This is a genomic window from Halomonas sp. CSM-2 (assembly GCF_002119345.1).
GTDB lineage: Bacteria > Pseudomonadota > Gammaproteobacteria > Pseudomonadales > Halomonadaceae > Vreelandella > Vreelandella janggokensis.
Genome location: NZ_NBYR01000020.1, coordinates 1 through 57,671, shown reverse-complemented (window position 1 = coordinate 57,671; position 57,671 = coordinate 1). Strand labels below are relative to the sequence as shown.

The following is a 57,671-nucleotide window of genomic DNA, read 5'->3' as shown; positions in this document are numbered from 1 at the left end:
CTGCTCGACGTCTTCGACCAGGCCCGAGTCGACACGCTGAAGCGCGACTGGCAGCAGTTCTCAGAACTCAAGCGCTCGGTCCAGATCCGCTATCAGGAAACGGTCGATATCCGCGAGTTTGAGCCCAAGATCCAGAAGCTGCTCGACGACCATGTCGTGGCGATGCCCGCCGAGACGATCATCGATGTGGTCAACATCAACGATCCCGATGCGTTGAAGGCGGTGGTCGAGGAAACCGGCGTCTCGGAAGCCTCGAAGGCCGACCGCATCTCCAGTGCCACGCGGCGGGCGATCACCGAGAACATGGATGAGGACCCGACCTTTTACAAACGTTTCTCGGAGCTGCTCGAAGAGACGATCCGCGCCTATCGCGAGCAGCGTCTCTCAGAACGTGAGTACCTGCAGAGCGTGGTAAAGCTGGCAAGCCAAATAGCGCGCAAAGAGCGCGGCCATCATGTGCCGGAGCGCCTCAAAGGCGATGAGGATGGGCAGGCGTTCTTCGGTATCCTCGACGGCCAACTCCAGACCCGGGACGAGGCGACGGTGGCGGGCGACGAAGCGGCCATCATCTCTTTGGACATCATCGAGATCATCAAGTCACATCTGATCGTCGACCTGTGGTCGAACGAGATGGCGCAGAACGATCTACGCAACGCCATCGACGATTACTTCTTCGACGTCATCCGCGATCAGAAAGGCGTCGATCTGCCGGTCGAGGTGCTGGACGATCTGGAGCAGAAGATCATGAACCTCGCCCGAGCCAGGTTCACCGCATGATTCGGGAACGTCACTGCCTGCGTTATGGCGCCCAGGAGATTCACTACGAGGTCGTACGCCGACCCAGAAAGACGCTCGAAATCGCCGTCGAGCCGGACGCCTCGGTGATGATCGCAGCCCCCATAGAAACACCGTTGGCGGCCATCGAAGCCAGACTGCGCAAGCGCGCCGCCTGGGTGGTGCGGCAGCAGCGCTATTTTTCACAGTTCCTGCCGCGTACACCCGAGCGGCAGTATCTCGCCGGTGAAACGCACCTCTACCTCGGACGGCAGTATCGCCTGAAAGTGATCCCGCATACGCACAAGCGTGTGACGCTGATCCGGGGCTTCATCGTCGTGCAGACCCCTCGCCCCCACTGCCCCGAGACGACGCGTGAGCTGGTCGAGGCCTGGTATCGGGAACGGGCTCACGTCAAGTTCCCCGAGCGGCTCGAGCACTGCCTGGCTCGCTTCGCGGTGCCGCAGTCATTCCGTCCGATCGGGATCATCGTGCGGCGGATTCAGCAGCGTTGGGGGTCCATGTCTCCTGCCGGCCGCCTGCTGCTCAATCGCCGCCTGGTTCAGGCGCCGGTGGACGCCATTGACTATGTCATCACCCATGAACTCTGTCACCGCGCCGAACCCCATCATGGCCCGGCATTTTTCGCGCTGCTGGAACAGGTGATGCCGGACTGGGAGCGGCGCAAGCAGCGGTTGGAGCGGGCCATGGCTTGAGGATGATTAACTGATCCTGGGAAGCTTGCAGAGCTCCTGCCTTCTCGGTCAGGCTTGGGCGAGTCGATGGCCTGACAGTCTTTGCGTGTAATTATGCCTACTGCGTGTGTTATCTGGGCTGGCGCTGGGGAGCGTTAAGACTGTGCTGTCGAAGCCTACGCACCACGGTGGATTGACTGATACCCAGCCGTTTGGCGATGGCGTAGGTGCTGGTATGCGTCTGGCAAAGTCCTTCAAGAAGCTGACGCTCAAGACGCGCAAGGTAGGCAGACAGGGTTTCGTCGTCCCTAAGCGGGGCGCTTGTAAAAGCCGAAGGACGTGGCGGTTCTTGCTCGGTAGCGCGCTGGGGCCCTAGTGCGACACTATCGATCTGGTCAGTCGGACTTGAGAGCCAGGCCCTCTCCAGCCAGTTTTCCAGTTCGCGGACGTTGCCCGGCCACTCGCTGCCCATCAGCGTCGACCATACCTGATTGCCCAGGATTTTTTGCCGACCGTAGCGCTGGTTCAGCCGGTTCAGGCAGGCGTCGACAAGGTCGGGAATATCCTCGCGGCGGTCGCGAAGCGGCGGCAGGGTGACGGGAATCACGTTAAGGCGGTAGTAGAGATCCAGCCTGAAGTGCCCGGCTTCGACCTGCTTGGCCAGGTCCTGATTGGTGGCGACCACCAGGCGGAAATCGACCCGACGCGGTCGTGTATCGCCCAGGCGGGTCAGGCTGCCATCCTGAATCACCTTGAGCAGTTTGGTCTGCATCAAAAGCGGCAGCTCGCCGATCTCATCCAGAAATAGCGTGCCACCTTCGGCCTGCTCCAATAGTCCCGCTTTGCCCTGCCTGGCCGCCCCACTAAAGGCACCGGGCTGGTAGCCGAACATTTCTGACTCGAAAAGGTTCTCGGGGATGGCGGAACAGTTGACGTCGATAAAAGGGCCGTTACAGCGTTGGCTCCAGCGGTGTAATTGCTTGGCGAAGGCGGTTTTCCCCACGCCGGACTCGCCCAGCATGAGCACGTTGGCATCGGAGGGGGCCACGCGCTTGAGCAGCAGGGCAATTTCGCGCATGACATTGCTTCTGACCTGGAGGTCATCCAGGGCGTCATCCAGCGCCTGCTCTTCGGCATCGGGGGCGGCATGGCTGCGCTTCAGGTGTTCGCTGAAGCGTTTTTGCAGCAGAGCGTATTCATCTTGCAGCAACTGCAGGTCGGTCAAGTCCCGCGAGCGGCTGATGACGCGCTCAAGTTTGCCCTCCACAAAGACGGGGTAGGCTTCGGCAATGACTCGTCGGCCTGTCCCGGTGACCTGCATAAGCTGCGCAGGCCGACGCGTACGCATTACTTCAAGCGTAATCGACGGCTTAAGCACCCCCGCGGCCTGTAGCTGTTGAACGCTGCTGGCAAGCAGTTCCTCCCGTGATAACCCGTAAACCGCTTCAGCGCCCGGGCTGATATCCAGCACGCGGCCGTCGCCACCAACGATGAAGAAATGGTCGTTGGCTGTTTCCACGATGGTTTGCAGGACGCAGCTATCGATGTCGCTCACCGGGCGCTCCTTTGATGCGTTTCTGAATCGATAATGCATTCTTGAATCAATTGGCCCTATTTTCAATGCATTTTTGCATCAAAAGAGCTTTTTAACGACGCCCAATGGCGGTCTGTGCGCGAAATGGAAGTTGGCACGGTACCTGCAGTATTCAACAGTAGTCAGGCCGGATATGGCTCAATCAATAACAAGCTGGAGATGAGTATGTCGGACTTTAATCAGCCGATGGGCGGCAACAGCATGCCACGCTTTGCCGGCCCCGCGACCATGATGCGCCTGCCCACGCAGGAGACGGCTCAGGGGTTGGACGCCGCCTTTATCGGCATTCCCATGGATATTGGCACGTCAAACCGCCCGGGCACACGCCTTGGGCCGCGCCAGATCCGCGATGAGTCGCGCATGCTGCGCCCCTACAACATGGCGACCCGCGCGGCCCCCTTTGAAAGCCTGCAGGTGGCAGACATCGGCGACGTACCCATCAATACCTTTCACCTGCCGAAAAGCGTCGACATCATTACCGCGTTTTACGACGAGGTGCTCAAGCATGACTGCATTCCGCTGACCCTTGGCGGCGAACATACGCTGACACTGCCGATACTGCGCTCCATTGCCAAGAAACATGGCCCGGTGGGGCTGATCCACGTCGATGCCCACGCCGATGTGAATGAGCACATGTTTGGCGAGCCGATTGCCCATGGCACGCCGTTTCGCCGTGCCCAGGAAGAGGGGCTGCTGGCCGCCAACAAGGTCGTGCAGATAGGCCTGCGGGGGACGGGATACGCCGCGGAAGATTTCGACTGGTGTCGTGAGCAGGGCTTCCGCGTTGTGCCCGCCGAAGAGTGCTGGTACCGCTCGCTGGCGCCGTTGATGAAGGAAGTGCGCGAACAGATGGGCGATATCCCGGTATACATCAGCTTTGATATCGACTCCCTGGATCCGTCGGTTGCCCCTGGCACCGGCACGGTGGAAATGGGCGGCCTGACGTCTTCCCAGGGGCTCGAGATCGTCCGGGGCGCGTCAGGCTTGAACATTGTCGGCGGTGATCTGGTGGAAGTCTCTCCCCCCTATGACACAAGCGGCAACACGGCATTAATGGGGGCCACGCTGCTGTATGAAATGCTCTGCGTACTGCCGGGCGTGAAGACCGGCAGTTAATTCGATAATTGCGATAAAAAGCGCCGACTTAACAAGGCGTAGACGATAACGATGCAAGTTAAGAAGCGGTGTTGTCCGCCGCTTCAGAAATCGCCAGCTCACCTCCAATAAACCTTCAATACAGGTGAACCCATGTCCTCGCATGTGCAGTTAGACGAGCCAAGCGCCGATGAACCGATCCAGCGGCGCCATCTCATTAAATTCTTAATTCCCTCCCTGATTGGGGTGCTGTTGTTCTTGGTGCCCTTTCAGGTAGGCGACACCATTAACATCGGCATGGGCCTGATGGCCGATGGGTTGCAAACCCTGCTGGGAGCGGCGCTGCCTGCTATCGCCACGGTGGTATTGTGCTTCTCGGTCGTCGCCACGCTGTACGCCAAACTGGTGAACCCTTCCTGGGCGAAATCGGGCGTGCTGAACGAAATGTTTCACGTCGGGCCTGTATGGCTGGGTATGCGCATCCTGGGCGCGCTGTTTGCCTTGATGACGTTTTTTCAGTTAGGCCCCGAATTCGTCACCGCATCGTTTACCGGTGGCGTGATGCTTAACGATCTGGCGCCGGTGCTACTGACCTTCTTCTTCTTTGCTGCGCTGCTGCTGCCGTTTCTGGTCGAGTTCGGCTTCATGGAGTTTATCGGCAGCCTGGTGCGCAAGCCGTTTCGGGTGATTTTCAACCTGCCGGGCCGCAGTGCTATCGATGCCACCGCGTCGTGGATGGGGTCGGGTACCGTCGGCGTACTGATTACCACGCAACAGTATGAGCAGGGCTACTATAACGGCCGCGAAGCCTCGGTGATTGCCTCCAACTTTTCGGTGGTCTCGATTGCCTTTGCGCTGCTCGTGACCAGCTTTGTGGATATTAACCACCTGTTTGTGCAGTTTTATTTCACGGTGGTCGTGGCGGGGTTGATCGCCGCGGTGATCGTACCGCGTTTGCCGCCACTGTCGCGCAAAGCCAATGACTACTATGAGCCGGTAGGGTGCCAGATCAGCGAAAAACCCACCGCTAAAATAGGTCTGTTGCGTTACAGCTTGCTGCAAGCCACGCGTCGCGCCGCCGGTGCGCCGGGGCCAAGGGAGCTGGCAAAGCTGGCGCTGCTGAACGTCATGGATATTTTCCTCGCACTGCTGCCGCTGGTGTTTGCCATTGGCACGGTAGCGCTGATTCTCGCCGAATTTACCCCGCTGTTTACCTGGCTTTCCTATCCCATGGTCCCGGTGCTGGAGCTGCTGCGAATTCCCGAGGCAGAAGCGGCAGCGCCCGCGACGCTGGTGGGCTTTGCCGACATGTTTCTGCCGGCGGTACTGGCGACCAATATCGAAAGCGAGCTGACCCGCTTTGTGATTGCCTGCCTGTCGCTCACTCAGTTGATTTACATGTCGGAAATCGGCGCGCTGCTGCTCAAGTCGAAGATCCCGATCAAGCTCTGGGAACTGGTGGCGATCTTCCTGCTGCGGACCGCCATTACGCTGCCGATCATTGCCTTTATGGCCCATACGTTTTTCTTCTAAGGGGCCTGCAATGAACACTAGCGTAACGAGCAATCAATCCACCATGAGCTGTGCCGAGCTGCTGGTTCATTTGCTGCGCGATACCTACGGTGTCAGCACACTGTTCGGCATTCCAGGCGTGCATACCGTGGAGCTTTATCGCGGGCTGGAAGGCAGCGATGTGCAGCATGTCACTCCGCGCCATGAGCAGGGTGCGGGGTTTATGGCCGACGGCTATGCCCGAGCCAGCGGCAAGCCGGGCGTTTGCCTGATTATCACCGGGCCAGGAATGACCAATATGGCCACCGCCATGGGCCAGGCCCTGGCGGACTCCATTCCCATGCTGGTGATCTCCAGCGTCAATCGCCGCGATACGCTGGGTTTGGGCCAGGGGCGGCTCCACGAGCTGCCTAGCCAGCAGCAGATGATCAGTGGTGTGGCGCGATTCAGCCATACGCTGCTGGACGCCAACACGCTGCCCGAGGTGCTGGCCCGTGCCTTTGCGGTCTTTAATGGCGCACGCCCTGGCCCAGTGCATATCGAAATCCCCATCGACTTGTTTAATGCGCCGGTAAATGAACCGGCCAGTTGGCAGGCACCTACGCTCTATCGTGCTGCTCCCGACCCGGAAGGGCTTGCCGAAGCCGCCCGTTTGTTGCATGCAGCGAAGCAACCCTTGGTACTGTTGGGCGGTGGCTGCGTGGCAGCGCCAGAGGCGGCGCGAGCACTGGTAGAACAGCTGGATGCGCCCACGGTCACGACCATCAATGCCAAAGGCCTGCTGGGCCGTGACCATCCGCTGGATCTGGGGGCTAACGCCGCGCTACCCGCGGTGCGTGAACTGGCGGTCAATGCCGATGTGATTCTGGCGGTGGGTACCGAGCTTGGTGAGACCGATTATGACGTGGTGTTTGATGGTGGCTTTCATCTTAATGGTGCGCTGATCCGGATCGATCTCGACCCTGAGCAACTGGTGCGCAATCAGCGAACGACATTGGGGCTGGTGGGGGACGCCGGACGCAGTCTTGAACGTCTGTTGGCGCATTTCCCAGACGCAATGCAGCGTAATGGCATTGAGCGAACGGCTAACGCCTTGAGCGCGCTGAATCTAGAAAACGATCCTGCCTTCAGCGACTTTGTCCCGCTCTACGACACCCTGGCCGAGCATCTGCCTGGGGCGATATTGGTGGGTGATTCCACCGCGCCGGTGTATGCCGGCAATCACCTGGTTAGCCAGCCAGCGCCGAGGCGTTATTTCAACGCCTCAACGGGCTACGGCACCTTGGGCTATGGGCTGCCGGCGGCGCTGGGCGCTCAGTTGGGTCGCCCTGATCTACCGGTGGTGGCCTTGGTAGGCGATGGTGGGGTGATGTTTACCCTCGCTGAGATAGCAACAGCGGTAGAGGAGCGTCTGCCGGTGGTGATCGTGCTGTGGCACAACGCCGGTTACGAAGAGATTCGCCGCTATATGGATGCCAACGGCGTTGCCCGCCTGGGCGTGGACCTTCAGGCGCCGAACTTTCTCACTCTGGCCGAAGGCTTTGGTTGCCCGGGGGTGCTCGTAGAAAGCCCCGCCGAGTTGGCTAAAGCGCTCACCAACCACGAAGCGAACGGGCCGTTACTGATCGAGATAAACGCCGCCGCATGGCAAACAAACCTGATCGAAACAGGAGACAACAATGAAGAATAATCATGTATTAGGCCAGGATACGCTGTCGGCAGACGATGTGGAACACAGTCTCGGTCTGCCTGGAACCTTCGCGCTGTGGTTGGGCGCCAACGTCGTTGTTACCACCATATTGACCGGTATGTTCTTGGTACCGGATCTCACTTTTCAGCATGCCATGCTGCTGATCGCGGTAGGCTCGGCGATCGGCATTATCCCGCTGGTGTTGATCGGGGTCATGGGCCAGCGAACCGGGATGACGACCATGGTGCTGGCGCGGGGTACCTTCGGTAGAAAAGGCGCCAACTTTCCTGCCTGGGTGAACCTGCTGGCGCTGATTGCGTGGAGCTGGATCCAGGCGCTCTTGGCAGGCATGAGCCTCGACTACGCGGTGGAGAGCCTGACGGGCTATTCCAATGTGGCGCTGTTTACGGTGTTGTGCGAATCCCTGGTGGTGCTGATCGCCCTTCGCGGACACTTGGGTATCGAAAAGGTCGAGAAAATCGCAGCGCTGTTAATGGTGGGGCTATCGGCGGTGGTGCTGTTTGCGCTCAATCGCCATTACGACCTGCCAAGCATTACCCAACTGGAGCCGGAAGGCGTGCTGGGCGGCGGCGTGATCTTCGATATCGTCGTGGCCACTGCTTTTTCCTGGATACCGCTCGCGGCGGACTATAATCGCCACTGCCGTACGTTGAAGGCAGCGGTCGTCGGTACCTGGGGCGGCTATGTGACGGCCACCTTGATTGCCATGGGGCTGGGCGCCACGGTCTCGGCGCTATCCATCGCCGAAGGCATGGAGCAGACCTACGATCCCACCGCCCTGCTGAGCGGTTTCGGGTTTGGGCTGCCGGCGGCGCTGGTGATTTTCTTTTCAGTACTGACGACGAACGTCATGTGTGTCTACAGCGCGACGCTTTCATTCATGAGCGTGCGCCCCAAGGTGCCGTTCTGGAAGCCAGCGTTGATCATTGGCGTCGTGTCCGTGATCGGTGCACTGATCCCCGGTATTCTCGATCAGTTCCAGACGTTTCTACTGATTATTGGCAGCGTCTTTATTCCCGCCTTTTCGCTGATGATCGTCGATTACTTCCTGCTGGGTCGCCAGCGCTACACCTCGGCGCAACTGATTCAACAGGCCGATAGCCTGCCTGCATTTAACTGGCTGGCGTTGGGCAGCTATGCGGTAGGGGCGCTTTTGGCGTATTACTGGAACTGGGTGGCACCGCTGGACTTTGGTGCTTCGCTGCCCGTGTTTGTGATTACCGGCGGGCTCTATTACGTTGTCAGCAAAGTAGCCATCACCAGGCGAGCGACAGCATGAACTTGACGCGTATTGACGAACACCAGTGGTACCGTACCGCCGCCAAGGCGGACGGTATTACCTTGATCGACGAGCCGTGGATCAAGCCGTTTTATCGCTGCAATATCTGGCATGTCCAGGGCAGCGAGCGCGGCATGGTGGTGGATTTTGGTCTGGGTGCCATACCGCTGCGCCAACACGTTGCGCTGCTTAGCCAGCGTGACATCTTGGCAGTGGCCAGCCATACCCACTTTGACCATATTGGTGCGGCCCATGAATTTGATTGCTGCCATGTGCATCGGGCTGAGGCAGACATTCTGAATTCGCCGGATAATACACGCACCCTGGCAGCGCAGTTTCTCAGCGACGACATGTTCGAAGCGTTGCCGCCAGCGCCCTATTCCCACGAACGCTACCGCATTACCGCGCCGCAAATGGTGTGCCCATTAGAGGATGGTGAGGTGTTGGATTTAGGCAATCGACAGTGGGAAGTGATTCATACCCCGGGGCATTCTCCCGGCGGTATTGCGCTATGGGAATCCGCGACGCAAACCTTGATCTCGGGCGACCTGATTTACGATGGTCCGTTGATTGAAGACCTGTGGCACAGCGACCTCACCGACTATGCCGCCAGTATGCGACGGCTTAGAGAGCTGCCGGTGCGCACGGTGCATGGCGGACACTTCCCCAGTTTTAGCGGCCAGCATCTCAAGCAACTTATCGATGATTGGCTACGCCAACACGACCTTTAAAGGAGTCACCCGGTGTCTACGTTTTCAAGCGCGGAACACGCTTCGCTGCCAGATAGCCAGATTCTTGATCACCAGTTCATCAACAACCAATGGGTCGTCTCCCAGGGTACCCGTCTGCTCGACGTGATGAACCCTTACCGCGAAGAACGCATTGCCCAGGTGACCGCTGGGGATACGGCGGATGTCGATGCCGCCGTCAACGCCGCCCAGCAGGCGCAGCCCGGATGGCAGGCGCTCGGCGGTGCCGCACGGGCGGCGTTCCTGGAAAAGTTCGCCGACGCGCTGGAAGCCCGCCGGGGTTCGATCCTCACGCTTTCAGCGACCAACAACGGTAAACCGCTGGCGGAAGCGGGCATTGATCTTGACGATGCGATTGCCTGCTATCGCTACTACGCCGGGCAGGCCAGGGCGCTGGATGCCCGCCAGGGCGAGTTGGTCAGCGTGGAAATGGAGGGTGTTGAAGCCCGCTGCTACCACGACCCTGTCGGCGTGGTAGGGCTGATTGCCCCGTGGAACTTCCCACTGGTGACCAGCGCCTGGAAGCTGGCCCCCGCTTTGGCCGCGGGCTGTACCGCCGTGCTCAAACCCTCGGAAGTGACGCCGCTCCCCGAGCGGGTGCAGGCAGAAATTGCTCTGGAAATCGGTCTGCCCACGGGCGTGCTGAATATTCTCAACGGCGACGGCGAAGGCATTGGCGCGCCGCTGACCCACCATCCCGATGTGGACAAAATTTCCTTTACGGGCAGCAATCGTGTCGGTGAAGCCGTCATGAAAGCCGCGGCCAGTCGCTCCGCCAACGTATCGCTGGAGCTGGGGGGTAAATCCCCCGTTCTGGTGATGGAAGACGCTGACCCCGCTCAGGCCGCTGATTGGGTGATGGCAGGCATCTACTTCAACGCCGGGCAAATCTGTTCCGCGACCTCGCGTTTATTGGTGCACAAAGATATAGCGGAAGCGCTCTACGCCGCCCTTGCCGAACGGATGGATGCGCTGACATTGGGCGACCCGCTGGCGGAAGGCACCGACTTAGGCCCGATGACCAGCGCCAGGCAGCGCGACGCGGTCCAGGGCTATCTGGACCTGGCTGAACAGGAAGGCCTGAAGGCAGTGCGCGATGTGAAACACCGCACGCTGCCAGAAAAAGGCTACTTCCTGGCGCCTACGCTCTACCGCGATGTGCCGGTGGACAGCCGCCTGTGGAAAGAAGAAATTTTTGGCCCGGTGCTCTGTGCACGAAGTGTCGCCAGCGAAGCTGAAGCCATCCAACTCGCCAACGACAGCGACTACGGCCTGGCGGCCACCGTCATCAGCGGCGACCCCGAGCGCGCCAAACGCATTGGCCGACAGCTCAAAGCCGGCAGCATCTGGTACAACAGCGAGCAACTGGTACTCCCCGAGACCGGCTGGGGCGGCTTCAAGCGCAGCGGCATCGGCCGCGAACTCGGCCCCTGGGGGCTCAGTGCGTACCTGGAAGTGAAGCATGTGGTGGGGCCTGCCTAGCTCTTACCTAAAGCGCCCGCTGACAATGTCAGGCGGGCCGCTTGCTAGTCATCTGCCGGCAAAATCCTGCCTGGGTTCATCAATCCCTTGGGGTCGAACAAAGTTTTAACGCCCTGGACCAACTCCCGCTCAAGTGGCGATAAGCGCGCCAGATAGGGCGCTTGCTTGGTACGGCCAATGCCGTGTTCGGCGCTGATGCTGCCATGGAAGTCGTCGAGCACGTCAAACAGTCGTTCTTCAAGGTCGTGGAGGTGGGCTTTTTTCTCACTGTCGGCCATGGCCATGGGCGGCAGGATATTGAAGTGCAGGTTGCCGTCGCCGACATGCCCGTAGGCAATGATCTCGCACTCGGGCGAAGCGGCCATCACTGTTTCGCTCGCCTGGGTAACGAAGTCGGGAAGTGCCGAGATGGGCACGGAAATATCGGTGCGCAGGTGCTCACCGCGCCGTCGCTGGCCTTCCAGCATGCTCTCGCGGAACTGCCAGAGCTGGGCGGATTGGGTATCGCTAGATGCCAGGGCGCCATCAAGTACCCACTCCCGCTCCATGCCTTTTTCAAGCAGCTGTTCAAGCATAGCGCTCAGGTCTATCGGGCCTGTGGCGGCGACTTCCATCAACACATACCAGGGATAGGCGCTTTCCAGCGGGTCGCGCAGCTCAGGCGTTGCTTCGATGGCCAACTCGATGCAGCGGCGGGGGATCAGCTCGAAGGCGGTCAGCAGGTCGCAACAGTCGCGACGCGCTAGACCGTACAGATCGATCACCGCCTGTACCGATGGCAGACCGAGCAGCGCGGTGCGGTTCTGGGTAAGGCGTGGGGAGAGTTTAAGCACCGCGCCGGTGACGATACCCAGCGTGCCCTCGCTGCCCAGAAACAGCTGTTGAAGGTCGTAACCGCGGTTGTCCTTATGTAGGGCGTCAAGGCCTTCCCAGACGCGGCCGTCGGGGAGTGCCACTTCAAGCCCGAGCACCAGCTCGCGCATCATGCCGTAGCGCAGCACGTTAAGCCCGCCGGCATTGGTGGCGATATTGCCACCAATCTGACAGCTGCCTTGGGCGCCCAGTGAGAGCGGGAAGTCGCAGTCATGTTCTGCGGCAGCAAGTTTGACGTTCTCAAGAATGCAGCCTGCGTCTACGGTGATGGTGAAGTTGACCGGGTCAATGGCGCGCACGCTATTCAAACGCTCCAGGCTGATGACCAGTTCCTGGCCATTTGCGGCAGGTAGTGCCCCGGCTACCAGGCCGCTGTGGCCACCCTGGGGCGTCATCGCAATGTCGTGTTCATAGCAACGCCTGACCACCTCGGCGACTTGCTCGGTATTCGCCGGGCGGGCAACGGCAAGCGGCGTGCCGAGCGTATCGCCCGCCCAATCGCTGACATAGCGCGCTATGTCGTTGGGGTCACGTAATACACCGCTTTCGCCCAGAAGAGTGCTGAGTTGGTCAAGAAAGTCGTCGTTCGTCATTGCCATCTGTTAACTCTTTGATAATGGTGGCTTTTAGGCCAGATGGCGCATCAGTTCGCGAATGCCATAGGTCCAGGGCGGCAACTGATCGCTTCTGCCCACCGGGTTGACCAGGGCGCCCAGGGCCGGGGTGGCGATGGTGACACGGTCGCCAAGGTGATGGGTAAAGCCCTGACCTTCACCGTCACGGTCCTGAATCGGCGAGAACATGGTGCCCAGAAACAGCATGAAGCCATCGGGGTATTGGTGATGGTCGCCGATGGTCTGGTTGACCAGGTCCAGCGGGTCGCGGCTGATTTCGCGCATATCGCTCTCGCCCTGGAGCAGGAAGTCGTCGTCCTCACCCTCGATACGCAGCGATACCTGGCAGTTGCGCACGCTGTCGATATCAAAGTGGTCGTCAAACAGGCGAATAAACGGGCCCAATGAGCAGGAGGCGTTATTATCTTTTGCCTTGCCGAGCAGCAGGGCACTGCGCCCTTCCACGTCACGCAGATTGACGTCGTTACCCAGGGTGGCGCCGCGCACCTGGCCGCGGCTATCCACGGCCAGGACAATTTCCGGCTCGGGGTTATTCCACTGCGAGGCCGGGTGCAGGCCCACTGTCGTGCCAAAGCCAACCGAGGACAGCGGCTGCGCTTTGGTAAACACCTCAGCATCGGGTCCGATGCCGACTTCCATGTATTGCGACCAGCCGCCACGTGCCTGGAGCGCTTTTTTAAGCGACATCGCCTCCTCGGAACCTGGCTTGATCTTGGAAAGGTCCTTGCCTATGAGTGCCTGTAAGTCGCTGCGCAACTCGGCCGCCCTGGCCGAATCGCCGCCCGCCTGCTCCTCAATCACCCGCTCCAGCAGGCTGACAGCAAAGGTCACGCCGCACGCCTTGACGGCCTGTACGTCGCAGGGGGCGAGCAGATAAGGCGCTTGCGGCGAAGACAGCTGAGAGTTGGTGAGTAGCGTATCAAGGGTACCCAGACTCGGCCCTTCTGCTTTACGCACGACGTCCAGTACGTCGTCACGTTCCAACAGGTCGGCCATGGTCGGGCCCAGCGGGGTAATATCGATGACCTGGTAATCACGCACCGCGACCAGTGCGGGCCCAGGGCGTGGACCTTCCTGCCATACGCGGCCAACTAATAAGGCGTTATCCAGGTCAGCCGGCAGTAGTTCGTGGGGACTTATCATCGTTTGCATGCCTTATCCATATAGAGTCTCAGTTATCAGTTACCGCTAACGGCGGTGAGGTCAGGCAACCAGGTCACAATGCCGGGAAAAGCGATCAGGATGACCAGCACCACCAGCAGTGTGGCGTAGTAGGGCAGCATGGCCTTGACGAGCTGCTCCATGGAAACCTTGCCGACACCGCAACCGACGTAAAGGCAGGTGCCCACCGGTGGTGTCAAAAGGCCGATGCCGAGGATAAATGCCATCAGTACGCCGAAGTACACCGGGTCGATGCCAACGGACTCGACAATGGGGGTGAGCATCGGCGCCATTATGACCATCGCGGGGGTCAGGTCCATGACAAACCCCACCAGCAGCAGCAAGCCGGCAACGATCAACAACAGCAGGAAGGGGTCCTGGGTGATCGCCTGCACCTGGGTGACCAGCGTCTGTGGCACCATGTTGATGGTTAAAAACCAGGCAATGACGGTGGCGAAGGCCAGCAATAGCAAGACCATACCGGTCAAGCGGGCAGTGCGGATCAGCATGCCCCAGAGCGCCGTAATCTTGAATTCGCGGTAGACCACCAGCGATATGAACAGCGAGTAAAGCAGCGCGGCAACAGCCGCCTCAGTGGCGGTGAAAATACCGCCGATGATGCCGCCGATGACGAGCACGGGCAGTACCAGCGCCAGCCATGCGGCTTTGAAGGCTTGCCATAAAACATCCAAACGGAATTTACGGGTCTGCCCGGCACGTCCGATGGTGGCCATGATGAAGGTGGTCGCCATGAGCCCGAAACCGATCAATATCCCCGGCACAATGCCAGCGATGAACAGGCGGCTGATCGACGTCTCGGTAACAATGCCAAACAGGATCAGCGGAATAGAGGGTGGAATGATAATGCCGATGACTGACGAGACGGTGTTGATGGCGGTGGCCTGTGGCGCTGTGTACCCTTGCTTGGTCATGGAGGGGATCATCATCGCCCCGGTGGCGGCGGTATCGGCAACGGCTGAGCCACTAATCCCACCGAAGAACATCGAGCCGGTAATCGCCACCTGACCCAGGCCGCCGCGCACGAAACCCACCAGGGCACCGGCCAGTTCCATGAGACGACGGGCAATGCCGCCGTTGCTCATGACTTCACCGACCATGATAAAGAACGGAATGGCCAGCAGGGGAAAGCTGTTTACGCCACGAATCGACTGCTCGATCAGGATCGAGAGCGGTATATCAGAGAGTACCGCCATGACCACGGCGGCGATGCCCAAGCCAAATGCAATCGGCAGGCCCAAAGCTAACGAAACAAACAGGATGCCGAGAAAAATCCATAGCATGGTTTAGCAGCCTCCACCGGCGTTCGGCGTTGCGTTGGGGGAACGTATTTGTTGAATGCTCTTCCAGGCGCGCCAAATTGACACTGAACCAATAAAGCATGCGCAAAGCACGAATGAGACATTAACGAGATTCCAGGGCACATTAAGGATGGCCGTTTGCCCGGATGCGCGTGACATCACTAGATAGCCCCCCCAGATGATGACACCCATCAATACAGTGATAATGGTGTGCTGGAGTAGATACAGCATATGGGCGGCGCGGGGCTGTAGCCGACGCACCAGAATATCCACGGCGATGTGTTCAAAGCGCGCAAAGGCCGCCGCCGCGCCGATAAAAATCAGCCAGATGAACAGCATACGGGCCAGCTCATCGGCCCAGGGCACGGAATTGTTGAACACGGCGCGACCCACCACATTGACCGATACCGAGACGATTAACGCTAATAGCAATGCCGCAATCACGTGCTCCATGGCCAGCGTCAGCCAGCGAAACAAGGCGGGACCCTGGCGCTGCTCGGGGTCGATTTCCAACGGCTGGCGCTGGGGGTCGTCGAGAAAGGCCGCCGTATCTGGAATTTGCGTATCGGGGAAGTCCATAAGCTCTCCGCAGAGGCGAGTAACGGCAAGACAAGGGGCCTACGCCCCTTGTCTTGGCTGACAGAGCGACAGTAACGCGACGCTTATTCCGTAATGGACGATTCGGCGATCTGCTGGAATTCCTCAACCAGGTCTTCGCCGATGCGGGGGGCCCACTCTTCATAAACGGGCTGTACCGCTTCCTGGAAAGCGGCAATTTGCTCGTCATCCAGACGGGTGATCTTCATGCCGCGTTCTTCAAGCTGATTACGCGACCAGTCGTCGTACTCGGCGGAAAGCTGGATTTCATAATCGGCTGCTTTCAGCGCGGCTTCTTGAATAAGCGCTTGGTACTCAGGATCTAAATCGTCCCAAGTGCGTTCGGAAATCATCTTGATAAAAGGTGTGTAGACGTGGCGGGTTTCTGAACCGAATTCCTGAACCTCGTAGAAGTTGGAGGTCAGAATAGTGCTCCAGGGGTTTTCCTGGCCGTCAACAACGCCCTGTTCCATGGCCGAGAACAGCTCACCGAAGGCCATGGGCGTGGGGTTGGCGCCCAGCGCTTCCCAGATATCCAGGTGTACCGGATTTTCCATGGTGCGAATTGCCAAGCCGCGAACGTCCAGGCCTGCGACATCCTCTGGCGAGGAGACTTCCCGGGCACTATTGGATAGCTGGCGGAAACCATTTTCAGAGAAGGCGAGGGCTTTGATGCCGGTGCCGTCAAAGGCATCAAGCATCTCCTGGGCGGCTTCGCTGCGCATCGCCGCAACAGCTGCTTCCCGGGTAGGCAGCAAGAAGGGCAGGTCAAATACGGCCAGTTCCTCGACGTAGCTCGTTGCAGGTGATGAAGAGGGGTAGGTCATATCCAGCGTACCGGTCTGCAGCATTTCCATCATCTGCACGTCATCACCGAGCTGGCTGTTGGGGAAGACATTAACTGTTATTCGACCGTCGCTACGCTGTTCAAGAATATCGGCGAAGTACTCGCTGGAGATGTACTGGGGAGAGCTTTCGGCCAAGCCAAGCCCCATGCGTAAGGTAACGCTGCCGTGGTCACCCACCTTTTCGCCATCAATCTCGGGCGGGTCGGAAAGATCAGGCGTTTGTGCGTAAGCCATGCCTGAGCTGAGCAGTGTGGCACCGGTCATTAACAGGGTGCGTTTCCATAGATAATGCATTGTCACTCTCCTGGCGTGCCGCAGGCCACTTCACTGAGGATATCTTGCAAGCGAACTGCAGCGTGGCGTCTGTTGTAGTTGTGTGTCAGCGGCGCTGCCTTATATGGCAAGCACCGCAATCCCTAGGCTAATGTCTAACGTTTTTATTGTATGTTCAACATATACTTTTGTATGTGTCGACCTGAAAGCGAAGAAAGCGTACCTTGCTTACTAACTTTCAATATTCACTCTAGGCGTGGAGCGATACCATGGCCAATTTTCAACGCATAACTCCTGAGCAATTGCGGTCACGTTACTGGTTCGACAACCCTGACCACCCCGGCACAACGGCGTTGTGCATCGAGCGCTACCTTAATTACGGCATTACGCTCGATGAACTGACCAGCGGTAAGCCGATTATTGGTATTTGTCAGTCGGGGTCCGATTTGACCCCATGCAATCGCCATCATATCGAGCTGGTAAAACGGGTCAAAGACGGTATTCGCGCGGCAGGGGGAGTGCCGTTCGAGTTCCCCATGCATCCTATCCACGAAAATGTCCGCCGGCCCACCGCGGCGCTGGATCGAAATCTCGCCTACTTAGGTATCGTGGAGGTGTTGCATGGCTACCCGCTAGACGGTGTGGTACTGACGACCGGCTGCGATAAAACCACCCCGGCGGCATTGATGGCCGCTGCAACGGTGAATATTCCGGCCATTGTGCTGTCCGGCGGGCCGATGCTGAATGGCTGGCGCGGTGCCGATCGGGTCGGTTCGGGCACGATTATCTGGGAGCTACGCAAGCGTCTGGCGGCGGGGGATATCGACTACGCCGAGTTTCTTTCCCGGGCCAGCGACTCGGCGCCTTCAATTGGCCACTGCAATACCATGGGCACCGCCTCCACCATGAACTCCATGGCTGAAGTGCTGGGAATGAGCCTGCCAGGGTCGGCGGTGATACCCGCGCCCTACAAGGAGCGTGCCATGGTGTCTTATGATACCGGTACGCGGATCGTCGATATGGTATGGGAAGATGTCCGGCCACTGGATATCCTGACCCGGGAAGCGTTCGAGAATGCCATTGTGGCGTGTTCGGCATTGGGCGGTTCTTCAAATGCGCCGGTGCACATTAATGCCATTGCCCGTCATGCGGGCATTGAGTTGGATAATGATGATTGGCAGCGGCTGGGCCATGAGATTCCGCTGTTGGCCAATGTCATGCCGGCAGGTGCCTTCCTGTGTGAAGAATTCCACCGCGCGGGGGGCGTTCCGGCGATCCTCCATGAGTTACATACCGCCGGTAAGCTGCACGGCGACGCGCTGACGGTCAATGGCCGCTCTATTGGCGATAATCTGGAAGGCCGCGAAACCCGGGATGCCGATGTAATCTGTCGCTATGCCGACCCGCTGGTCGAGCACGCGGGCTTCCTCAACCTCAAGGGCAACCTGTTCGACTCGGCGCTGATGAAGACCAGCGTGATCTCCCGGGATTTTCGCGAACGCTTCCTGAATGACCCCAACGACCCCGATGCCTTTGAAGGCAAGGTGGTGGTATTCGATGGCTCCGAGGATTATCACGCTCGAATTGATGACCCGGCGCTCAACATCGACGCGCGCACCATTCTGGTGATGCGCGGCGCAGGCCCCGTCGGCCACCCCGGTGGTGCCGAAGTGGTCAATATGCAGCCGCCGGAAGCGCTGATTAAACAGGGCATCGAATCGTTGCCGTGCCTGGGCGATGGCCGCCAGTCGGGCACTTCCGGTTCGCCGTCGATTCTCAATGCCTCCCCGGAAGCCGCTACCGGCGGGGGCTTGGCGCTGCTGGAAAGTGGCGACCAGCTGCGGGTCGATCTCAAGCGCGGTGAGGTGCAGCTGTTGATTGATGCCAGTGAACTGGACGCACGCCGAGAGCGCTTGGCCCAGCAGGGGGGCTATCGCTATCCGGGCCACCAGACGCCCTGGCAAGAAATTCAGCGCAGCATGGTGGAACCGCTGGATCGCGGTATGACGCTGGAGACCGCAAGCAAGTATCGCGATGTCGCCCGCCAGCATCCGCCCAGGGATAACCATTAAAGGGGCGGTCACGGACACAAAAGGACAAGCACCAGAATGAGCCATTTTAGTACTTTGTCGCATCGCCAGCAGGGCCTGCTGTTGACCGCGGGTGGCGCAATCATCATGGCGCCGGACGCCCTGCTGATCAAAGTGGCCGACCTCCCCGATGCAGAAATTTTGATGTGGCGTGGCTTTCTTTCAGGGTTGGGGTTTCTGCTGATCGCCCTGATGCGCTACGGGCGAGGCACCCTGGCAGCGTACCGGCGCTGTGGCTGGACGGGCATCGCCGTTGCGCTGCTGTTCAGCCTGACCACCTGCGGTTTCGTGCTGGGCAACCAGTACACGAAAGCGGGCAACGTACTGATGATATTGGCCAGTTCACCGTTAATTGCGGCCGTACTCTCCTGGATTATCCTCAAGGAGCGTCTGCCCAGACGTACCTGGCTGGCAATTTTTATTTGCATGCTGGGTATTGCGATGATCGCCCTCGATGACGCGGGCGCTGGCTCCTGGTTGGGTAATGCTTTCGCCTTGATGGCGGCGACAACCCTGGCGATCAACTTCACCCTCTGCCGGACGCGCCCGGGGGTGGATATGAGCCCCATGCTGGTGTTCAACGGTATTGTTGTAGGTAGTGTCGCCGGCCTGTTTTGGCTGGCGGGGAGCGAACCGGCCCTGCCAGCCGCCAACCAGCTAGCCGTGGTGATCCTGCTCTGTCTGATAATTGTGCCTTGCGGGGTGACGCTGTTGCAGCGTGGGCCGCTGTATCTCCCGTCCGCTGAAGTCGGTTTGCTGTTACTTCTGGAAGTAGTGATAGGCACGCTGCTGGCCTGGTGGATTCTGGCCGAACAGCCAGCGCCGATGGCCATGGTTGGCGGTGTCCTGGTACTGGGCACTCTGAGCGCTAAAGGCCTTTATGAACGGCGGCTGGAACTGAGACAACGGGCGGGGCTTGATGCCCTTTCGGTGACAGTCGACCGGTCAAATACGTTATGATTGACAGGAATTGAAACAGGGGCCTACCGCATTGACTTCATCTTTAAGGAAACCCACCGCTCGCCCCAGTATCGCCGAGCATCTCGCCGAGGAGATTTTCGGAGGGCATTATCATCCGGGCGATTTTGTACCCCGTGAACTGGACCTATGCGAGCGCTTCGCGATCAATCGCTCAGCGGTGCGTAGCGACCTGCGTCAGTTGGTGGATGCTGGCATTATTGAGCGTATTTCCGGCCATGGCTCCAAGGTGCGTGAATACTCGGAGTGGCACATTCTCGACGCCCAGGTGACCGACTGGTTAACCCGCTACGCCGCCCCCAACCCGGATATTCAGCGCGAAATCCTCGCCTTTCGCCTGGACGTTGAACCCTATGTGGCAATGACCGCCGCCAAGCGTGCCAAGGCACGGGATCTGGTCGCCATCGAGGAAGCCTTTGAGGGCCTGGGGCAGAACCTGCGCAATGCGACTTGCGAAGAAGAGCGACGACTGCATAGCGAATGCGATATTGCTTTCCACGAAGCGATCTTCAAGGCGACCCACAATATCGTCTGGGCACAGCTATCCCATATTCTGCGCCCCTCCATCTATATGCTGATATCCATGTCCAACGAGAGTGCCTCCGACCCTGAAGAGAGTCTGGAACGCCATCGACATCTCATGGAGAGCATTCGGTTGCGCCGACCCCGTGAGGCTTTTTTAGCTTCCCAAGCCGTATTGGCGGGTACCGCGGAAGCGCTGGGTCTTGAACATAGCGCCAGCTCATTAGGACGCACTGTCGAGCTGCTCCATACCGCACACTGACTCCCGATCGCTTCTCTAGAGTGAACGTTTTCAATTGAGGTAAGCGTATGTCTGACTTTACCCTTGGCCTGGTTGGCGTGGGCAAGATCGTCCGCGACCAGCACCTGCCGGCGATAGCTGCCACCCCGAACTGCCATCTTGTCGCCACGGCGGATCCTTATACTTCATTGCCGGATTTACCTGGCTATCAAGGTCTGGAAGCGATGCTTGATGCTCATCCGGATATCGACGCCGTCGCGATCTGCACACCAACCCACTTGCGCTACTCCCAGGCGCGGGCGGCGCTCTTGCGCGGCAAGCACGTGCTGCTGGAAAAGCCGCCAGGGGCAACGCTAAGCGAAGTGGAGGACTTGATTGCCACCGCTTCCAGGCAGGGCGTTAGCCTGTTTGCCGCCTGGCATTCGCGGTTTGCTCCCGGTGTGGCCCAGGCCCGGAAGTGGTTGAGTGAGCGTCAGGTGCAGCGAGTGGAGATCGAATGGAAGGAAGATGTTCGGGTATGGCACCCAGGCCAGGCGTGGATCTGGGAGGTCGGTGGCATGGGCGTATTTGATCCGGGTATTAACGCGCTTTCGATTGCCACCGCTATTTTGCCGCAGCCATTTTTCCTGCAAAAAGCACGGTTGCAGGTACCCAGTAACGCGCAAACCCCCATTGCAGCGGAGCTCTCCTTCACCGATCCAGAAGGCGCGCTGATTGAGGCTGATTTTGACTTTCGTCAACCCGGCCCGCCCACCTGGGATATGCATATCGACAGTGATGGAAGCCGCCTGAGCCTTACCCAGGGCGGCTGCCGTCTAGTGATTGACGACGACGTTCTCATCGACGCTGAAGAGCGCGAATATCAAGGCCTCTACGCGCGTTTTGGCGAATTGATCACAAAAAAACGCAGCGAGGTGGATGTTGCCCCGCTGCGCCAGGTCGCCGATGCATTTTTATACGGTCATCGTGAAACCACCGACGCCTTTATTGAGTAAGGTCTCAAGTCGCGCTTGTTTATTCGCGCTTGCCATCGACCAGACGAGATACGCCATAGGGGTTGCCGTCACGGAGCGCCTCGGGCAGTAACCCTTCCGGCAACGCCTGGTAGCACACCGGGCGCAGGAAGCGGAAAATCGCCGCGCTGCCCACCGAGGTGGTGCGGGAGTCCGATGTCGCCGGATAAGGCCCGCCGTGCACCATGGCATGGCACACTTCTACACCGGTTGGCCAGCCGTTGGCCAGGATCCGGCCTGCCTTGCGCTCCAGGGTTGGCAGCAGTTGCTTGGCGGTCGCCAGGTCGCCGTCATCCATCTGTAGCGTAATGGTGAGCTGTCCTTCGACCTGGGAAGCGACCCGCTGCATTTCGTCGACGTTGGCGCATTCAATGACCAGCGAGCTGGCGCCGAATACTTCGGCTTGCAAAGTCTCATCTGCCAGGAAGTCGGTCGCACTAGCGACAAACAGTCCGCTTTGGCAAGCATTCGGGCCTTCGCCGGCCTGACCCCGGGCGACGTTGCGAACGTTGGGGTGATTAGCCAGGGCGCCGATGCCATCGTTGTAGGCACCATGAACGCCCGGTGTGAGCATGGTCTGGGCGGCACTCCCTTTGACACCTTCGCCAGCGGTATCGATGAAGGCATCCAGGTCGGCACCCTTCACCCCGATTACCAAGCCAGGGTTGGTGCAGAACTGACCGGCGCCCATGTTGAGGGAGCCGACGAAGCCTTCGGCGATGGCGTTGGCGCGTGCCTTGAGCGCTTCCGGTAGCAGGAACACCGGGTTGATGGAACTCATCTCGGCGTAGACCGGGATCGGCTGAGGACGCGCCTGGGCAGTGGCCATTAGTGCCGTACCGCCACTGCGTGAACCGGTGAAGCCCACCGCCTGAATGCGCGGGTCGGCGACCAGCGCCTGACCAATCTCTTTGCCCGAACCAAACAGCAGTGAAAAGACGCCTTCAGGCAGGTTGCACTTGGCAACGGCGCGTTGAATGGCGCGGCCGACCAACTCGGAGGTGCCGGGGTGGGCGGAGTGACCCTTGACCACCACCGGGCAGCCTGCGGCCAGCGCCGACGCGGTATCGCCACCGGCCACACTAAAGGCCAGCGGGAAGTTGCTGGCGCCAAATACCGCGACCGGGCCCAGGCCGATATGCCGCTGGCGCAGGTCGACGCGCGGCATCGGTTCGCGGTCGGGCAGTGCGGGATCAATGCGCACATCGAGCCATTCGCCGGCCCGTACCACGTTGGCGAACAAGCGTAGCTGGCCACATGTGCGGCCACGTTCGCCCTGCAGACGCGCCTCGGGGAGGCCGGTTTCGGCGACGCCACGCTCGGTCAGTGCTTCGCCGATTGCCTCGATCTCGCTGGCGATGGTTTCGAGGAACACGGCTCGGTCTTCAAGCGAGGTTTCGCGGTAAGTGGCGTAAGCCGCTTCGGCAAGTTCACACGCTTGCTCGACTTCCGCTTTGCTACCGCCGGGGTAGACGGGGTCCAGGGCCTTGCCGGTGGCGGGATTGACGGCTTGAATGTCCGCCTGTTTACCGCTGATGGCCTGCTGGCCAATAAGTAGTTTGCCTTCCAGAGTCATACAGCCTCCTGTTGGTGTAAAAAATCAGGTGTTAAAGCGGTTTCACGCTGATGGCCGGTGCGTCTGCTTCAACCCTTAGCGGGTTGCGCAGGGCGCGGCCAAATTCATGGATGTTGATCTCAAAGCAATCGCCTTCGCGCACCTTGATGCCGTCGGCGAAGCTGAGTGTTGCGGTGCCGAAAAAGTGCACATGGACATCGCCGGGTCGGCGGAATCCCGGGTATTTAAAATGGTGATATTCCAGGTTAGCCAGGCTGTGTGCCATGTTGGCCTCGCCGGTAAGAAAGGGTTTCTCCCACACCGTTTCGCCATTGCGCTGGATACGGCTGGTGCCCTCTAAGTGCGCTGGCAACTCACCGATCAATAGCTCGGGCCCAAAGCTGCAGGCGCGTAGCTTGGAATGAGCCAGCCACAGGTAGTTGAAGCGCTCGGTGACGTGGTCTGAGAACTCGTTACCCAAAGCATAGCCGACTCGCCAGGGTTGACCATCGTTGCCAATCACGTAAAGCCCTGCCAGTTCGGGCTCCTCGCCGGCATCTTCAGCAAAGGCGGGGGAGGGGATCGCTGCTTCCGGGGCCACCACGCACTGGCCGTCGCCCTTGTAGAACCACTCCGGCTGCGCGCCCGGCTTACCAGCACCGGGTTTGCCACCTTCCACGCCCAGCTTGAACATGCGCATGGAATCGGTCATATCCTCTTCAGCCGCTTGAGCTTTTGCGTGCATCGCCGAGCGGGTATCGGCACTGCCCAGATGAGTAAGGCCAGTGCCGGTCACCAGGCAGTGCGCCGGGTCGGTGTGCGTCAGCGGTGGCAGCAGGCGCTTATCGTCGACCAGCGCCTGGTAATCAAGGCGGGTATCGGTGAGCGCTCCTGTCACCATTTCGCTGAGCGGCTTGCCGGCACTAATCGCCCGGTTGGCCAGGGTGTAGGTATCGCCGTCGAGCAGTCTGACTTGCTCTTCGCTCTCGACCAGCGCGGCGCGAACCTGGCCCTGGTGGTCACACTGAATTATTCGCATGGCGTTCTCCTCATGCAGGTGGCGGTTATCATAGTGGCCAAATGGCCAGTTGCGGCCACATCAATAGCGCCGCGAGTATGCACAGCTGAATGGCCATAAAGGGTAGTACAGACAGGTAGATATCCTTCAGGCTGATATCCGGCGGTGCCACGCTTTTAAGGTAGAAGGCGGCGGGCCCGAAGGGCGGTGACAGGAACGACACCTGCATATTGACGGCGAACAGAATACCGAACCAGATCGGGTCGAACCCCAGTTGAGTGACGATGGGCAGAAAGATCGGCAGGGCCAGCATGGCGATCCCGATCCAGTCGAGAAATAGCCCGAGTACCAGCATGATGGCCATCATTACCAGAATGATCACAATCGGCGCGACGTCGAGCCCCAGGATCAGGCTCGACACAAAGCGGTTGCCGCCCATCAGATTGTAGACGCCCACCAGGGCGGCGGCGCCGATGCCGATCCAGATGATCATGCCGCAGGTGTTCATGGTTTGGCCCAGGCTATGGTGCAGCATGCTGGGGGTGAACTCGCCGCGCACGATGGTGGCGAGCAGTACGCCGAAGACACCCATGGCCGCTGCCTCGGTGACCGAGGCGATGCCGCCGTAGATAGTGCCCAGCACGAGAAAGGCAATCAGCCCTGGAAGCAGAATGGCTTTGACGGCGTCCAGTTTACTGGCGAAAGGGTTGTCCTGGGTGTCCTTATCCAATGGCGGACCCAGCGCGGGATTTCTCAGGCAGCGCACCAGCACATAGGCGATATAGGAGCCCATCAGGATGATGGCGGGGGTAACGGCAGCAGCGAACAGGTCGGCAATCGATACACTGGCGATCAGGCCATAGATAATCAGCACGATAGAGGGCGGCATCATGGTGCCCAGGGCGCCACCGGCACACACCACACCAATGGAGAGACGCTTGTCGTAGCCCAGGCGGAGCATTTGCGGCAGTGCCAGAATCCCCAGCAGGACGATCTCCCCGCCGATAATGCCCGAAAGGGCAGCCAGGAAGAATGCCACCACAATGGTCTGCACCGCGACGCCGCCTGGCAGACGGCCGGCAAAAACGCGCATGGCGTTGAACAGGTCCTTGGCGATGCCAGATCGATCCAAGAGTGACGCCATCAACACGAACATGGGCACCGCTACCAGCGAATATTCGGTGATAAACCCATAGACGCGGCTGGTGACCAGTGGCAGCGCCGCCTCGCCGAACCAGCCAAAGGTGAAGGCCATGGCCACCAAGCCGGTAATGAATGCCAACGGCAAACCGGTAACCAGCAGCGCGAAAATAGCACCCACCATGAGGATTGTTGCGGTTGAAATATCCATCAGCGCGTCTCCCCGGTACTGGTATGGGGTTTCGCTTTAAGCGATTGCCATAGGTGCAGCAAGGCCTGCAGCGTCATCAGTGTCAGAGCAAAAAAAATCATGCCCTTGACCATGGCAGGAAAAGGCGGATTCCAGGAGGTGCCTGAGCGCTCCAGCGACCATTCGCCCAGCGGGTTATGCGTCGCGCCCCAGAACATGTAAAAAGCGGCGTAGCTCATCGACATGCAAAAAATCAGCGTCAGCAGGTCGTTAAAGCGATCCATCCAGCACTTCAGCGTTGGGCCGGCGCTGTCGTAGAGCACCTTGACGCGAATATGGCTATTGCGCGCCATGGCCGCCGGGCCGCCAAGCACGAAAATAACGGCAATCAGAAATACCACGGTTTCGTGTACCCAGGAGGTGGGATTGTTAAAACCGTAGCGCATGAAAACTTCCACGACGCTAATGCCCATCGCCACAAGCACCAGCCAGGAAACCGCCCTGCCACCACGTACGATCAGGCGGTCAAGCGCGTTACGCTCGGGGGGGACCTCCTCCGTTTCGAGGATCTCGGGAAGATCATGAGTGGGAGGAGAGCGGTATTGATTGTCAGGTGTTTTTTGAGACATGGCGCGACTCTACGAACATCGCTCGGGTCGATGAATTCCCCGAGCGATGCGATGGTTAGTGAGATGAGGCTGAGTTAAAGCAGATTGCGCGAGCGCAAAAAGGCGGTGGCGGAGTCATAGATCTTTTGGGTCATTTCATTCTCGCCGGCCCACTCTTGCCACTCCTGCTCAGCCGCGTTACGGAATTTCTGACGCTCTTCTTCCGGCAGGTTGAAGGGGTGAACCTCAGGGTCTTCCTGAAGCCGTTGCAGCGTCTCGATATCTTGCTCCTTGAGGCGGGCAATCAGGTCATAGGCCATGCCATCAAAGGCCGTCTGCAAGGTCGTCTGAAGGTCCTCGGGCAGGCCATCCCAGATATCCTTATTGATCGATACGGCGATCATCGGCATGGAGTGAAAGCCTGGATACAGCGGGTAAGGGGCGAAAGCGTGCAGGCCCATGGCGTCGTTATTCGAGAGTACCGTGGAGTCTGCGGCGTCGATCACGCCTTTCTCCAGCCCGGTATACACCTCGGAGCCCGGTAAGTTGACCGGCGTGGCACCGATGCGCTCAAAGATGTTGTACACCATGCCTTGCGGTGCGCGGATCTTGAGGCCCTCAAAATCCTCAATCGATTCAATGGGGACAGTGGAGGGCACCGACTCTAACGGAAAGGTGGCGGCGGCTATCAGGTGGCTACCATAGGGCTCGACCAGTTCGTTGTAGAGTTCTTCACCGCCGCCGTACTTCATATACTCCAGGAAGTCGTAGGGGTTCTGCCAGGCGCCGACCAGGTTGCCGAGCATGCCGAAAGCGGGATCCTGGCCGGAGAAGTAGCTGGGGTCGGTCATATGGCCCTGAAGGATACCCGAACTAACCGCGGTCAGTGTCTCGGTGGGACCCACCACGGAGTTGATCGGCATTACCTCGATCTCAACCCGACCGTCGGTCATTGTCGTGATCTTGTCGGCCCATTCCTGTTTGATCTTGAAGCTGGGCTCGCCCGAGGTTTCGGATGCCTGAAACTTCCATTCGTATTCGGCTGCCTGAGCCGCCGAGAGGCCCAGCAGGAGCACTGAACCGGTCAGTAGCGAGCTGTATTTCGTTTTGAGCATGGCTAGAATTCCTCACCTTTGTTGTTGTGAAGCGACTATTTGATAATTCCTGCGAGAGTAATGTTGAACATTAAGAGTAATTGTTCAACATATACTTTTGTATGGTCGACCAGTGTGGGTGGGTAGTTTAGTGTTTTGCACATTCGGCGCAGACGTTCTCAGGTCTTCAGCCGTCACTGATTCAAAACAAGGAGTTAACCTCATGGTCAAACGTCAACGTCCGCTGCGTAGCGCAGAGTGGTTCGGCACCGCCGACAAGAACGGCTTCATGTACCGCAGCTGGATGAAAAATCAGGGCATTCCTGACCATGAGTTTCAGGGCAAGCCGATTATCGGGATCTGTAACACCTGGTCGGAGCTGACGCCGTGCAACGCTCACTTCCGCAAGCTGGCGGAGCACGTCAAGCAGGGCATTCTGGAAGCGGGCGGCTACCCGGTCGAGTTTCCGGTGTTCTCCAACGGCGAATCCAACCTGCGCCCCACGGCCATGTTCACCCGCAACCTGGCCAGCATGGACGTGGAAGAAGCCATTCGCGGCAACCCCATGGACGGCGTGGTGCTGCTGGTGGGCTGCGACAAGACCACCCCGGCGCTGCTGATGGGCGCGGCAAGCTGCGATATCCCCACCATCGTGGTCACCGGCGGGCCAATGCTCAACGGCAAGCACAAGGGCAAGGATATCGGCTCCGGCACCGTGGTCTGGCAGCTCTCCGAGCAGGTCAAGGCGGGTGAGATCTCGATGCACGACTTCATGGCCGCCGAAGCCGGCATGTCGCGCTCCGCGGGGACCTGCAACACCATGGGCACCGCCTCCACCATGGCCTGTATGTCGGAGTCGCTGGGCGTTTCGCTCCCCCACAACGCCGCCATCCCGGCGGTGGACTCCCGCCGCTACGTGCTGGCCCACCTCTCCGGTAACCGGATTGTCGAGATGGTCGATGAAGACCTCAAGCTCTCCAAGATCCTCACCAAGGAAGCCTTTGATAACGCCATTCGCACCAACGCCGCCATCGGAGGCTCCACCAACGCGGTGATTCACCTCAAGGCGATTGCCGGGCGCATCGGTGTTGACCTCACCCTGGACGACTGGAGCCGAGTCGGGCGTGGCACCCCCACCGTAGTGGATCTGCAGCCCTCGGGGCGCTTTCTGATGGAAGAGTTCTACTACGCCGGCGGCCTACCCGCGGTGCTCAGACGCCTGGGCGAAGCCGACCGGCTGCCCTTCAAGGACGCCTTGACCGTCAACGGCAAGACACTGTGGGAAAATGTTCAGGACGCCCCGCTGTACAACGACGAGGTGATCCGCCCGCTGTACAACCCGCTCACCGCGGATGGCGGCATCTGCGTGGTACGCGGCAATCTCGCGCCCAACGGCGCGGTGCTCAAGCCCTCGGCGGCGAAAGCCGAACTCATGCAGCACCGCGGCCGCGCGGTGGTCTTCGAAGACTTCGACGACTACAAGGCGCGCATCAACGACCCGGACCTGGACGTGGAAGCCAACGACATTCTGGTCATGAAACACTGCGGCCCCCGGGGTTATCACGGCATGGCCGAGGTGGGCAATATGGGCCTGCCACCCAAGATCCTCGCCCAGGGCGTGACCGACATGGTGCGGATTTCCGACGCCCGCATGAGCGGCACCGCCTACGGTACCGTGGTGCTGCACGTTGCCCCGGAAGCCGCCGCGGGCGGCCCGCTGGCCGCGGTGCGCAACGGCGACTGGATCGAGCTCGACTGTCACAGCGGCCGACTGCACCTGGACATCAGCGACGAAGAGCTGGCCTCACGCCTGGCCGAAAGCGACCCTACGGCGGCCTCGACGCTGATTGCCAGCCAGGGTGGCTACCGGCAACTGTACATCGAGCGAGTCCTCCAGGCGGACGAAGGCTGTGACTTCGACTTCCTGGTCGGTTGCCGGGGTTCTGATGTGCCGCGCCACTCGCATTGATTCACTGAAGATTAACCGTACAGGAAACGCCATGTCCGCCAGGTTGGGCGCCAAGCATATACTGGTGACCGGGGCCGCCACCGGTATCGGCCGCGCCATTGCCGAAGCCTGTGTTCGCGAGGGTGCCACGGTCGTCTTACTGGATAGAGACGGCGATAGCGTGGAACGGCTGGCTGCTCAGCTACGTAGCGCTGGTCATCAGGCCCAAGCAGTCGTTGCTGACATTGGCGACCGGTATGCGGTGGAAGCTGCCGTAGCAAAGTCCCGCAAGCTCTCTGGACCTTTAACCACCCTGGTTAATAACGCAGGAATGAATGTCTTCCATGAGCCACTGGCCATGCCTGACGAAGCTTGGCAGCGCTGCTTATCAGTGGATTTGGAAGGCGCATGGCACTGCAGCCGGGCAGTACTGCCTGACCTCATTGAGCAGGGTGGCGGTGCCATCATCAATGTCGCCTCCACCCACAGCTTCTCAATTATTCCCGGCTGCTTCCCCTACCCGGTGGCCAAGCACGGCTTGATTGGTCTAACCCGATCACTCGGCATTGAATACGCCCCACGCGGCGTGCGGGTCAATGCCATTGCGCCGGGCTATATCGCCACCCCGTCGGTAGAGGCCCATTGGCAGACCTTCGATGACCCTGCAGCGGCGAAGGCTCGCATCGAAGCGCTACTGCCGCCTAGGCGGCTCGGGAAACCAGAAGAAGTCGCCATGACGGTGGTCTTCTTGGCCTCAGATGAAGCCCCTTTTATCAACGCCAGCTGCTTGACCATCGATGGAGGGCGCAGTGTGGTTTATCACGACTGACGCCCATTAACCGCTAGCCAGCAGCGTCTGGCTATCGGTGGCGTTCAGCGTCATGGCGATGCCGCCCATGCAGGTCATGTCGCGATCCCAGGCGCAGCTTTCGATGCGGGTAGTGCCCCTTAGTTCGGCCACCAGGGCGTCATCAATGGCGCTGTGCATGGCGGTTTGCATGGCATCAAAGCCGCGCACCCCGGAACCGGTAATCAGTACCAGGTCGGGGTTGAACAGTGCCAGCACATTGGCGATGCCATAGCCCAACGCTTGGCCTGCTTCTGTATAGATGCGCTTGGCTACCGAGTTACCTTGTAATGCCAACTGGGTTAGCGCCTGCATCTGCTGTTCGGAGGGGTGTGCACTATCGCCAGAGGGGGGTTCCAGGTGCTCGGCGGCGGCGCGATAGAGCGCGTAGTCGCTGGCGTAGGCTTCGATACAGCCGCGTCGCCCGCAGGCACACAGGGCGCCGTCGGGCTGGTATTTACTATGCCCAAACTCGGCCGCTGAGCCATTGGCGCCCAGAAACGGCACGCCATTGATCAACACCGACATGCCGATGCCGTAACCCAGCATGATGACCACCAGGTTGGGGCTGTCAGCGTAGGCGGGCTGCGCTGACAGCACCCTGGCGATACAGTTGGCGTCGTTTTCCAGCAGCACGTCGCAGTGAAAACGCTCCGCTAAACGTGCCGATAGCGGTGCGTTACGAAAGCTCAGGGCGGGCGACCAGATAACCGTGCCGCTTTGCGACGACACCACGCCCTGCACCGCCAGGCAGATACCCGCCAGGCGTTGGAAGCCTTCCAGTTGTTGGGTGCAAACCGCACTGATTTTCTCTTCCAGCAGTGTTTCCAGGCTGTCGGCGGTGAGCATCAAGGTGGACACCGTGTGGTGTTCGCTGTGACGTACCTGGCCCGCAAAGTCACCCACTACCAGTTGGATCTCATTGATCGATAGCTTGATGCACACTACGCAGGCGGCATCGGAGGCGAGTTCAATCAGGGTTTTCGGCCGTCCACGGCCGTTGGGTCGCGGTGCTTCGGGCGGTCTTTCCGTAATCAAGCCCTGTTGAAGCAGCTCGGCGCTGATCGAGGTCACGGTGGCGGAGCTAATCCCGTTCAGTGTGCCCAGATCGACACGCGCGGCTGGCCCTCGGTCGCGCAAGGTTCGAATCACCGCCAGGGTATTATCGTGGCGGCTGGTATCAGTGGACGGTAGGGCCATAAATATCGCCATTGTTGAGCAGGACGGGAAGGTCGATTCACGTTCTCATCCTGGCGTGTTCGCCTGATGGCCAAAATGCGACCTAAGTTGCATATGCAGTTATTTATTTTAGTACCTAAAGTAAATAGGCCAGCATGCTGTAAAAAGCAATATTGGCAAGACCGGCACGCATAACAACAACAGCAATAAACAGGTGGCTCATGCTCTTATCGGCGCGGCAAGTCTGTCGCTCTTTCGGCGAAAATCAGGTGTTATTCGACGTTGATCTCGACCTGCAGGCGGGCGAAGTGCACGCGCTGCTGGGCGAGAACGGCGCCGGTAAATCGACGTTGGTCAAAATCCTTGCCGGTTATCTTCGTCCTACCTCGGGCGAGGTGTTTCTCGATGGCAAGCAGCGGCATTACCGCTCAAGCGGCGAGGCAGAAGCCGATGGTGTGGTCATGATCCACCAGGAACTGGCGCTGGCTGAACAACTTAGTGTGGAAGAAAACATCTTTTTGGGTCGCGAATTGCGCCGCGGGTTACTGCTGGATCGCCGCACCATGCGAGAGCGCAGCAAAGAGGCGTTGGCTGAACTTGAGACTGACGTTGATCCACGCGCGAGAGTGAAAGACTTGAGCACCTCCGATCAGCAGATGGTCGAGATCGCCAAGGCGATAACCCGCGATGTGCGCGTGCTGATCATGGATGAGCCCACCGCCACTCTGACCGAAAACGAAGTAATCGTACTGTTCGAGCTGATTGCCCGCCTGCGTGAGCGGGGTGTGGCGATTCTGTATATCTCCCATAAGCTGCGCGAAATCGAGCAGATCGCTGATCGTGTAACGGTGCTGCGCGACGGTCATCTGGTGGATAGTGGTGCAATGGCCGGACGCAGCAAGGAGGAACTGGCTCGCCTGATGGTGGGCCGGGAAATCACCGAGATGTATCCGCCGCGTACGGATATTCCGCCTGATGCGCCGGTGGTGCTTGAGGCGCGAGACGTCGTGGTGCCCGGTGCTGTGAAACAGGCCAGCTTTACCCTACGCCGTGGCGAAGTACTTGGGTTTGGCGGCATCGTGGGCGCTGGCCGCACCGCGCTGATGGAAGCGGTGCTGGGCCTGCGCGATAAAAGTGCTGGGCAGGTGCTGCGCAACGGCCAGCCGGTCGTGTTGAAAAATTTGCGTGATGTGGTGCACCAGCGGATTGCCTATTTGACGGAGGATCGCAAAGGCAAAGGCCTGGTGCTCAACATGGATCTGCGCTCCAACGTCACCCTGCTCAATTTACGTGCTCACTGCCACCCACTCATCGACCGCCGCCGCGAAGAGCAGGCCTTCCAGCAGGCCATCCAGCGCTTTGATATCCGCCTGCGTACAGCGGTACGTACCGCCGCCGAGCTTTCCGGTGGCAACCAGCAGAAGCTGTTGCTTGCCAAGGTGATGTCCATCGACCCTGACATCGTGGTTATCAATGAGCCGACGCGTGGTATCGATGTCGGCACCAAGCACCAGATCTATCATTTTATTCGCGAGCTCACCGAATCCGGCTGCTCGGTCATCCTGATCTCCTCAGAGATGGGCGAGTTGATCGGGCTTTCACACCGGGTGGCGGTGATGTGCGCAGGCGTGCTCACCGGGGTGCTTGAAGGTGAACAGATTAACGAACAAGAAATCATGCAGTATGCATCCGGCATCAAGGGGGTAGGGGTCGATGAGCAGCGTCATGCCTAATAAAACGACAGCATCGAAGGGGGTCTCTGTGGACCTGAAAACCTGGGGGCCCTTTGTAGCGCTGGTGGCCCTTGGGCTGCTCGGCGTGCTTATCAACCCGGCGTTTCTGGGGCTGGATAACCTTTCAAACATGCTCACCCGCAGCGCCTTTATCGGCATTATTGCCATCGGCGCCACCTTCGTGATTACCGCTGGCGGGCTGGATCTGTCTGTGGGGTCGATGGCGGCCTTTATTGCCGGGGTGATGATCATTCTAATGAACAGTCTGGTCGAGCAGTTTGGCGCAGGGCTCACCACCGTGCTGTTTGGCGTGGGGGCCTCGCTGTTGTTGGGACTCTGCGCTGGCTTTATCAACGGCATGGTGACCACCAAAGGCAGGATCGAAGCCTTTATCGTCACCCTCGGCACCATGGGGATTTACCGCTCGCTGGTTACTTACCTCGCCGATGGCGGCACCCTGACCCTGGATTGGGCGGTGCGCGATATCTATCGCCCGGTGTATTACGGCAGCTTTTTGGGTATCACCATCCCCGTTTGGGTATTTCTGTTTGTCGCCATTATTGGCTACATCCTGCTCAACTACACGCGCTTCGGGCGCTACTGCTTTGCTATCGGCTCCAATGAAAAAGTCGCCGAGTACAGTGCCATTCACGTCGACCGCATCAAGACCATGACCTACATGCTGCAAGGCGTGTGCGTGGCGTTGGCGACGATTATCTATGTGCCTCGACTGGGCTCTGCGTCAGGGGCTACCGGGGTGCTCTGGGAGCTGGAGGCAATTGCCGCCGTGATCATCGGCGGCACCATGCTAAAGGGCGGTCATGGGCGCATCTGGGGCACCGTGGTAGGCGCCATCATGCTGACCATGATTGGCAATATCCTCAACCTGACCGACGCCATTTCCAACTATCTCAACGGTACGGTGCAGGGGATCATCATTATCGTGGCGGTCTACCTGCAGCGAGCTTCGTGGAGGAAACCCGGACACTAAAACTCATAAGAAGTGCAACGCCAGTTCATAGCAGCGATGGCTGCATCAAAGGTTCCAACCGTATAACAAGTACAAACACGAAAGGAGTATCACCATGCCAACCATCAAGACTGCAGTGGCAACCTTCGTTACCACCGCTGCACTCACTTCAACGATAGGGCTTTCCGGCGCTGCCGTGGCCCAGGAACATACGATCGGGGTCTCGATTCCCGCCGCGACCCATGGCTGGACGGGCGGGGTCAACTATCACGCCGAGGAGGCGAAAAATCGCCTTGAGGCGCTCTACCCGGATATTGAAATCACCATCTCCACGGCGAGCACGCCGGGTGAGCAAGCCAATGATCTGGAGGACCTGGTATCGCTGCGCAATATCGATGCGCTGGTGGTGCTGCCGTTTGAGTCGGGTCCGCTGACCGACCCGGTGCGCCGCGTCAAAGAATCCGGCGTGTTCGTTACCGTGGTGGACCGAGGGCTTAATCAGGAAGGCATCGAGGATCTCTACGTAGCGGGCAATAATCACGAGTTGGGCCGCGTGTCCGGCGAGTACATCCGTGAGCGCCTGGATGGTGAAGGCGATATTGTCGTGTTGCGTGGCATTCCGACCGTGATTGACGACCAGCGTGTAGAAGGCTTTCAGGAGGCCATCGAAGGCTCCGACGTCAATATTCTCGATATGCAGCACGCCAACTGGAATCGTGACGATGGCTTTGAGGTCATGCAGGACTACCTATCGCGTTTCGATAATATCGACGCCGTTTGGGCCCAGGATGACGACATCGCTCTCGGTGTCATCGAAGCGGTGCGCCAGGCGGACCGTGAGGACGAGCTGTTTATTGTCGGCGGCGCGGGCATGAAGGACATTATCAAACGAGTCATGGAAGGCGATGAGCTGGTGCCAGTAGACGTACTCTACCCACCCGCCATGATCGCCACGGCGATGGACCTGACGGTTCAACACTTTGTCTCCAACGGTCCGGTCGTGGGCGAGTACATCCTCGGCTCGCCGCTGATCACCGAGGAGAACGCCGAACAGTACTACTTCCCCGATTCTCCGTTCTGATCGCGCTTATGCGCAAAGGCGCGGGTAAAAAGCAGCTCACCCGCGCTAATGTTCACCCCGTTGATACGTTATTGAGAGAGTCCTATGAAAACCATACAAGGACCGGCGCTCTTTCTCGCCCAGTTCGCCGGTGACGACGCCCCGTTTAACAGCCTCGACAGCATTGCCGCCTGGGCCGCGGGGTTAGGCTATAAAGGCGTGCAGATTCCCAGCTGGGATGCGCGCATGATCGATTTGAAACGTGCCGCCGAGAGCCGCACCTACTGCGATGAGATCAAGGGCACCCTGGCAGAACACGGCTTGACGCTCACCGAACTCTCTACTCACTTGCAGGGCCAACTGGTGGCCGTGCATCCGGTTTACGATGAGATGTTCGATGGCTTTGCGGCCCCCGAAGTGCGCGGTAATCCCAAGGCGCGGCAGGAATGGGCGGTGGATCAGCTCAAGCTGGCTGCCAAGGCCTCGCAAAACCTCGGCCTCACCGACCACGGCACCTTTTCCGGGTCCCTGGCGTGGCCGTTTATCTACCCCTGGCCCCAGCGCCCGGCGGGGCTGGTCGAAAGTGCGTTTGACGAGCTCGCCAACCGCTGGCGACCGATTCTGGACGCCTTCGACGAAGCGGGGGTCAACCTCTGCTACGAGATCCACCCGGGTGAAGACCTCCACGACGGCATCACCTTCGAGATGTTCCTTGAGCGGGTCGGCAATCACCCCCGCTGCCACATTCTTTACGACCCCAGCCACCTGATCCTGCAGCAGCTCGACTATCGCGGTTTTCTGGATGTGTACCGCGACCACATTCAGATGTTTCACGTTAAGGACGCCGAGTTTAACCCCAGCCCCAAGCAGGGCGTTTACTCCGGCTATCAGTCGTGGACGGAGCGCGCGGGTCGCTTCCGCTCTCTGGGTGACGGCCAGATCGACTTCAAGTCGATCTTCTCGTGGATGGCGGCCAACGACTATCACGGCTGGGCGGTCCTGGAGTGGGAGTGCTGCTTGAAGCACCCGGAAGTCGGCGCACGTGAAGGCGCGACCTTTATCCGCGACCACATCATCGAGGTCACCGAGCGGGCGTTTGATGACTTCGCCGACGGCGGCTCCGACGAGGCCGCCAATCGGCGAATCCTGGGTCTTTAATGACGTGCCTCAATTAATGGAACGAAAGTGGAGGGCAATACGCCATGAGTAATCAACACGACACGCCGCGTCGGCTACGCCTGGGCATGGTCGGCGGTGGCCAGGGCGCGTTTATTGGCGGCGTACACCGCATTGCCGCCCGGCTGGATGACCACTACGAGCTGGTGGCCGGGGCCTTTGCCTCTGACCCTGAGCGTAGCCGCGCCGCTGCGGCGGAACTGCACGTGGCCGATGACCGCGCCTACCCCGACTACCAATCCATGGTTGAAGCAGAGCGAAAGCGGTCGGATGCCATTGACGTGGTCGCCATCGTGACGCCCAACCACATGCACTTTGATGTGGCGCGCACCTTTCTTGAAGCGGGCTTTCACGTGATCTGCGATAAGCCGATGACGATCACGTTGGAAGAGGCCCAAACTCTCGCCGAGCTAGTGGAGCGCACCGGGCTGTTTTTCGGCTTGACCCATAACTACTCCGGCTACTCGCTGGTTCGCCAGGCGCGAGAAATGGTGGCAAACGGAGAACTCGGGGACCTGCGCGTGGTGCAGGTGGAATACCCGCAGGACTGGCTTTCCACACGCCTGGAAGATAGCGGTTTGAAGCAGGCCGAGTGGCGCACCGACCCCAAGCGCAGCGGCCCGGCGGGCTGTTTGGGCGATATTGGCACTCACGCCTACCACCTGGCGCGCTACGTGACCGGATTGCAACTGGAATCACTTGCCGCCGATATGCACACCTTCGTTGAGGGGCGGGCGCTGGATGACAACGTGCATATGCTGCTGCGTTTCAAGGGCGGTGCCCGGGGCATGCTGTGGTCGAGCCAGGTAGCGGCGGGTAATGAAAATGGCCTGCAACTGCGCGTTTACGGCAGTCAGGGCGGCCTTGAGTGGCGTCAGGAAAATCCCAATCAGCTCGTGCATTCGCCGTTGGGCGAGCCCCCACGTATCTTGACCCGCAATGGCCCAGGCTTGTGTGAAGCTGCCCAGGCGGCGGCACGCATCCCACCGGGGCATCCAGAAGGCTATCTCGAAGCCTTTGCGCAGCTATACAGCGATTTCGCGGTGCAGATCCACGCGCGTCAAAAGGGCTCAAGTGCCAATGCACTTGCTGTGCCAACGCCGGGTGTGGCTGATGGTGTTGATGGCCTGACGTTTATCACCCGTGCATTGGCCTCGTCCGCCGCTGGTGGTCAATGGGTAGACGTATAGTCGAGGCAGATGGGGTTGAATAACAATAAAGCGGCGTAGGAATCGATATGAACCAACAATCAGCGCGTTATGCGAGCCTAGAACAGCGGGTGGTCTTTATTACCGGGGGCGGCAGCGGCATCGGGGCTTCGCTTACCCGCGCGTTTCATCATCAGGGCGCGCGGGTGGTGTTGGTCGATATCAATGACACCGCCAGCGAAGCGCTGGTCGATGAACTCCGCGCAGAGACTGGTGCCGCGCCGCGCTACCACCACTGCGACATCCGCGATGTGGCAAGCCTCAAGCAGGTGATACACGCGACCGGCCAAAACGTCGGGCCGATCCATACGCTTGTGAACAATGCTGCCAACGACGATCGACATTCCTGGCGGGAAGTCGATGTTGCCTACTGGGATGAGCGTATGTCGCTTAACCTGCGGCCGATGTTCTTCGCCGCCCAGGCGGCCGCCGAGCAGATGATACAAGCAGGCGGCGGCTCGATCATCAACTTTGGCTCGGTCAGTGTGCGAATGGCGTTGGGCGGTCTGCCCCTTTACGTCACCGCCAAAGCGGCGATTCACGGTTTGACACGCAGTCTGGCTCGGGACCTGGGGCAGTATAATATCCGCGTCAATACGCTGGTGCCCGGCGCGGTCATGACTGAACGACAGCTCGAGAAATGGATTGGCCCCGATGACGAAGCCGCCATTCAAGCCCGTCAGTGTCTCAAACTGCGACTTGAACCTCAGCATATAGCGCCCACCGCACTGTTTTTAGCCAGTGCCGAAAGTCAGGCCATGACCGGCCAGGAACTGTCGGTGGATGCCGGTTGGGGCTAGGTAAGGAGGCGGCGTAGGCAATGTGTATAACCTCCTGATCCAGTTCTCATGGCAGAGCCTGTTGGGCGCATGTGCCAGCGTTAAACAGCCATCAAGCGGTTAAAGACGTCAAATTAACCGCTGTTGGAATGATGATTGGTTTTATATCTATTTGATTTTTATTGGTTGTTTTATTTATATAAAGCCCTGGCATGCTGGCTGCAAATATCTAGGTAAGAACGGACAGGCAGGAAGGCCTAACGTTCTTATCAGAAAGTGAAGCCAAACAGGAGGCAGTATCATGATGAAAACGGAATCTCTCAAGAAGCTAGGCATCCTCGGTGTATCTTTCGGTCTGATGGCCAGCCCGCTAGCCTTTGCTGACATGCATGAAGAAGACGAGCAAGACCCTGCCCCGCAGGAAGAAACGATGGAGGATGAAGGCCAAGGTTCAATGAACTCCTTCGATTCTGAAGAGGAAGGTCAAGACACCACCACTTATGAGGAAGAGGAAGAAGAGCAGGAAGATTGGGAAACAACAGAAGAGGAGGACGCTGGTTCCGATTCTGAAGAAGATTCTGACTGGTAATCCCTTTATGCCAGTTGCTTAACGCCTCAAATTCAATGTTGAGTTTCAAGTGCCCCGCTTCTGGCGGGGCACTTCGCGTGTGCGATGAGTCGGTGCTCCGCTTACGCTGCCATCGAAAGCGTTGAACCTGCAAGCAAACATCGGGTTCATAATCGATCCCAAATGCGGTATTAACTTATTGACTGAAAAGGATCAGCACAGGAAATAAGGACATGCCGATGGCGATTGCCTGGAACGAAACGCCCCATCTACCCAAAGCGGACGGCCGCATTGAAGCGATTGATCTAGCCCGTGGTATCGCGATTGGACTGATGATCGTCAGTCACACCGTCAGCGGATTAGTGGGCATCCGCAATGTGCCTGACTGGGGCATGGTGCCGATTCACTTCCTCACCAAGTTTTCCTCGTCGCTGTTTATTCTGGTGTTTGGCGTCGCCCTGGCGGTGGCGTTTCTTACCCATGTTGATCGCCACGACTGGCCTAAACGCCGCCTGAAACTCTGGCTGCGCGCGGTGGAAGTCTGGTTCTGGTACAAGGCGCTGTTGATCATCGAAATGCTGCCGTTCAATACGCCTAGCGAGATCGTCGACGCGCTGCTCTATGGTCGTTTTGGCATCTGGGTGGAAATCCTCGGCTTCTATGCCATCGCCTTGCTCTGGATGCCGTTGATCCTGCCGTTGTGGGCGCGCGCCCCGCTATGGGGGCGGCTGATCGTCATAGCACTGCTCACCGCCCTGGCCGCCTGGCTGCAAGGGTTTTCGTTTGGCGGGAACGACATCCTCAAGGCGCTGCTGGTGGACCATGAAGATCACTACGCCTGGGGCCAGATTAGCCGGGCGCCGCTTATTTTGCTTGGGCTGTTATTGGGCGAAGCGCTGCTGCGCTGTTCGGGCGACCAATTGCTGAAACGTCGCCTCACGCTCACCTTGCTCGGTCTGGGCGCCCTAATGATCGCCGGGTTTTATGGCCTGGCGCTTGTCGGCGGTGACGTTTACGCCGCCATGTTGGGGGTCGCCAATAACGAGGGTAAACATCCGCCCGGGATGGCCTTTATGCTATTTAGCCTGGGCGGCGCGCTGGTGTTGTTCGCCCTGGCCCTGGCGGGTGGCACCAAGGCGGCCAGGGTGCTTAAGCCCCTTACCCTGGTCGGCTCAGATGCGCTCAAGTCGTTTATTTTCCATATCGTGATGATTTTCCTGGTGCTGCGTTTCCTGTTGGAGGGCGAGGGCGACTACAGCTATCCACAGGCGCTTGGGATTGGCGGGCTATTAATTCTTGGCACGGCGGCGTGGATTTGGCTGACCCGCTGGATGGCTCAGCATCGTTAAACGCCAAGAAAACGGGGAGAAATGGTTTGCGACACTGGATGCAGCACGGACTTGTGGCGGTAGCGCTGCTGTTTGTACAACCCGCTCAAGCGGAAGCATACGACGCGCATTGGTACCATGAGGTGGATAAACGTAGCGGCTGGCAAAGCGACCTTGATGCGCGCATGAGCGTATTGGAAGAACGTTTCGCCGGTGATATTGGTGTCTACGTGCAAGATCTTTCCAGCGGTGAGGCCTACCGCTGGCAGGCTGATCAGCCCTGGTACCTCGCGTCACTGATCAAGATTCCGGTCGCGGCGGAAGTCTTGGGTGAGCGTATACCGACCCGCGAGCGTCTCACACTGAACCAAAGCGATTACGTGGATGGCGCTGGGCCCACCAACTGGCACGACCCCGGCACGCCCATCTCGGTGGGGTACTTGCTGGAGCACATGATTACCGTGAGCGATAATACCGCCACGGACATGCTGATTGACCGCGTTGGCCTGGATAACGTCAATCATCGCGCCCAGTCCATGGTGGCGGCCAACGGTGGTGACCCCGACGCGCTGGGGCCAATCTCCAAGCTGGTGAGCGTACGTCAGGGTGTCTACGGTGAGCTCCATCCCGGGGCGCGTGAGCTTGGCGGCATGGACTTTATAAGTCTCCGTCAGTCGCCGGTAAATCAGCGCTCCCGCGCACTGGCGCAGCGGCTTGGCGTTTCACCCCAAGCGCTTAATCAACCCGATTACCATCAAGCCTTTGACGCCTACCACGCCAGCGGCGAAAACGTCGGTACCTTGCGCGCCGTTGGCGACGTACTGGCAACGCTGTACCTTGGCACCATGCCTGACCTCCAGGGTACGCCTCGTGATGAGTTGCTTGCCCTGATGGCCAACACCACCTCCGGGGAAGCGCGGTTAAAGCAAGGGTTGGGTGACTGGGTGAGCTTTGCCCATAAAACCGGCACCCAGGACCGGCGCAGCTGCGATGCCGGGCTGGTGGAGAGAAATGACATGCCCAATGCTGCCTGGGCATTGGTTGCCTGCACCCAGGGGCCCGACGCGGTCAGTGAACACGAGCGCGCGCTAGCAGGCGTCGGATTAGCCCTGCGACGCAGCGGTGCATTGGGCACACCCTGGTAGCCAGCCGTTTGTTTACTGCCCGTGCTAAACTATCGCCCGCGCCATTCGCTATCAGCGGCTCACTTCAGCCGCTTTGTCAGGAGCCTGCCTTGAACGATGCCATTATCGAAATCCGAGGTCTGAACAAAACCTACCGGGGCGGTTTTCAAGCGCTCAGCCGTGTCGATTTACAGATCCAGCGCGGCGAGATTTTTGCCCTGCTGGGCCCCAATGGGGCGGGCAAAACCACGCTGATCAGTGTGGTATGTGGCCTGGTCAACCCCAGCGAAGGCCAGGTGCTGGTGGACGGCTTCGACAACGTCGCCGACTACCGCCAGGCCCGCGAGCGCATTGGCCTGGTCCCCCAGGAGCTCACCAACGAGGCGTTTGAAACCGTCTGGAACACGGTCAGCTTCAGCCGTGGCCTGTTCGGCAAGGCGCCTAACCCGGCGCATATCGAAAGCGTGCTCAAGTCGCTGGCGCTGTGGGATAAGCGCAATAACCGCCTCATCACGCTGTCCGGCGGCATGAAACGCCGCGTGCTGATCGCCAAGGCGCTGTCCCATGAGCCACGTATCCTGTTCCTCGACGAGCCGACAGCTGGTGTCGACGTCGAGCTGCGCCGCGAGATGTGGCAGGTGGTGCGCGAGCTGCGCGATAACGGTGTGACCATCATTTTGACCACCCATTATATTGAAGAAGCCGAAGAAATGGCCGACCGCATTGGCGTTATCAACAACGGCGAAATCGTGCTGGTCGAAGACAAGCACGCGCTGATGAGCAAGCTGGGCAGCAAGCAGCTGACGCTGTACCTCAACGAGCCGCTTGAAACCCTGCCGCCCGCCCTCGACCGCCCGGAGCTCAGCTTGACGGCCGAAGGCAATGAGCTGGTCTATACCTACGATGGCCACCAGGAAGAGGACGGCCACGGTATTCCTGCGCTGCTCACCGACCTTGAACGCGAAGGCGTTACCTTCAAGGACCTGCATACCCGGCAAAGCTCGCTGGAAGATATTTTCGTTGACCTGGTTAAGGAGCGCGCATGAATCTCTATCCTGTTCGCGCCATCTACATGGCCGAAATGGCGCGTACCCGGCGCACCCTGCTGCAAAGTATTGTCTCGCCGGTGATCTCGACATCGCTCTATTTTGTCGTCTTTGGCGCGGCGATTGGCTCGCGCATCAGCGAGATTGATGGCATCAGCTACGGCGCCTTTATCGTACCGGGGCTGATCATGCTGATGTTGCTGACCCAGAGCGTGTCAAACGCCTCGTTCGGGATCTTCTTTCCCAAGTTTTCCGGTAGCATTTACGAGCTGCTTTCGGCACCCATCTCGTACCTGGAGATTGTCATGGGCTACGTGGGGGCGGCGGCGTCCAAATCGATTCTGCTGGGGCTGATTATTCTTGCCACTTCCGGGTTTTTTGTACCCCTGGAAGTCGCGCATCCCTTCTGGATGCTGACCTTTCTGGTGCTGACCGCGGTTACCTTCAGCCTGCTGGGCTTTATCATCGGCATCTGGGCTGAGGGCTTTGACCGCTTACAGCTTGTGCCGCTGTTGGTGATTACCCCGCTGACCTTTCTGGGCGGCAGTTTCTACTCCATCGACATGTTGCCGCCGTTCTGGCAGGGCGTCACCCTGCTCAACCCGGTGGTGTATCTGGTCAGTGGTTTTCGCTGGAGCTTTTACGGCATCAGCGACGTCAGCCTGGCGGCCAGCGTTATCATGATCTGCCTGTTCCTGGCGGTCTGTTTAGCCACCATCGGCTGGATTTTCCGCACCGGCTACCGTCTCAAACCCTAGCCTTAAACCCTAGCAAGGGAGCGCCACACGTCTTATGCCACTTCTGCACAGTATCGTCCATCGCCTGGACCCGACGCTTGACGGCGAGCGCCTGACGCTGACCGCCGCCCCGGTTGAGGCCGACAGCGCCGAACCGGTCATGGAAAGCCTGGTCAGTGCGCTCAACGACACCTACAACACCAAGCCCAAAGGCTGGGGCCGGTTTGCCGAAGAGGGCGAGCGCGCCGGGCCGTTATCGGTGTGGCTGAAAGACTACCTCGCCGGTGAGCAGCGCTTTGCCGAGCTTGCCACTGCGTTGGCCGAGCGACTCGTCAACACCTTGCAAGAGCAGCTTTCAGTCAGTGGTTACCTGGTGATCAGCCATCAGCGCCAGGGCGATACCGAAACGCTTTTCATGGGGCTTGCCCACCAGCGCGAGGGCATTGGCATCGATGACTCGCACCAGGCGGTGCCCGCCGCCCAGCTCAACACCCGTCAGCTGACGCTGGCCGCTAGGATCAACCTCAGCCAATGGCAGAGCGATTCGCCGGATGCCCAGTACGTGTCGTTTCTCAAAGATCGCGGTGGCAAGAAACTGGGTGAGGGGATGATGGCCTTGCTGGGTATGGAAGAAGGCATTGATGCCCCGGAGGAAACCCGCACGCTGCTCAAAGCCTTCAGCGACTATGTCGAGAAAGAAGACTTCGATGATGAGGCCAGCCGGGAAAAAACCGACACCCTGGTGGATTACGCCAACGATCAGATGAGCCGTGGGGAACCCATGACGCTCGACGAACTCTCAGCGCTGGTCGACGAAAAACAGCCCAAGGCTTTCTACGAGCACATTCGCAATGCCGATTATGGCCTGTCGCCGGAAATTCCCCCGGACAAGCGCACGATCAATCAATTCCGGCGCTTTACCGGACGGGCGGGCGGCGTCTCGATCAGTTTTGACTCGCACCTGCTCGGCTCGAGCATTGAATACGACGCCACTCAGGACCGGCTGATCATCAAGCAGGTCCCCAAACAGTTAAAAGAGCAACTGACTAAGCAGTCGTAAGGCGCTTGCAGCGTCTTGCGTGCATAGGAGACCCCCATGCTGGACACTATCCAAGAGTTTTTTCAGCGCACGCTTGTGCAACCCGAGCAGCGCGATAACCGGACCATCACGCTCGAACTGGCTTCGGCCGCGTTGCTGTTTGAAATCGCCCGGGCCGACTACGATACAAGCGACGCCGAGCTTGAGGCGTTACGTCGTATGCTGCTTCAGCGCTACCAGCTCAGTGAAGCCGATGTTGACGAGCTGATGGCGCTGGCGCAGGACGAAGTGGAAGACGCGGTCGACCACTACCAGTTTGTCAGCCTGATCAAGGATCACTACGACTACGAACAACGCTGCGAGCTGGTGGCGTTGATGTGGCAACTGGCCTGGGCCGACGGCAGCGTCGATGCCCTGGAAGAACACCGTATTCGGCGCCTGGCGGATCTGCTTCACGTCAGCCACAGCGATTTTATTCGCACCAAACTATTAACCGAAGAGCGTATAAACCAGAATGGATGATCGTCGCGAAGGCTCGACTTTAATGGATCTAATTGCGTCGTTGGAGCGCATGGAGCAGGACGCTCAGCGAGTCAGCGTTGACGATGTGGTGCATGCCGTGGGGCGGCGTTCCTTTGGTCCCTTGTTATTGGTGACGGGGCTGATCACGCTGGCACCGATTATTGGCGATATTCCCGGCATGCCCACATTGATGGCGCTGCTGGTGCTGCTGGTATCGGGGCAGTTGCTGGCCGGGCGAGAGACCTTCTGGCTACCCAACTGGATGCTCAAGCGCTCGATTTCACGCCATAAGTTCGATAAAGGCATTTATTATCTAAAAAAGCCCGCTCGCTGGATTGATGGGTTGCTGCGGATTCGTCTGCCGTGGTTAACCGGCTATATTGGCATCCGCGTGACGGCCTTTGTGTGCCTTTTGATTGCTCTGGCTATGCCCCCCATGGAGTTTATTCCCTTTTCTGCCAACGGCGCCGGGCTGGCGCTGTCGTTGCTGGGCCTCGGGTTAGTCGCGCGGGATGGTGCTGCATTGGTGCTGGGGTTTGCGCTGTTTGGCATCACCTGCACACTCATTCTCGTTGGTCTGCTTTAATTTTTGCGCTAACAACAAGGAACCGACCATGATCGATACGCCGCCGACGCCCCCCAAACCGCCCGAACAGCAAGGTCGCTGGGAGCGGCGAGTCGAAACCGCACTATGGAACTCGCGGTTTCTGGTCATGCTGGCCGTGGTGCCCAGTCTGATCGGCGCGGTCATGCTGTTCGTGGTGGGCACAGTCGATATCTTCAAGGTCGTGATGCGCACGCTACACTACTATTTCGTGGACAGTAGCGTCGATATCCACGAAAGCCTGGTGCCCGATATCATTATCGCCGTGGATATCTATTTGATCGCCATCGTGCTGATGATATTCGGGTTGGGCATTTACCGGCTGTTTGTATCACGTATTGACCAGGCGGAAGCGCGCTATCCTCATCATCCTTTCAACGTCGCCTCGCTCGATCAGCTCAAGGATAAAATCGCCCGCGTGGTGATTCTCGCGGTGATTATCGAGTTCTTCCGTGCGGTGGTGGATATCCGCTTCGCTACCCCGCTGGAAGCGATCTACCTGGCGCTTTCGGTTCTCGCCCTGGCCGCTGCGCTCTACCTGATGAGCCTGGGACACAAAAAGGAATAGCCGGTTTACTCGTACGTTAAGAGATTCGCAACCATGGTATTCAGGCGTTCCTGAAACTGCCCGCCGGGCGAGGGCGGCGTTGGGTCAGCGGTCATGGCGATGGTTAACGCCCGCTCGGGGACCACAAACAGCGCCTGGCCGCCGAAGCCGCGCCCGTAGTAAACGTCTTCGCCGCCCAACTGCGTGATAAACCAGCCATAGCCGTAACCGTCGCCCGTCCAGCGAGAAGTGCCCCGCGGCGTCCAGGAGCGCGCGACCCAGCCTTCCGGCAGCACACGCTGTTCGTTGCCGTTGCCATCAACGACGACACCGTCGTTGCGATACAGCTCGCCAATGTGCACCAGCGCACGCGGTGAGAGCTGCATATCGTTACCGCCGAAGTAGATCCCCTGAGGATCCTGCAGCCAGGGGGGGATGGCAATATTCAGTGGCTCTGCCAGCAATCGCTGGGCCAGTGTGTAGGTGGACTCGCCGCTGGAGTACGTCAGTGCGGCAGACAGCAAATGACTGGAACCCGTGGAATACAGCATGCGACCGCCGGGTCGGTCGACAAATGGTCGTGTCAGCGCATCTTCCACCCAGTTGGGGCTGGCCACCCAGGCGCCGTAATTCTGGCCGGATGTGCGCTCAAGCCCTGCCTGTAAAGACAGCAAATGACTCACGGTGATATCGGCAACCTCGGGGTCCGCCCCTTCAGGCACATGGTTGCCGAGCAGCGACACCAGCGTCTGATCGGTGGATTCGATAATACCCTCTTCGATAGCAGCTCCCACCAGCGCCGCCAGTACAGTTTTCGAGAGTGACTTGATGTTCGCGGGCGCATCAACCCCCGGGCCGCCCTGGTGGTGCTCGTGAATGATCCGACCCTGATGGGCCACCACAATGCTGTGCAAGCGTGAATAACCGCGGGCGTCGTCGCTCAGGTTGCTGAGCGCATCAGCCTTGGGCGGTGAGGGAGACGTCGGTTGGGCACTAATGGCGGAGGAGAACAGCGTGGCAGCGAAAAAAGCGGCGGACATCAACAAGCGCATGGCAAACTCTCAACAAACAGGAACCTGTTTGAACCCACAGCGGTGTAAGGGTTCCAGTCAGTCTTGTTAACTGAGGGGGCAACTAACGTCTTGAATACGCAAAATCTGGGAAGGGTTGCTAGGCTACATAGGTCAACAACAAATTGCGTTTTTAACCACGCAATTCGCAAGGAGTGCATCTATGAGAAATATTATCTATATCATCGGGCTGGTCGTGGTCGTGCTGTTTATCCTGTCGTTTCTAGGTATCCGCTAAAAACGACGTTAGTGTCAGGGGCTAGGCACAGTCCGCTGCGCCTTCCCCGAACATATCAAACATCAGCTCGCGACCCATGGGGGTCAACACAAACCGACCCTGCTCATTGCGGGTGGCCGCTTGGCTGGTTTCCAGCACCTGCTGGCAGGTGGCCCAGTCCGGCGCGCTCTGGTTGAGCAACTTCAATTCTTTGCTGCTCAGGCCGCGTTTGGTCAGGGTGATGGTTTCCAATACATGCCCGTTGTCGTAAAGCAGCTCTGCCACGACGGCCAAACACTGGCGTAAACTGCGCTGAACGTGACTGGCGGTGGACATGTCGTTGGGCATTTCCTTCTCCTGATACGTTAGCCGGGCAGCACTGAGCGTCTGAAAACGCATGCTTAATGCTATGTGCTCAATGCCGGGGTGTTGCAGTGCATTATAAACGAAAGTCGATATTAGACCAACGTCTATCCCATGTTTTTCCTGCCACGCCCCGTCATCAATGCCCAAATGACGTGATAAGCTCGTCATAAATTTCGCCACCCGTATTGATGAGTGAGTTAACACGGCATGCATATCAGTGTTTTTGGAACCGGTTACGTAGGATTAGTCGCAGGCGCCTGCCTGGCCGATGTCGGCCATCAGGTCACCTGCATGGACGTTAACGCCGAGCGGATCGCCCAGTTGAATGCCGGTGAAGTGCCCATCTTCGAGCCGGGTCTCAGCAATATTGTCGCGCACAATGTCGACGCCGGGCGGCTCAGCTTTACCACCAATGCCGAGCAAGCCGTGCGCGATGGTGAGCTGGTGTTTATCGCCGTGGGCACCCCGCCGGATGAAGACGGCAGCGCAGACTTGCGCTACGTCCTGGATGTTGCGCGCACCATTGGCCAGCACATGAACGATTACAAGCTGGTGATCGACAAATCCACCGTGCCGGTAGGTACTGCTGAGAAGGTGCATGCAGCGATCAGCGAAACCCTCGCTGCCCGTGGCGTCGATGTGCCGTTTGATGTGTGTTCCAACCCTGAATTCATGAAAGAAGGCGCCGCAATTGAGGACTTTACCCGCGGCGCACGAATTATCGTCGGGACTGAAAGCGAGCGCGTCAAAGCCCGCATGCACGAATGCTACGCCCCCTATAACCGTAACCACGAAAAATTGATGTTCATGAGCGTGCGCGCGGCAGAACTCACCAAATACGCCGCCAACGCCATGCTGGCCACCAAGATCAGCTTCATGAATGAAATGGCCAACCTTGCCGAACGTCTCGACGTGGATATTGAAGACGTGCGCCGAGGCATCGGCAGCGATCCGCGCATTGGCTACCATTTTATTTACCCCGGCTGTGGCTACGGCGGCTCATGCTTTCCCAAGGATGTGCAGGCCCTTGAGCGCATCGCGCTGCAACTGGGCTACACCCCCGCGCTACTCAATGCAGTGGAAACGGTTAACGCCCAGCAAAAGCAAACCCTATTCACCAAACTGCAATCAGCGCTGGGTAATGTGACGGGTAAAACCATTGCCGTGTGGGGGCTGGCCTTCAAGCCCGACACCGACGACATGCGCGAAGCCCCCAGCCGCACGTTGATGGAGGCGGTCTGGCAGGCGGGCGCCAAGGTGCAGGCCTTCGATCCCGAGGCCATGGCCGAATGCCGCCGCCTTTACGGCGACCGCGACGATCTGCTGCTCGCCGGCGACCGCATTCAGGCAGTCAAAGGGGCTGATGCCCTGGTGATCTGTACCGAATGGAAAGCATTTCGCAGCGTCGATCTGGAATGGCTGGCCAGCCAGCTAAACGATAAAGTGGTGGTCGATGGCCGCAACCTGTTTACACCAAGCGCCGCCCAGGCAGCGGGGCTTACGTATCTGGGGGTCGGGCGATAGCGTGCACTCGCACACGCTTGGTTACATTTTGGTACTTAAAAATTGGCTAGAATGTTCAAGGTTGTTCTTTATAAGCCGAGTCACTAAGTAATCAGTAATGAAATAAACATATTTAACGTTAGCAACACGGTAGCCCAGTAAGGTGTAGTGGATGGGCGTTAATGAAGGCGGTTGCTTCACTCGTTTCAAAAAAGGCGGTTAGCGTATGGGTGCTATTTCTTCTCTCGGTATAGGGTCAGGGTTGGACCTGAACGGCTTGCTCGATCAGCTTGAAGACGCTGAACGCGAAAAGCTTGTCCCGATTGAGCAACAAGTAGAAACCGAAAATACCAAAATATCGGCCTATGGGCAGTTGGAGAGTGCGCTTTCCGAGTTCCAGGACTCGGCGAGTGCACTTGCTGACGGTTCCCTCTTCGAGAGCCTGTCGACCAATGTCAGTGGCGAATCAGTGGGCGCTGCCGCCGATGAAACTGCCATGCCCGGCAGTTACAACATTACCGTGGATACCTTGGCCACGCGGGGTACGTTGGCCTCCGAGGGTGTAGACGATGCGGAAGCGGCACTCACCACGGCCGCCCAGGACATGACGTTCGCCTTTGGCGACGGCAGTGAAACGACGGTTGCCATCGCCGCCGACAGTTCGATGGAAGATATCCGCGATGCCATCAACGCGGATGAAAACGCGGGGGTCAATGCCACTATCATCAACGATGGCACCCAAGATCGGTTGGCACTAAGCTCACGAGAAACCGGTGCGGATGCATCTATCAGTAACTTCTCGTTTAGCGATGCCGCCCCGTTCGCTGCTGATACAGCAAATACATTGCAGGATGGCACCGACGCTGCTTTAAACGTCAACGGCATCGATATCACCAGCCCGACCAATCAGGTCGAGGGTGCGATTCAAGGCGTTACGCTGAACCTGCAAAGCGAGGGCGATAGCACCGTTGCGGTAGAGCAGGACACTCTTGCCGTGCGTGAAGCTGTCACGTCGTTTGTCGATTCGTATAACGCGCTGAAAGAGTCAACAGGCGAGCTGACCAACTTCAACCAGGAGACCGGGCAGGCTGGACCACTCAATGGTGACAGCACGGTTCGTACCGTTGAGTCTCGCATGCGCAGCGTGCTGAGTGGCGATGTGGCGCAAGAGGGCGATGGCTTCTCGATGCTTAGCCAAGTCGGCATTTCGCTTGAGGTTGACGGTACGCTCTCGCTGGATAACGACAAGCTAAATGACGTCGTCGCCAACGACCAGCAGGCCCTATCTGAATTCTTCGCGGGCAGTGGCGATAATCCTGGTCTGGCAGGTCAGGTGAATACCACCGTGGAGCAGATGCTGAGTACCAATGGTACCGTTACTGGCGCGATCAGCGGCAGTGAAAGCCGTATTGAATCACTGAGCAGTCGCTACACCAGTATGGAGCAGTCCATCGGTCAAACCATTGATCGCTATCGCACCCAGTTTGGCCAATTGGACGGCATGATCGCCGAAATGAACCAGACCAGTAACTACTTGACTCAGCAGTTTGCCGCGCTAGATGCGCAAGCTGGTGGCTAATAGTCTCCGCGAATCAACGTAACTCATGAACTTGAGCCCGCCCTTCTGGCGGGCTTTTCAATGCCAGTGTGATACATTAAGCAACAAAAAGGCGTTAAAGAAGCCTGCTCTTTGGCCGATAGGCAAAGAACATATATTAAAGAATCGATAAAAACAGAACACGGGCGGCCTTTTTATGGGCGCAATACGTGTTTGGTTTAGCCTTCTACACTGAGGATTCCCAGTATGGCGACGATAACCTCTCTCGGTATTGGCTCAGGCCTAGACCTCAACAGCCTGTTGGACCAGTTGAACGATGCCGAGCGCGGCAAGCTCGCACCGATTGTCCGCCAGCAGGAACAGCAGGAAGCCAAGATTTCCGCCTACGGCAAAATTCAATCGTCCATGGATAAATTCCAGGATGCGGTTGATGCGCTGAATGATCCCAAACTCTACCAGAGCCTTTCGGCCAACGTGCGCGGTGACGAGGTTTCGGCCACCACCAGCGCGGATGCCATGCCCGGTAGCTACCGGGTAGAGGTTACTGCGCTTGCCACCGCCGGGACGCTGGCCTCTCAACGACTGATCGATACTGAAAGCGATGCCCCTCTCGATATGGGTGGTGCCACCCAGCTACGGCTCGATTTTGCAGGCCAGGAAAGCGTTAACATCGACGTAGCCGCGGGCAGCAGCCTGGAAGACATTCGCGACGCGATAAACGCACGGAAAGACGCGGGCGTCAGCGCCAGCGTGATTTTTGACGGCGAAGGCTACCGCCTGGCCCTTAGCTCCAGCGAGACGGGCCTGGATGCCTCGGTAACCGGTTTCAGCTTCGTAGATGCCGGTGGCACTGACGTCGCCACGCCGCCTTTTGCCAGCGACACCGCGCAAAGCGGCCAGGATGCCGCGCTGACGGTTAACGGCATTGCGATTACAAGCCCCAGCAACAGCATTGAAGATGCCATTCAAGGCGTGACCCTGAACCTAGGCAAGCTAAGCCTAGGGGCGGGCGAAACCGCTAGCAGCACCGTCACGGTAGAGCGCAACACGCTGAAAGTACGCGAAGCGATTGGCGCATTTGTTAAAGCTTTCAATGATGTCAAAAGTACCATTGGCACCGCCACCAATTATGATAGTGAGACAGGTGTGGCGGCGGAGTTGGTGGGCGATAGTACTGTGCGCACCATTGAAAACCGCCTTCGCAGCGTATTGACTGGTGGTGTTGCGGGCGGTGAGTTTTCCACACTAACCCAGCTAGGTATTACCCTGCAGCGCGACGGCACGTTGGAAATGGACGACGAAGCCGTCAGCGATTTGGCCAAAAACAGCCCCGATTCCCTCAGCGATTTCTTTACAGGTGTAGAAGGTAATGAGAACTCAGTGGGGTTGGCAAGCAGCTTAAGCACGACGCTTGAGCAGCTGATGAGCAAAAACGGCACCCTGGGCAATGCGATTAGCGGTGTAGAAAACCGCATCGATAGCCTTGGTGAGCGCTATGAGCGTATGGAAAGCACTATTGATCGCACTATTTCCCGCTACCGTACCCAGTTCGGCCAATTGGATGCGATGATCGCCCAGATGAACAGCACAAGCTCCTATCTCACCCAACAGTTTGACGCGCTGGATTATCAGTTGGGACGTAAGTAACCCGTTCGCTAGCCAGCAATAGAGCAAGTCATATCAACAGGGCCGAAAGGCCCTGTTTGCGTATCAAAATTCTAGCAAGCGCTGTGTTTACTTTTGATAACAATTTTTTAGCGAATTTTGGTGTTTTTTTAACTTTGACCCTAAAGGTTCGCTCTGCCGCGCCGTTAATAAATATAACGGCACACAAGGTGGCCGAAAGCAGGCCTCAGGGCCAGTGTCCAAAGCAAGGAGTATTACACCATGTCAGTGATCAATACCAACATCACCTCGATGATCGGCCAGCAGAACCTGCGTGAATCGCAGAACAGCCTGCAGACTTCCATGGAGCGTTTGAGCTCTGGCCTCCGCATTAACAGCGCCAAAGACGACGCCGCCGGTCAGGCGATCGCCAACCGCATGACTTCTCAGATCAATGGTCTAAGCCAGGCGCAGCGTAACGCCAACGATGGTATCTCCGTCGCGCAGACCGCTGAAGGTGCTCTTAACCAGGTTAATGACAACCTACAGCGTATTCGTGAACTGTCTGTTCAGGCGCAAAACGGTACCAACAGCCAGGACGATTTGAACTCTATCCAGGCAGAAATCGACCAACGCCTTAACGAAGTTGATCGTATCTCTGAAGAGACTAACTTCAATGGCGTACAAGTACTGGCCAGCGATCAAGGTCTTCAAATCCAAGTTGGCGCTAATGATGGTGAAACAATTTCAGTGAATCTCGAAGAGATTACTGCTGAAACACTTAGCCTGGATACCTTCAACGTCAACGGTGTTGATGGCGGTGCTGCTGCTCTGACGGCTTACGCGGCTGGTGATATTGTAGATGGCGATGGCGATAACATCACTGCTGGTAACGTGACCTTAGCCGATGCCGGGACTGCGGGTAACTTTACCCCTGATGCTCTTGATTCAACTGCGTTCAAGCAAGATGGAAATGGTAACTGGTTCATTCAGGGTACCGATGCTGATGGCGCCACTGCGTTTGTTTCTGTTGATGCAAGCGACTTTACAATTGTTGACGGTGCTGCTGGTGACACAACGAGTAACTCCTTAACGGTGAATATTAATTCCGATGAGGCAGTTGTTGTCGGCGAGCTTAGTGACGGGCCGATGGCTGCACTTGATTCTGCGCTGAGCACTGTTGATACCTTACGTTCTGATCTCGGTGCGGTGCAGAACCGTTTCGAGTCGGCCATCACTAACCTGAGTACCAACGAAACCAACCTGGCGTCTGCTCGTTCACGCATCGAAGATGCCGACTATGCGTCTGAAGTAGCCGACATGACGCGCAGCCAGATCCTGCAGCAGGCCGGTACTTCAGTACTGGCGCAGGCCAACCAGCTGCCGCAGAACGTGCTATCTCTGCTGGGCTAATCCTCTCGTTAGTATTTTGAGCAATTGCTCAACACTTAGCGGGCCTTCGGGCCCGCTTTTTATATTGGGTTCCTGCCAAACCGCCCAATAACTCGCTAATATGGAGGCTGCTTCTCATTTTAGCTCCCTAGTAAGCAGCGTACGCTTAATTTTTTATTGTTTGCCTTTTTTCGACCGAGCCGCTAAGAATGCCAGCCAAACAACACCGCACGTCAAAACGCCCGTTGCATAAAAAAAACATGACACGCGAGCAAGCCAAGCGTTATGCCTTGAAGCACCCGGAGAACGCGGATGCGTGGCAGTGGTTGGGACGGCTGTCCGCAAAAGATGGCGATCTGGACGAAGCACGGAAAGCATTTGAAAAAGCGGCTGAGCTGGCCCCCAGCGAGCCAAAACACTACGAATGGTTAGGTTATGTGGCTTATAAGCGTCACAACGTTTATCAAGCGCTGGCTTACCTGGATGAGGCTGAGTCAGTAGGGGAGCCATCGGCACATGGTTTGATTACACGCGCTAAGGTTTATTTAGATCATGCTGCTTTTGGTAAGTCGTTAGCCTTGGCCGAACGGGCCCGCCAAATTGCTCCAAATGACATTGATGTACTAAGTGCTTTAGGGGCGATCTATTTAGGCCTTTACCGTTACGATGATGCCAAAAATGTCTATGAGCGCTTAATAAAGCTTCAACCAGGGCATTATTCTCATTGGAACGGTGCTGGAAACGTTTGTCGAGAGCTTGGGCGGATTGACGATGCCTATTTTTATTACTTTGAAGCAGTTAAGCGCGCAGCTGAAAATCCTTTACCCTACTCCAACCAACTAACAGCAATGCACTACGACCCAATGGCAAGCCGTGAAGCAATTGCTGAGATGGCTCAAGCCTGGGAAGCGCGCTACGCCCCGAAAACAGCTCCACCTCGGCCACGGCGCACCCTTCAGCCGAGTAAGCGTTTGCGTATAGGTTTTTTTTCAGACGGTTTACGCAAGCACCCCGTCGGCAAGATGATTATTCGATGCTTGGGAAACCTAGCAACATCTGAAGCAGAGTTATTTGCCTATACCTCTAGCGAGGTAAATGATGAGTTGACGCGTAGGATTAAAGCGGTAGTGCACCACTGGCAGTCCATGCAGCACCTTTCTGATGAAGATTTTGCCCAAATAATCCGCGAAGATGAAATAGATATTTTGATTGACCTCACCGGGCATAATGCCGGTAACCGTATGCGTGTAATGGCCATGCAGCCTGCACCGCTGCTGGTGAAATGGGTTGGCGGGTTAATCAATACCACCGGTGTGCAGGCGATCGACTACTTGATCAGCGATGCCATCGAAACTCCACCAGGCGAAGATGCGTATTACACTGAGAAACTCATTCGCATGCCGGATGACTACATCGTGTTTGACCCGCCGGCCAAACTACCGCCATTAGCCGAACTACCTGCTAACCGCAATGGTTATATCACGCTGGCTTGCTTTAATAACCCCACCAAACTTAACAGCGTCACCCTGGCGCGCTGGGCGCGCATTATGCAGGACCTACCCAATTCCAAGTTGCTATTAAAAGGCCGTCCTTACACCAGCGAAGCCTTTTGCGAGCGTCTTTACAGCGCGATGGAAGCGGAGGGCATTAAGCGAGAGCGGTTAATTATCGAAGGTCCTGGCAGCAACTACGAGTTACTTGAAGCCTATAACCAAGCCGATATCGCCTTGGACCCCTGGCCTTATTCAGGCGGGCTGACCACCTGCGAAGCATTCTTGATGGGCGTGCCGGTCGTCACGTTACCAGGGCCAACCTTTGCGGGCCGTCACAGTGCTACCCACCTAACCCATGCGGGCATGCCAGAATTGGTGACCCATAGTTGGGAGGAATATCACACCCGCGTGCTAGAACTGGCCAGTGATTTAGAAAGTTTAAGTACTATTCGCCGCAGCTTACGCCAGGTACTGCTGCAATCACCATTATGTGATGGCCCGCGCTTTGCCAAACATTTTACCCAAGCCATGCGTGCCATTTGGCAACGTTACTGTGAGAAAAAAGCCCCAGAAGCGCTATCGTTCAATGCGGCAGGTGATCTGTGGTTTGAGGATGACAAACAACTGTTGGATATTCAGGCAGCAGAGAAGTCTACCTCAAGCGATAGTTTCCAGTGGGAGTTAATAGGCAAGCTCGTTGTGCTGGATAACAGCGCCAAACTCATTAAAGCCAGCGCGGCAGAAAAGCTTGCCAAAACCAATGCCTTTGCTCTCCTTGCTTTTGATGCAGCGAGCGACGTTCAAAACCCAGAGGCCTACGCTGGGCATGAACATATCCAACTATTCCAACAAACCTCGCTTGGCGATGGCCAGCCAGCCAAACTCAATGCCTGCCTGGAACCGGCGCTAAGCAGCTCGCTCACCCCACTGCCAGATAACCAGTTGCCTGAACGCCATAGAAAAGGCGCCAAGGTGTTGGCCCAGTTGCCCATTAACACGATCGCACTGGATAGCATTAACGGTCTCGCAAGTCTAGATTGGCTAATTTTGGATGAGCTTAGTGATGCCGCCAGCATTCTTGAACACGGCAAAAATGCGCTGAAAGACACTTTGCTCATTCAAGCCTGTGTCAGTTTTCAGCCAACGCACGAAAGGCAGCCAAGCCTTGCCGAATTACAGCACTGGGCAAGCCGCAACGGCTTCCGCTTTTATCGCTTTAATAACGAGCAACATGTCGGCTACTTCCCGGAATCAGTACCCGAAGAAAAGCGACAGGCCACGGAACTGCAAAGTGCTGATGCGCTATTTCTTCCCAGCCATGACCGCCAAGCCCAACTGAGCGACAACCAGCGCACTAAGCTAGCCTTCCTACTGCATACGGTATATGGCATCAAGGATATGGCTTATAAGTTGTTGAAGGATTTCAATGAAGATAAAGCGGAAAAGTATCTGGCTGAACAAAGTTTGTTGGTTTTTAATTCAGAGAAAACAGGGGAGACCCCACAGTCCGAAAAGGAAGAGCCATATGAAACAACAAATAGTACACAAGAATTTCCTCTGCCTGACGCTCCACATATGTCTCTAGGGGAGCGTAAACTCTTCAAAATAAGCCTCGAAAAAGCAAACCAATATTTCGAATTTGGGTCGGGCGGCTCAACCGTATGGGCCATTGCTGAAGGGTTGACAGTGAAAGGCGTGGAAAGCGATGACAAATGGGTCAATGCACTTAAGAATAAATTGGGCGAAAAATGCCAAATCGAAGCAGTCGATGTTGGTCCTACCAAGGAGTGGGGCTTTCCTGTTTCGATGCAGGAAGCATCGAAATTCCCGGCGTACAGCACGGCTATTCATCAACATCCACAAGCTTTTGATTTGATTCTTGTTGATGGTCGTTTCCGTGTAGCCTGTACAATGGCTGCTATTCAGCACATTTTGGAATACTCAAAAGAACCGGAGAAGGCCCGTATTTTTATCCATGATTTCTGGAACCGCCCCCACTATCATGTCGTTCTAAAATTTTTAGAAACGGTAGAGAAAGCTGAATCTGCTGCTCTTTTCAAGATCGCTAAAAACGTGGAGAGAAATAAAGTAGCTGACTTGTGGGAGGAATATGCTAAGCAGCCGCAGTAATGTCACCTTTTGATTGCTAGAAGGGGTTGGCCAGAGACTAAAAAAGAATTTGATCTGTCTCAGCGAAATGGTCAACTCCTAGACTTTGAATGCGTTGGCTAATTGGTGTGCCCGTCGACATTACAGCTATTCTGGGCCCATGAGGTAGAAATGTAAGATATCATTATTGGCTCAGGTGTTGCGGTCCTTCCGGCTCTTATTGGATGGTCTCTAAATCACTTCTGGCATGATAGAAACTACCGGCTTGCAATGACCAGCGAACGGGCGCGCTGGAACTCTGGTGCAGAGGCTTGGGCGGGGTGTGTTATCGATACGATGGTTCGGATGCATTCTCGCTTTGATCGCCTGGATCATAATTAAGCACTTGAGCAATGCAGCGAGTTGTCAATTTCACTTTCAATTTTAGTCGATCAGGGGAGGTTGTACCTGAATCCGTGAAGCCGGCGCCGACACTTTCCCTATCACCGCCAGCGAGCACTTTTTGATCATTCGCCCCGTGCAAGTTGGCTTTCGCAAGCCCGTTATTGCCAAAACCCACCGTGCTGATCGGTGCTGACGGCCCGTTTTGTCATGCCTTTCCACCCGCCAGGCACGACATATCTGGCGATCGCGTGTCGCTTGGAACTGCTTGTGGATAGAGTGTCGCCGATTGACGGTCAGCATGGCGTTCCTCGTGGATAACGCAGTCGGCTCCGCAGCGTCTTGAGCACCGTCATGCGCCCGATATCCTGCCCGAAGTCGAGGATGATCTGCCGTGCCTTGTGAATCACGAGAGCCGCACGGTGCACCARCTCTTGTAGCACGGTGCGCAGCTCTCGTGATTCACAAGGCACGGCAGATCATCCTCGACTTCGGGCAGGATATCGGGCGCATGAC

48 protein-coding genes and 1 pseudogene (1 of these 49 running past the window's edge) are annotated in these 57,671 nt (G+C 58.0%); 34 read left to right on the top strand and 15 right to left on the bottom strand.

Annotation, left to right across the window (positions count from 1 at the left end):
* Together B7L15_RS16290 and B7L15_RS16285 are read left to right on the top strand one after the other, a co-directional pair.
* Positions 1–777: the 3' end of a type I restriction endonuclease subunit R gene (locus B7L15_RS16290; protein WP_085919986.1), read on the top strand. The gene continues 2,529 nt to the left of window position 1, outside the view; only the last 777 of its 3,306 coding nucleotides appear in the window; the start codon falls outside the window, past its left edge; the stop codon is at positions 775–777.
* Positions 774–1,490, top strand: coding sequence for a M48 family metallopeptidase (locus B7L15_RS16285; RefSeq protein ID WP_085919985.1), 717 nt, complete (start codon positions 774–776; stop codon positions 1,488–1,490). The genes B7L15_RS16290 and B7L15_RS16285 overlap by 4 nt, the downstream gene beginning before the upstream one ends.
* 109 nt (positions 1,491–1,599) lie before the next feature.
* On the opposite strand, the gene B7L15_RS16280 is transcribed toward B7L15_RS16285, so the two are convergent.
* A complete protein-coding gene (locus tag B7L15_RS16280) occupies positions 1,600–3,024 on the bottom strand; it encodes a sigma-54 interaction domain-containing protein (RefSeq protein ID WP_085919984.1) in 1,425 nt (474 codons plus the stop codon).
* Positions 3,025–3,228: 204 nt separating this feature from the next.
* Between B7L15_RS16280 and speB the strand changes: the two genes are divergently transcribed.
* The 6 genes from speB to B7L15_RS16250 all read left to right on the top strand — a co-directional run bounded on the left by speB (position 3,229) and on the right by B7L15_RS16250 (position 10,891).
* A complete protein-coding gene (gene speB, locus B7L15_RS16275) occupies positions 3,229–4,179 on the top strand; it encodes an agmatinase (protein ID WP_085919983.1) in 951 nt (316 codons plus the stop codon).
* 132 nt (positions 4,180–4,311) lie between these two features.
* Positions 4,312–5,691: a YjiH family protein gene (locus tag B7L15_RS16270; RefSeq protein WP_085919982.1), complete on the top strand. Its 1,380-nt coding sequence runs from the start codon at positions 4,312–4,314 to the stop codon at positions 5,689–5,691.
* Positions 5,692–5,701: 10 nt separating this feature from the next.
* Positions 5,702–7,360, top strand: coding sequence for a 5-guanidino-2-oxopentanoate decarboxylase (locus B7L15_RS16265; protein ID WP_085919981.1), 1,659 nt, complete (start codon positions 5,702–5,704; stop codon positions 7,358–7,360).
* The gene (locus B7L15_RS16260) at positions 7,350–8,660 is read left to right on the top strand and encodes a purine-cytosine permease family protein (protein WP_085919980.1); all 1,311 of its coding nucleotides are present in this window, start codon (positions 7,350–7,352) and stop codon (positions 8,658–8,660) included. The genes B7L15_RS16265 and B7L15_RS16260 overlap by 11 nt, the downstream gene beginning before the upstream one ends.
* Positions 8,657–9,391, top strand: a complete 735-nt coding sequence (locus B7L15_RS16255) for an MBL fold metallo-hydrolase (protein ID WP_085919979.1) — start codon at positions 8,657–8,659, stop codon at positions 9,389–9,391. The genes B7L15_RS16260 and B7L15_RS16255 overlap by 4 nt, the downstream gene beginning before the upstream one ends.
* A 12-nt stretch (positions 9,392–9,403) precedes the next feature.
* Positions 9,404–10,891: an aldehyde dehydrogenase family protein gene (locus B7L15_RS16250; protein ID WP_254902963.1), complete on the top strand. Its 1,488-nt coding sequence runs from the start codon at positions 9,404–9,406 to the stop codon at positions 10,889–10,891.
* Positions 10,892–10,935: 44 nt separating this feature from the next.
* Here the strand turns inward: B7L15_RS16250 and B7L15_RS16245 are convergent, their stop codons facing one another.
* The 5 genes from B7L15_RS16245 to B7L15_RS16225 form a co-directional block, all read right to left on the bottom strand.
* Positions 10,936–12,357, bottom strand: a complete 1,422-nt coding sequence (locus B7L15_RS16245; protein ID WP_085919992.1) for an FAD-binding oxidoreductase — start codon at positions 12,355–12,357, stop codon at positions 10,936–10,938.
* A 33-nt stretch (positions 12,358–12,390) separates the two neighbouring features.
* Positions 12,391–13,551 (bottom strand): fumarylacetoacetate hydrolase family protein, encoded by a 1,161-nt coding sequence (locus B7L15_RS16240; RefSeq protein WP_085919978.1) that lies wholly within the window; start codon positions 13,549–13,551, stop codon positions 12,391–12,393.
* 26 nt (positions 13,552–13,577) lie between these two features.
* The gene (locus tag B7L15_RS16235) at positions 13,578–14,861 is read right to left on the bottom strand and encodes a TRAP transporter large permease (protein ID WP_085919977.1); all 1,284 of its coding nucleotides are present in this window, start codon (positions 14,859–14,861) and stop codon (positions 13,578–13,580) included.
* Positions 14,862–14,864: 3 nt separating this feature from the next.
* Entirely contained in the window at positions 14,865–15,458 is a 594-nt protein-coding gene (locus tag B7L15_RS16230) for a TRAP transporter small permease (protein WP_085919976.1), read from the bottom strand.
* 83 nt (positions 15,459–15,541) lie between these two features.
* A complete protein-coding gene (locus tag B7L15_RS16225; protein WP_085919975.1) occupies positions 15,542–16,618 on the bottom strand; it encodes a TRAP transporter substrate-binding protein in 1,077 nt (358 codons plus the stop codon).
* A 248-nt stretch (positions 16,619–16,866) separates the two neighbouring features.
* Between B7L15_RS16225 and B7L15_RS16220 the strand changes: the two genes are divergently transcribed.
* From B7L15_RS16220 to B7L15_RS16205, 4 genes are read left to right on the top strand one after another with little or no spacing between them, the layout of a single operon-like run.
* On the top strand, positions 16,867–18,669 hold the full coding sequence (locus B7L15_RS16220; RefSeq protein WP_085919974.1) for an IlvD/Edd family dehydratase: 1,803 nt from the start codon (positions 16,867–16,869) through the stop codon (positions 18,667–18,669).
* 36 nt (positions 18,670–18,705) lie between these two features.
* Positions 18,706–19,647, top strand: coding sequence for a DMT family transporter (locus B7L15_RS16215; protein ID WP_085919973.1), 942 nt, complete (start codon positions 18,706–18,708; stop codon positions 19,645–19,647).
* 31 nt (positions 19,648–19,678) lie between these two features.
* The gene (locus B7L15_RS16210; RefSeq protein WP_085919972.1) at positions 19,679–20,449 is read left to right on the top strand and encodes a FadR/GntR family transcriptional regulator; all 771 of its coding nucleotides are present in this window, start codon (positions 19,679–19,681) and stop codon (positions 20,447–20,449) included.
* Between the two features lie 47 nt (positions 20,450–20,496).
* Entirely contained in the window at positions 20,497–21,423 is a 927-nt protein-coding gene (locus B7L15_RS16205; protein ID WP_085919971.1) for a Gfo/Idh/MocA family protein, read from the top strand.
* Between the two features lie 19 nt (positions 21,424–21,442).
* Here B7L15_RS16205 and B7L15_RS16200 read toward each other — a convergent pair whose 3' ends face one another.
* The 5 genes from B7L15_RS16200 to B7L15_RS16180 form a co-directional block, all read right to left on the bottom strand.
* On the bottom strand, positions 21,443–23,017 hold the full coding sequence (locus tag B7L15_RS16200; protein ID WP_085919970.1) for an aldehyde dehydrogenase (NADP(+)): 1,575 nt from the start codon (positions 23,015–23,017) through the stop codon (positions 21,443–21,445).
* 31 nt (positions 23,018–23,048) lie between these two features.
* The gene (gene araD1 / locus B7L15_RS16195; RefSeq protein ID WP_085919969.1) at positions 23,049–24,035 is read right to left on the bottom strand and encodes an AraD1 family protein; all 987 of its coding nucleotides are present in this window, start codon (positions 24,033–24,035) and stop codon (positions 23,049–23,051) included.
* 28 nt (positions 24,036–24,063) lie between these two features.
* A complete protein-coding gene (locus B7L15_RS16190) occupies positions 24,064–25,365 on the bottom strand; it encodes a TRAP transporter large permease (protein ID WP_085919968.1) in 1,302 nt (433 codons plus the stop codon).
* The gene (locus tag B7L15_RS16185; RefSeq protein WP_085919967.1) at positions 25,365–25,973 is read right to left on the bottom strand and encodes a TRAP transporter small permease subunit; all 609 of its coding nucleotides are present in this window, start codon (positions 25,971–25,973) and stop codon (positions 25,365–25,367) included. Before B7L15_RS16185 ends, B7L15_RS16190 begins: the two co-directional genes overlap by 1 nt.
* 74 nt (positions 25,974–26,047) lie before the next feature.
* A complete protein-coding gene (locus tag B7L15_RS16180) occupies positions 26,048–27,067 on the bottom strand; it encodes a TRAP transporter substrate-binding protein (RefSeq protein WP_085919966.1) in 1,020 nt (339 codons plus the stop codon).
* A 202-nt stretch (positions 27,068–27,269) separates the two neighbouring features.
* On the opposite strand from B7L15_RS16180, the gene B7L15_RS16175 reads away from it, so the two are divergent.
* Together B7L15_RS16175 and B7L15_RS16170 are read left to right on the top strand one after the other, a co-directional pair.
* Positions 27,270–29,015: an IlvD/Edd family dehydratase gene (locus tag B7L15_RS16175; RefSeq protein ID WP_085919965.1), complete on the top strand. Its 1,746-nt coding sequence runs from the start codon at positions 27,270–27,272 to the stop codon at positions 29,013–29,015.
* Between the two features lie 31 nt (positions 29,016–29,046).
* On the top strand, positions 29,047–29,823 hold the full coding sequence (locus tag B7L15_RS16170; RefSeq protein ID WP_085919964.1) for an SDR family oxidoreductase: 777 nt from the start codon (positions 29,047–29,049) through the stop codon (positions 29,821–29,823).
* A 6-nt stretch (positions 29,824–29,829) separates the two neighbouring features.
* On the opposite strand, the gene B7L15_RS16165 is transcribed toward B7L15_RS16170, so the two are convergent.
* Entirely contained in the window at positions 29,830–31,041 is a 1,212-nt protein-coding gene (locus B7L15_RS16165) for an ROK family transcriptional regulator (RefSeq protein WP_085919963.1), read from the bottom strand.
* A 200-nt stretch (positions 31,042–31,241) separates the two neighbouring features.
* Here B7L15_RS16165 and B7L15_RS16160 point away from each other — a divergent pair, with 200 nt between their 5' ends.
* The 15 genes from B7L15_RS16160 to B7L15_RS16090 all read left to right on the top strand — a co-directional run bounded on the left by B7L15_RS16160 (position 31,242) and on the right by B7L15_RS16090 (position 45,482).
* A complete protein-coding gene (locus B7L15_RS16160; RefSeq protein WP_085919962.1) occupies positions 31,242–32,753 on the top strand; it encodes a sugar ABC transporter ATP-binding protein in 1,512 nt (503 codons plus the stop codon).
* Positions 32,746–33,744 (top strand): ABC transporter permease, encoded by a 999-nt coding sequence (locus B7L15_RS16155; protein ID WP_233337285.1) that lies wholly within the window; start codon positions 32,746–32,748, stop codon positions 33,742–33,744. Before B7L15_RS16160 ends, B7L15_RS16155 begins: the two co-directional genes overlap by 8 nt.
* Positions 33,745–33,838: 94 nt before the next feature.
* A complete protein-coding gene (locus B7L15_RS16150) occupies positions 33,839–34,804 on the top strand; it encodes an ABC transporter substrate-binding protein (protein ID WP_085919960.1) in 966 nt (321 codons plus the stop codon).
* An 84-nt stretch (positions 34,805–34,888) separates the two neighbouring features.
* Positions 34,889–35,941 (top strand): sugar phosphate isomerase/epimerase family protein, encoded by a 1,053-nt coding sequence (locus tag B7L15_RS16145; protein ID WP_085919959.1) that lies wholly within the window; start codon positions 34,889–34,891, stop codon positions 35,939–35,941.
* A 44-nt stretch (positions 35,942–35,985) separates the two neighbouring features.
* Positions 35,986–37,149 carry a Gfo/Idh/MocA family protein gene (locus tag B7L15_RS16140; RefSeq protein ID WP_085919958.1) on the top strand — a complete coding sequence of 388 codons (1,164 nt, stop codon included), beginning with the start codon at positions 35,986–35,988 and terminating at the stop codon, positions 37,147–37,149.
* Positions 37,150–37,196: 47 nt separating this feature from the next.
* Positions 37,197–37,967, top strand: a complete 771-nt coding sequence (locus B7L15_RS16135; protein ID WP_085919957.1) for an SDR family NAD(P)-dependent oxidoreductase — start codon at positions 37,197–37,199, stop codon at positions 37,965–37,967.
* A gap of 280 nt (positions 37,968–38,247) precedes the next feature.
* Positions 38,248–38,535, top strand: coding sequence for a hypothetical protein (locus B7L15_RS16130; RefSeq protein ID WP_085919956.1), 288 nt, complete (start codon positions 38,248–38,250; stop codon positions 38,533–38,535).
* A gap of 212 nt (positions 38,536–38,747) precedes the next feature.
* A complete protein-coding gene (opgC, locus tag B7L15_RS16125; RefSeq protein WP_085919955.1) occupies positions 38,748–39,863 on the top strand; it encodes an OpgC domain-containing protein in 1,116 nt (371 codons plus the stop codon).
* A gap of 26 nt (positions 39,864–39,889) precedes the next feature.
* Positions 39,890–40,987 (top strand): serine hydrolase, encoded by a 1,098-nt coding sequence (locus tag B7L15_RS16120; RefSeq protein ID WP_254902962.1) that lies wholly within the window; start codon positions 39,890–39,892, stop codon positions 40,985–40,987.
* A gap of 89 nt (positions 40,988–41,076) precedes the next feature.
* Positions 41,077–42,012 carry an ABC transporter ATP-binding protein gene (locus B7L15_RS16115; RefSeq protein ID WP_085919953.1) on the top strand — a complete coding sequence of 312 codons (936 nt, stop codon included), beginning with the start codon at positions 41,077–41,079 and terminating at the stop codon, positions 42,010–42,012.
* Positions 42,009–42,770: an ABC transporter permease gene (locus B7L15_RS16110; protein WP_066316609.1), complete on the top strand. Its 762-nt coding sequence runs from the start codon at positions 42,009–42,011 to the stop codon at positions 42,768–42,770. Before B7L15_RS16115 ends, B7L15_RS16110 begins: the two co-directional genes overlap by 4 nt.
* 34 nt (positions 42,771–42,804) lie before the next feature.
* The gene (locus B7L15_RS16105) at positions 42,805–43,809 is read left to right on the top strand and encodes a nucleoid-associated protein (RefSeq protein ID WP_085919952.1); all 1,005 of its coding nucleotides are present in this window, start codon (positions 42,805–42,807) and stop codon (positions 43,807–43,809) included.
* Positions 43,810–43,845: 36 nt separating this feature from the next.
* Positions 43,846–44,310, top strand: coding sequence for a TerB family tellurite resistance protein (locus B7L15_RS16100; RefSeq protein ID WP_085919951.1), 465 nt, complete (start codon positions 43,846–43,848; stop codon positions 44,308–44,310).
* Positions 44,303–44,896: an exopolysaccharide biosynthesis protein gene (locus B7L15_RS16095; RefSeq protein ID WP_085919950.1), complete on the top strand. Its 594-nt coding sequence runs from the start codon at positions 44,303–44,305 to the stop codon at positions 44,894–44,896. The genes B7L15_RS16100 and B7L15_RS16095 overlap by 8 nt, the downstream gene beginning before the upstream one ends.
* Positions 44,897–44,924: 28 nt before the next feature.
* A complete protein-coding gene (locus B7L15_RS16090; protein WP_085919949.1) occupies positions 44,925–45,482 on the top strand; it encodes a YqhA family protein in 558 nt (185 codons plus the stop codon).
* A 5-nt stretch (positions 45,483–45,487) separates the two neighbouring features.
* Here B7L15_RS16090 and B7L15_RS16085 read toward each other — a convergent pair whose 3' ends face one another.
* Together B7L15_RS16085 and B7L15_RS20030 are read right to left on the bottom strand one after the other, a co-directional pair.
* Positions 45,488–46,513, bottom strand: coding sequence for a serine hydrolase domain-containing protein (locus B7L15_RS16085; RefSeq protein ID WP_085919948.1), 1,026 nt, complete (start codon positions 46,511–46,513; stop codon positions 45,488–45,490).
* Between the two features lie 277 nt (positions 46,514–46,790).
* A complete protein-coding gene (locus B7L15_RS20030; RefSeq protein WP_369596868.1) occupies positions 46,791–47,282 on the bottom strand; it encodes a hypothetical protein in 492 nt (163 codons plus the stop codon).
* Positions 47,283–47,321: 39 nt separating this feature from the next.
* Between B7L15_RS20030 and B7L15_RS16075 the strand changes: the two genes are divergently transcribed.
* The 5 genes from B7L15_RS16075 to B7L15_RS16055 all read left to right on the top strand — a co-directional run bounded on the left by B7L15_RS16075 (position 47,322) and on the right by B7L15_RS16055 (position 56,795).
* Complete coding sequence (locus tag B7L15_RS16075; protein WP_085919946.1) at positions 47,322–48,638, top strand: UDP-glucose dehydrogenase family protein; 1,317 nt, start codon at positions 47,322–47,324, stop codon at positions 48,636–48,638.
* A gap of 205 nt (positions 48,639–48,843) precedes the next feature.
* Entirely contained in the window at positions 48,844–50,196 is a 1,353-nt protein-coding gene (fliD, locus tag B7L15_RS16070) for a flagellar filament capping protein FliD (protein WP_085919945.1), read from the top strand.
* Between the two features lie 225 nt (positions 50,197–50,421).
* On the top strand, positions 50,422–51,822 hold the full coding sequence (gene fliD / locus B7L15_RS16065; protein WP_085919944.1) for a flagellar filament capping protein FliD: 1,401 nt from the start codon (positions 50,422–50,424) through the stop codon (positions 51,820–51,822).
* 240 nt (positions 51,823–52,062) lie between these two features.
* A complete protein-coding gene (locus B7L15_RS16060) occupies positions 52,063–53,193 on the top strand; it encodes a FliC/FljB family flagellin (RefSeq protein WP_085919943.1) in 1,131 nt (376 codons plus the stop codon).
* Positions 53,194–53,381: 188 nt separating this feature from the next.
* Entirely contained in the window at positions 53,382–56,795 is a 3,414-nt protein-coding gene (locus B7L15_RS16055) for an O-linked N-acetylglucosamine transferase, SPINDLY family protein (RefSeq protein ID WP_085919942.1), read from the top strand.
* A 656-nt stretch (positions 56,796–57,451) separates the two neighbouring features.
* Here the strand turns inward: B7L15_RS16055 and B7L15_RS19400 are convergent.
* Positions 57,452–57,625, bottom strand: a pseudogene (locus B7L15_RS19400) (IS1380 family transposase); the annotation flags it as partial.
* Positions 57,626–57,671 lie beyond the last annotated feature (46 nt).

Bases quoted from the DNA above. Each gene is read 5' to 3' on its own strand.
- B7L15_RS16255 (WP_085919979.1), top strand. From the start codon at position 8,657: ATGAACTTGACGCGTATTGACGAACACCAGTGGTACCGTACCGCCGCC.
- opgC (WP_085919955.1), top strand. From the start codon at position 38,748: ATGCCGATGGCGATTGCCTGGAACGAAACGCCCCATCTACCCAAAGCG.
- B7L15_RS16230 (WP_085919976.1), bottom strand. From the start codon at position 15,458: ATGGACTTCCCCGATACGCAAATTCCAGATACGGCGGCCTTTCTCGAC.
- B7L15_RS16265 (WP_085919981.1), top strand. From the start codon at position 5,702: ATGAACACTAGCGTAACGAGCAATCAATCCACCATGAGCTGTGCCGAG.
- B7L15_RS16220 (WP_085919974.1), top strand. From the start codon at position 16,867: ATGGCCAATTTTCAACGCATAACTCCTGAGCAATTGCGGTCACGTTAC.
- B7L15_RS16270 (WP_085919982.1), top strand. From the start codon at position 4,312: ATGTCCTCGCATGTGCAGTTAGACGAGCCAAGCGCCGATGAACCGATC.
- B7L15_RS16215 (WP_085919973.1), top strand. From the start codon at position 18,706: ATGAGCCATTTTAGTACTTTGTCGCATCGCCAGCAGGGCCTGCTGTTG.
- B7L15_RS16145 (WP_085919959.1), top strand. From the start codon at position 34,889: ATGAAAACCATACAAGGACCGGCGCTCTTTCTCGCCCAGTTCGCCGGT.
- B7L15_RS16095 (WP_085919950.1), top strand. From the start codon at position 44,303: ATGGATGATCGTCGCGAAGGCTCGACTTTAATGGATCTAATTGCGTCG.
- B7L15_RS16105 (WP_085919952.1), top strand. From the start codon at position 42,805: ATGCCACTTCTGCACAGTATCGTCCATCGCCTGGACCCGACGCTTGAC.
- B7L15_RS16260 (WP_085919980.1), top strand. From the start codon at position 7,350: ATGAAGAATAATCATGTATTAGGCCAGGATACGCTGTCGGCAGACGAT.
- B7L15_RS16110 (WP_066316609.1), top strand. From the start codon at position 42,009: ATGAATCTCTATCCTGTTCGCGCCATCTACATGGCCGAAATGGCGCGT.
- B7L15_RS16175 (WP_085919965.1), top strand. From the start codon at position 27,270: ATGGTCAAACGTCAACGTCCGCTGCGTAGCGCAGAGTGGTTCGGCACC.
- B7L15_RS16130 (WP_085919956.1), top strand. From the start codon at position 38,248: ATGATGAAAACGGAATCTCTCAAGAAGCTAGGCATCCTCGGTGTATCT.
- B7L15_RS16285 (WP_085919985.1), top strand. From the start codon at position 774: ATGATTCGGGAACGTCACTGCCTGCGTTATGGCGCCCAGGAGATTCAC.
- fliD (WP_085919945.1), top strand. From the start codon at position 48,844: ATGGGTGCTATTTCTTCTCTCGGTATAGGGTCAGGGTTGGACCTGAAC.
- B7L15_RS16150 (WP_085919960.1), top strand. From the start codon at position 33,839: ATGCCAACCATCAAGACTGCAGTGGCAACCTTCGTTACCACCGCTGCA.
- B7L15_RS16140 (WP_085919958.1), top strand. From the start codon at position 35,986: ATGAGTAATCAACACGACACGCCGCGTCGGCTACGCCTGGGCATGGTC.
- B7L15_RS16170 (WP_085919964.1), top strand. From the start codon at position 29,047: ATGTCCGCCAGGTTGGGCGCCAAGCATATACTGGTGACCGGGGCCGCC.
- B7L15_RS16185 (WP_085919967.1), bottom strand. From the start codon at position 25,973: ATGTCTCAAAAAACACCTGACAATCAATACCGCTCTCCTCCCACTCAT.
- B7L15_RS16055 (WP_085919942.1), top strand. From the start codon at position 53,382: ATGCCAGCCAAACAACACCGCACGTCAAAACGCCCGTTGCATAAAAAA.
- B7L15_RS16090 (WP_085919949.1), top strand. From the start codon at position 44,925: ATGATCGATACGCCGCCGACGCCCCCCAAACCGCCCGAACAGCAAGGT.
- B7L15_RS16160 (WP_085919962.1), top strand. From the start codon at position 31,242: ATGCTCTTATCGGCGCGGCAAGTCTGTCGCTCTTTCGGCGAAAATCAG.
- B7L15_RS16225 (WP_085919975.1), bottom strand. From the start codon at position 16,618: ATGCATTATCTATGGAAACGCACCCTGTTAATGACCGGTGCCACACTG.
- B7L15_RS16155 (WP_233337285.1), top strand. From the start codon at position 32,746: ATGCCTAATAAAACGACAGCATCGAAGGGGGTCTCTGTGGACCTGAAA.
- B7L15_RS16085 (WP_085919948.1), bottom strand. From the start codon at position 46,513: ATGCGCTTGTTGATGTCCGCCGCTTTTTTCGCTGCCACGCTGTTCTCC.
- B7L15_RS16190 (WP_085919968.1), bottom strand. From the start codon at position 25,365: ATGGATATTTCAACCGCAACAATCCTCATGGTGGGTGCTATTTTCGCG.
- speB (WP_085919983.1), top strand. From the start codon at position 3,229: ATGTCGGACTTTAATCAGCCGATGGGCGGCAACAGCATGCCACGCTTT.
- araD1 (WP_085919969.1), bottom strand. From the start codon at position 24,035: ATGCGAATAATTCAGTGTGACCACCAGGGCCAGGTTCGCGCCGCGCTG.
- fliD (WP_085919944.1), top strand. From the start codon at position 50,422: ATGGCGACGATAACCTCTCTCGGTATTGGCTCAGGCCTAGACCTCAAC.
- B7L15_RS16240 (WP_085919978.1), bottom strand. From the start codon at position 13,551: ATGCAAACGATGATAAGTCCCCACGAACTACTGCCGGCTGACCTGGAT.
- B7L15_RS20030 (WP_369596868.1), bottom strand. From the start codon at position 47,282: ATGACGAGCTTATCACGTCATTTGGGCATTGATGACGGGGCGTGGCAG.
- B7L15_RS16205 (WP_085919971.1), top strand. From the start codon at position 20,497: ATGTCTGACTTTACCCTTGGCCTGGTTGGCGTGGGCAAGATCGTCCGC.
- B7L15_RS16200 (WP_085919970.1), bottom strand. From the start codon at position 23,017: ATGACTCTGGAAGGCAAACTACTTATTGGCCAGCAGGCCATCAGCGGT.
- B7L15_RS16075 (WP_085919946.1), top strand. From the start codon at position 47,322: ATGCATATCAGTGTTTTTGGAACCGGTTACGTAGGATTAGTCGCAGGC.
- B7L15_RS16060 (WP_085919943.1), top strand. From the start codon at position 52,063: ATGTCAGTGATCAATACCAACATCACCTCGATGATCGGCCAGCAGAAC.
- B7L15_RS16245 (WP_085919992.1), bottom strand. From the start codon at position 12,357: ATGACGAACGACGACTTTCTTGACCAACTCAGCACTCTTCTGGGCGAA.
- B7L15_RS16100 (WP_085919951.1), top strand. From the start codon at position 43,846: ATGCTGGACACTATCCAAGAGTTTTTTCAGCGCACGCTTGTGCAACCC.
- B7L15_RS16180 (WP_085919966.1), bottom strand. From the start codon at position 27,067: ATGCTCAAAACGAAATACAGCTCGCTACTGACCGGTTCAGTGCTCCTG.
- B7L15_RS16235 (WP_085919977.1), bottom strand. From the start codon at position 14,861: ATGCTATGGATTTTTCTCGGCATCCTGTTTGTTTCGTTAGCTTTGGGC.
- B7L15_RS16135 (WP_085919957.1), top strand. From the start codon at position 37,197: ATGAACCAACAATCAGCGCGTTATGCGAGCCTAGAACAGCGGGTGGTC.
- B7L15_RS16165 (WP_085919963.1), bottom strand. From the start codon at position 31,041: ATGGCCCTACCGTCCACTGATACCAGCCGCCACGATAATACCCTGGCG.